Origin of the sequence: Sphingobium cupriresistens, from assembly GCF_004152865.1 — a bacterium.
GTDB lineage: Bacteria > Pseudomonadota > Alphaproteobacteria > Sphingomonadales > Sphingomonadaceae > Sphingobium > Sphingobium cupriresistens.
This window is the reverse complement of the sequence record NZ_SEOO01000003.1, coordinates 169,563-210,067: the sequence shown is the minus strand read 5'-3', so window position 1 is coordinate 210,067 and position 40,505 is coordinate 169,563. Positions and strand designations below refer to the sequence as shown.

44 protein-coding genes (1 of these 44 only partly in view) are annotated in these 40,505 nt (G+C 64.8%); 25 read left to right on the top strand and 19 right to left on the bottom strand.

The window, feature by feature from the left end:
• Positions 1-109: 109 nt before the first annotated feature.
• Together EWH12_RS03535 and EWH12_RS03530 are read right to left on the bottom strand one after the other, a co-directional pair.
• A complete protein-coding gene (locus tag EWH12_RS03535) occupies positions 110-445 on the bottom strand; it encodes a hypothetical protein (protein ID WP_242495939.1) in 336 nt (111 codons plus the stop codon).
• Between the two features lie 20 nt (positions 446-465).
• Positions 466-2,526 carry a TonB-dependent siderophore receptor gene (locus EWH12_RS03530; RefSeq protein ID WP_129925725.1) on the bottom strand — a complete coding sequence of 687 codons (2,061 nt, stop codon included), beginning with the start codon at positions 2,524-2,526 and terminating at the stop codon, positions 466-468.
• 208 nt (positions 2,527-2,734) lie between these two features.
• Between EWH12_RS03530 and EWH12_RS03525 the strand changes: the two genes are divergently transcribed.
• Positions 2,735-3,025, top strand: coding sequence for a hypothetical protein (locus EWH12_RS03525; RefSeq protein ID WP_066599809.1), 291 nt, complete (start codon positions 2,735-2,737; stop codon positions 3,023-3,025).
• Positions 3,026-3,154: 129 nt separating this feature from the next.
• Here the strand turns inward: EWH12_RS03525 and EWH12_RS03520 are convergent, their stop codons facing one another.
• The 4 genes from EWH12_RS03520 to prfB all read right to left on the bottom strand — a co-directional run bounded on the left by EWH12_RS03520 (position 3,155) and on the right by prfB (position 5,690).
• Positions 3,155-3,406 (bottom strand): hypothetical protein, encoded by a 252-nt coding sequence (locus tag EWH12_RS03520; protein WP_066599806.1) that lies wholly within the window; start codon positions 3,404-3,406, stop codon positions 3,155-3,157.
• Positions 3,407-3,433: 27 nt separating this feature from the next.
• On the bottom strand, positions 3,434-3,757 hold the full coding sequence (locus EWH12_RS03515) for a PilZ domain-containing protein (protein ID WP_066604856.1): 324 nt from the start codon (positions 3,755-3,757) through the stop codon (positions 3,434-3,436).
• A gap of 86 nt (positions 3,758-3,843) precedes the next feature.
• The gene (locus tag EWH12_RS03510) at positions 3,844-4,563 is read right to left on the bottom strand and encodes a class I SAM-dependent methyltransferase (RefSeq protein WP_066599802.1); all 720 of its coding nucleotides are present in this window, start codon (positions 4,561-4,563) and stop codon (positions 3,844-3,846) included.
• Positions 4,563-5,690, bottom strand: coding sequence for a peptide chain release factor 2 (gene prfB / locus EWH12_RS03505; RefSeq protein ID WP_129925724.1), 1,128 nt, complete (start codon positions 5,688-5,690; stop codon positions 4,563-4,565). Before prfB ends, EWH12_RS03510 begins: the two co-directional genes overlap by 1 nt.
• Positions 5,691-5,907: 217 nt before the next feature.
• Here prfB and EWH12_RS03500 point away from each other — a divergent pair, with 217 nt between their 5' ends.
• Both EWH12_RS03500 and EWH12_RS03495 read left to right on the top strand, forming a co-directional pair.
• A complete protein-coding gene (locus EWH12_RS03500; protein WP_066599790.1) occupies positions 5,908-6,189 on the top strand; it encodes a BrnT family toxin in 282 nt (93 codons plus the stop codon).
• 10 nt (positions 6,190-6,199) lie between these two features.
• A complete protein-coding gene (locus EWH12_RS03495; RefSeq protein WP_340640830.1) occupies positions 6,200-6,397 on the top strand; it encodes a BrnA antitoxin family protein in 198 nt (65 codons plus the stop codon).
• Positions 6,398-6,399: 2 nt separating this feature from the next.
• Here EWH12_RS03495 and EWH12_RS03490 read toward each other — a convergent pair whose 3' ends face one another.
• Positions 6,400-8,937, bottom strand: coding sequence for a penicillin-binding protein 1A (locus tag EWH12_RS03490; protein ID WP_129925722.1), 2,538 nt, complete (start codon positions 8,935-8,937; stop codon positions 6,400-6,402).
• A 172-nt stretch (positions 8,938-9,109) separates the two neighbouring features.
• Positions 9,110-10,390, bottom strand: a complete 1,281-nt coding sequence (locus EWH12_RS03485) for an N-acetylmuramoyl-L-alanine amidase (protein WP_129925721.1) — start codon at positions 10,388-10,390, stop codon at positions 9,110-9,112.
• Between the two features lie 522 nt (positions 10,391-10,912).
• Here EWH12_RS03485 and EWH12_RS03480 point away from each other — a divergent pair.
• From EWH12_RS03480 to EWH12_RS03440, 9 genes are all read left to right on the top strand, one after another.
• Positions 10,913-13,669, top strand: coding sequence for an Rne/Rng family ribonuclease (locus EWH12_RS03480; protein WP_242495938.1), 2,757 nt, complete (start codon positions 10,913-10,915; stop codon positions 13,667-13,669).
• 163 nt (positions 13,670-13,832) lie between these two features.
• The gene (locus tag EWH12_RS03475; RefSeq protein WP_129925720.1) at positions 13,833-15,179 is read left to right on the top strand and encodes a M48 family metalloprotease; all 1,347 of its coding nucleotides are present in this window, start codon (positions 13,833-13,835) and stop codon (positions 15,177-15,179) included.
• 2 nt (positions 15,180-15,181) lie between these two features.
• Entirely contained in the window at positions 15,182-15,946 is a 765-nt protein-coding gene (locus EWH12_RS03470) for a DsbA family protein (RefSeq protein WP_207212352.1), read from the top strand.
• A gap of 249 nt (positions 15,947-16,195) precedes the next feature.
• Positions 16,196-16,330, top strand: a complete 135-nt coding sequence (rpmH, locus tag EWH12_RS03465) for a 50S ribosomal protein L34 (protein WP_021317369.1) — start codon at positions 16,196-16,198, stop codon at positions 16,328-16,330.
• A gap of 32 nt (positions 16,331-16,362) precedes the next feature.
• On the top strand, positions 16,363-16,776 hold the full coding sequence (rnpA, locus tag EWH12_RS03460; protein ID WP_066604848.1) for a ribonuclease P protein component: 414 nt from the start codon (positions 16,363-16,365) through the stop codon (positions 16,774-16,776).
• The gene (yidD, locus tag EWH12_RS03455; RefSeq protein ID WP_066599775.1) at positions 16,773-16,985 is read left to right on the top strand and encodes a membrane protein insertion efficiency factor YidD; all 213 of its coding nucleotides are present in this window, start codon (positions 16,773-16,775) and stop codon (positions 16,983-16,985) included. The genes rnpA and yidD overlap by 4 nt, the downstream gene beginning before the upstream one ends.
• 30 nt (positions 16,986-17,015) lie before the next feature.
• Positions 17,016-18,719 carry a membrane protein insertase YidC gene (gene yidC / locus EWH12_RS03450; protein WP_066599772.1) on the top strand — a complete coding sequence of 568 codons (1,704 nt, stop codon included), beginning with the start codon at positions 17,016-17,018 and terminating at the stop codon, positions 18,717-18,719.
• Between the two features lie 180 nt (positions 18,720-18,899).
• Positions 18,900-19,547 (top strand): ribosome biogenesis GTP-binding protein YihA/YsxC, encoded by a 648-nt coding sequence (gene yihA / locus EWH12_RS03445; protein ID WP_129925719.1) that lies wholly within the window; start codon positions 18,900-18,902, stop codon positions 19,545-19,547.
• Between the two features lie 6 nt (positions 19,548-19,553).
• On the top strand, positions 19,554-19,853 hold the full coding sequence (locus EWH12_RS03440) for an alkylphosphonate utilization protein (RefSeq protein ID WP_066599770.1): 300 nt from the start codon (positions 19,554-19,556) through the stop codon (positions 19,851-19,853).
• A gap of 60 nt (positions 19,854-19,913) precedes the next feature.
• Here the strand turns inward: EWH12_RS03440 and EWH12_RS03435 are convergent, their stop codons facing one another.
• Positions 19,914-20,465 carry a 2'-5' RNA ligase family protein gene (locus EWH12_RS03435; protein WP_066599767.1) on the bottom strand — a complete coding sequence of 184 codons (552 nt, stop codon included), beginning with the start codon at positions 20,463-20,465 and terminating at the stop codon, positions 19,914-19,916.
• A 128-nt stretch (positions 20,466-20,593) separates the two neighbouring features.
• Between EWH12_RS03435 and EWH12_RS03430 the strand changes: the two genes are divergently transcribed.
• The 4 genes from EWH12_RS03430 (at position 20,594) to EWH12_RS03415 (ending at position 23,736) form a co-directional block, all read left to right on the top strand.
• On the top strand, positions 20,594-21,040 hold the full coding sequence (locus tag EWH12_RS03430; protein WP_066599764.1) for a pyridoxamine 5'-phosphate oxidase family protein: 447 nt from the start codon (positions 20,594-20,596) through the stop codon (positions 21,038-21,040).
• Between the two features lie 5 nt (positions 21,041-21,045).
• Positions 21,046-21,441, top strand: a complete 396-nt coding sequence (locus EWH12_RS03425; protein ID WP_129925718.1) for a DoxX family protein — start codon at positions 21,046-21,048, stop codon at positions 21,439-21,441.
• Positions 21,442-21,505: 64 nt separating this feature from the next.
• Entirely contained in the window at positions 21,506-23,554 is a 2,049-nt protein-coding gene (locus tag EWH12_RS03420; RefSeq protein ID WP_129925717.1) for a carbon starvation CstA family protein, read from the top strand.
• Entirely contained in the window at positions 23,551-23,736 is a 186-nt protein-coding gene (locus tag EWH12_RS03415; RefSeq protein WP_066599759.1) for a YbdD/YjiX family protein, read from the top strand. The genes EWH12_RS03420 and EWH12_RS03415 overlap by 4 nt, the downstream gene beginning before the upstream one ends.
• A gap of 241 nt (positions 23,737-23,977) precedes the next feature.
• Here EWH12_RS03415 and EWH12_RS03410 read toward each other — a convergent pair whose 3' ends face one another.
• Both EWH12_RS03410 and EWH12_RS03405 read right to left on the bottom strand, forming a co-directional pair.
• Positions 23,978-24,895 carry an XdhC family protein gene (locus EWH12_RS03410; protein ID WP_129925716.1) on the bottom strand — a complete coding sequence of 306 codons (918 nt, stop codon included), beginning with the start codon at positions 24,893-24,895 and terminating at the stop codon, positions 23,978-23,980.
• Between the two features lie 119 nt (positions 24,896-25,014).
• Positions 25,015-25,683, bottom strand: coding sequence for a S24 family peptidase (locus tag EWH12_RS03405; protein WP_066599752.1), 669 nt, complete (start codon positions 25,681-25,683; stop codon positions 25,015-25,017).
• 297 nt (positions 25,684-25,980) lie between these two features.
• Between EWH12_RS03405 and EWH12_RS03395 the strand changes: the two genes are divergently transcribed.
• Positions 25,981-26,352: a hypothetical protein gene (locus EWH12_RS03395; RefSeq protein ID WP_129925714.1), complete on the top strand. Its 372-nt coding sequence runs from the start codon at positions 25,981-25,983 to the stop codon at positions 26,350-26,352.
• A gap of 22 nt (positions 26,353-26,374) precedes the next feature.
• Here EWH12_RS03395 and EWH12_RS03390 read toward each other — a convergent pair whose 3' ends face one another.
• Positions 26,375-27,349 (bottom strand): hypothetical protein, encoded by a 975-nt coding sequence (locus tag EWH12_RS03390; RefSeq protein ID WP_129925713.1) that lies wholly within the window; start codon positions 27,347-27,349, stop codon positions 26,375-26,377.
• A 48-nt stretch (positions 27,350-27,397) separates the two neighbouring features.
• The gene (locus EWH12_RS03385) at positions 27,398-28,624 is read right to left on the bottom strand and encodes a TIGR04063 family PEP-CTERM/XrtA system glycosyltransferase (RefSeq protein WP_066599734.1); all 1,227 of its coding nucleotides are present in this window, start codon (positions 28,622-28,624) and stop codon (positions 27,398-27,400) included.
• A 105-nt stretch (positions 28,625-28,729) separates the two neighbouring features.
• On the opposite strand from EWH12_RS03385, the gene EWH12_RS22140 reads away from it, so the two are divergent.
• From EWH12_RS22140 to EWH12_RS03375, 3 genes are read left to right on the top strand one after another with little or no spacing between them, the layout of a single operon-like run.
• Positions 28,730-28,867, top strand: a complete 138-nt coding sequence (locus tag EWH12_RS22140) for a hypothetical protein (RefSeq protein WP_165363561.1) — start codon at positions 28,730-28,732, stop codon at positions 28,865-28,867.
• Positions 28,860-30,224 (top strand): putative O-glycosylation ligase, exosortase A system-associated, encoded by a 1,365-nt coding sequence (locus tag EWH12_RS03380; RefSeq protein WP_066599731.1) that lies wholly within the window; start codon positions 28,860-28,862, stop codon positions 30,222-30,224. Before EWH12_RS22140 ends, EWH12_RS03380 begins: the two co-directional genes overlap by 8 nt.
• Positions 30,221-30,928: a hypothetical protein gene (locus EWH12_RS03375; RefSeq protein WP_129925712.1), complete on the top strand. Its 708-nt coding sequence runs from the start codon at positions 30,221-30,223 to the stop codon at positions 30,926-30,928. The genes EWH12_RS03380 and EWH12_RS03375 overlap by 4 nt, the downstream gene beginning before the upstream one ends.
• On the opposite strand, the gene EWH12_RS03370 is transcribed toward EWH12_RS03375, so the two are convergent.
• The gene (locus tag EWH12_RS03370) at positions 30,888-31,442 is read right to left on the bottom strand and encodes a type 1 glutamine amidotransferase domain-containing protein (RefSeq protein ID WP_129925711.1); all 555 of its coding nucleotides are present in this window, start codon (positions 31,440-31,442) and stop codon (positions 30,888-30,890) included. The two genes, EWH12_RS03375 and EWH12_RS03370, sit on opposite strands and share 41 nt — an antisense overlap.
• Positions 31,443-31,542: 100 nt before the next feature.
• Here EWH12_RS03370 and EWH12_RS03365 point away from each other — a divergent pair, with 100 nt between their 5' ends.
• From EWH12_RS03365 to EWH12_RS03355, 3 genes are all read left to right on the top strand, one after another.
• Entirely contained in the window at positions 31,543-32,550 is a 1,008-nt protein-coding gene (locus tag EWH12_RS03365) for a DNA topoisomerase IB (protein WP_066604843.1), read from the top strand.
• Positions 32,551-32,633: 83 nt separating this feature from the next.
• The gene (locus EWH12_RS03360; RefSeq protein ID WP_129925709.1) at positions 32,634-33,800 is read left to right on the top strand and encodes a mechanosensitive ion channel family protein; all 1,167 of its coding nucleotides are present in this window, start codon (positions 32,634-32,636) and stop codon (positions 33,798-33,800) included.
• 78 nt (positions 33,801-33,878) lie between these two features.
• Positions 33,879-34,286: a hypothetical protein gene (locus tag EWH12_RS03355; RefSeq protein WP_129925708.1), complete on the top strand. Its 408-nt coding sequence runs from the start codon at positions 33,879-33,881 to the stop codon at positions 34,284-34,286.
• On the opposite strand, the gene dgcA is transcribed toward EWH12_RS03355, so the two are convergent.
• Positions 34,280-35,257, bottom strand: coding sequence for an N-acetyl-D-Glu racemase DgcA (gene dgcA / locus EWH12_RS03350; RefSeq protein WP_066604840.1), 978 nt, complete (start codon positions 35,255-35,257; stop codon positions 34,280-34,282). The genes EWH12_RS03355 and dgcA overlap by 7 nt on opposite strands.
• Positions 35,258-35,360: 103 nt before the next feature.
• On the opposite strand from dgcA, the gene EWH12_RS03345 reads away from it, so the two are divergent.
• On the top strand, positions 35,361-36,653 hold the full coding sequence (locus EWH12_RS03345) for a class I SAM-dependent methyltransferase (RefSeq protein ID WP_066599715.1): 1,293 nt from the start codon (positions 35,361-35,363) through the stop codon (positions 36,651-36,653).
• Positions 36,654-36,794: 141 nt separating this feature from the next.
• Positions 36,795-38,582 (top strand): ABC transporter transmembrane domain-containing protein, encoded by a 1,788-nt coding sequence (locus tag EWH12_RS03340; protein WP_129925707.1) that lies wholly within the window; start codon positions 36,795-36,797, stop codon positions 38,580-38,582.
• A gap of 44 nt (positions 38,583-38,626) precedes the next feature.
• Here EWH12_RS03340 and EWH12_RS03335 read toward each other — a convergent pair whose 3' ends face one another.
• The 4 genes from EWH12_RS03335 to EWH12_RS03320 all read right to left on the bottom strand — a co-directional run.
• Positions 38,627-38,956: a PilZ domain-containing protein gene (locus tag EWH12_RS03335; RefSeq protein WP_129925706.1), complete on the bottom strand. Its 330-nt coding sequence runs from the start codon at positions 38,954-38,956 to the stop codon at positions 38,627-38,629.
• Positions 38,957-39,308: 352 nt separating this feature from the next.
• On the bottom strand, positions 39,309-39,731 hold the full coding sequence (locus EWH12_RS03330) for an ExbD/TolR family protein (protein ID WP_066599709.1): 423 nt from the start codon (positions 39,729-39,731) through the stop codon (positions 39,309-39,311).
• A 24-nt stretch (positions 39,732-39,755) separates the two neighbouring features.
• Positions 39,756-40,244: an ExbD/TolR family protein gene (locus EWH12_RS03325; RefSeq protein ID WP_066599702.1), complete on the bottom strand. Its 489-nt coding sequence runs from the start codon at positions 40,242-40,244 to the stop codon at positions 39,756-39,758.
• A 114-nt stretch (positions 40,245-40,358) separates the two neighbouring features.
• Positions 40,359-40,505 carry the 3' end of a MotA/TolQ/ExbB proton channel family protein gene (locus EWH12_RS03320; protein ID WP_201785468.1) on the bottom strand. Its footprint extends 609 nt past the window's final position, so 147 of the gene's 756 nt are visible here — the last part of the coding sequence; the start codon falls outside the window, past its right edge — the gene reads right to left on this strand; the stop codon is at positions 40,359-40,361.

Sequence of the window (40,505 nt, the reverse complement as noted above, 5' to 3'; positions counted from 1 at the left end):
AGCGCATCCTGAGGATCAACGGCCTGAACGCGATCACTGACGACGTGGTGGAAGCTGCACGCAGCACCCTCGTGATCGGTGTCACTTAGCGCTGACAGAACGGTGCCAATCAGCGCTGATATCTACAATAGATCACACCCTCCTTCTTGCCCTCTTCGCCCCAGGGCGCGAACACGCTGTCGTCGATGACGCGCACGTCGCCAGCGGGAGCAGCCACCTCGATATAGCCGGCCTTACGGACTTGCGGCGCGCTCGACGCGGGCACCAGCTTGGGGCTTTTGAGCTTCTCAAACTCTGGATCGCCGCCTTCCGGCAGCACATCGCCGGGTTCGCCCAGATAGATGCGCGCCGGCCCGGCGCCGTCGCGCTCCACCCATATTTCATGCGCCTGCGCCGTGGACGACAGGGCCACCAGCGCCACCAGCGCCATGGACAATCTCTTCATGCTCTCTCTCCTTATGATCGTCAGAAGCGGAAACCGACCGTGCCCATCACATTGCGCGGCGCACCGACGAAGCAGTCGCCACGCGCCAGGCAGGACGCATAATATTCGTTGTTGAGCAGATTGGTCGCGTTCAGCGCGAAGCGCCAGCTATTCCAGTTGATTTCCGCCAGCGCGTCGACCGTGGTGCGGGCCGGGGTGACGATCGACCAGAGCGAACTGGTCGATACGCTCTTGCCGCTATAGACGACGCCCCCGCCCAAGCGCAGTTGGGCTTCGTCCATCAGGCCGAAGGTCTTGGTCGTCCAGAAGGACGCCGTATGGCGCGGCATATAGTCGAGGCTGGTGTTGGTTTCGGACTTGAGCTTGGCATAGCCATAATTGGCCAGCAGTTCGAAATTACCGGGCAATGTGTGGCTGGCTTCGATCTCGAACCCCTTGGTGTCCAGCACGCCCGATTGGGCGGTGCCGCCAGCGGCAAGATAGAGGACCCGGTTGCGTTCCTTGATCTTGAAGACCGTGGCCGTGACCAGCGTGTTGATGTCGGGCTGCCACTTCACGCCCGCCTCATATTGCGTGCCGGTCTGCGGCCGGTAGGGCGCGCCGAACGTGCCATCGCCATTGTCGATGCGCCCCGCGACCGGCAGGAAGCTTTCGGTATAGCTGAAGAAGGGCGAGACGCCTGCGCCGATCTCGCCGATGATGCCGGCGCGGAAAGTGGTCGCATTGTCCTTCTGCCCCGACGAGCCGGTGACGCGGTCGCGGCGCGCGCCCAGCACGACCGAGACGCGGTCGTAGAGGCGGATCTGGTCCTGAACGTAGACGCCAAGCTGCTTCTGCGATTCATAAATATAGGGACCGCTGGGATCATAGGTGAGCAGCGCGTCAGTATCGATGTCGTATAGGTCGATGATCTCGTAACCGCCGGCATAGCGCTTGCCGACCTTGTTCCAGCTATAGTCGATGCCGACCAGCAGCTTGTGCTCGAGAGTGGCGCCGGTGTTGAAATTGAACTGGAAATTGTTGTCGGTCGAGAAGACGTTCATCTTCGCATCGCTGGCATCGGCATAAAGGCCGATGGTGCGCCCATCCGCCTCGAAGGGATTTTGGGGATTGGCGTAGCTGTTGGCATAATGGGTGTTATATTCTAGGTCGCTGTCGATGTAGCGCGCCTTCAGATTGACCTTGATAGCGTCGGAAAAACTGTGGGTGATGGAGCCGCCGCCTTGCAGCGAGCGACCATTATAGCGGTCCCAGCCGGGCTTGCCGACGAACGCATATTGACCCAGCTTGCCTTGCGGATAGGCCGTGTTCGGAAGGAAAGTGCCGACGATCGGCAGGAATTGCGACGTCGATCCCGTATCATCCTCCTGATAGAGGCCTGTCAGGACGATGTCGGTGTCGGGCGTCGGCTGCCAGCGGATCGACGGGGCGAACATCACCCGGTCATCAGGGACATGATCGACATAGGTTTCGGCGTCGCGGGCGCGGCCCACGAACCGCACCGCCAGATTATCGGCCAGCGCGACATTGACGTCGCCCATGATTTCCTTGCGGTCATAGCTGCCGTAAACAAGGTTCAGTTCGCCGCCGGTGCGAAATTCGGGTGTCTTGCTGACGAGGTTGACCAAGCCGCCGATTGACCCCTGACCAAATAGCACGGAAGCCGGGCCGCGCAGGATTTCCACCCGCGAGAAATTATAGGGGTCCGACGTGATGCTGGCATAATAGCTGAAAATGTCGCGCATCCCGTCGCGGAACTGGAGCGCATCCAGGCCGCGCACGTTGAAACCGTCGACGCGGGTGTCGCGGCCATAGGGGTTGGCGAGCACGCCGGCGGCATATTTGACCGTGTCGGAGATGCTGATCGCGCCCTGCGAGAGATATTGCTCGGACGTGATGACCTTGATCGGCTGGGGCAGTTCGACCAGCGCCGTGTCGGTCTTCGACCCGGTGGTGGCGGCGGTGACGATGATGCTGTCCTGATCCGTGTCCGCAATCATGGCGCCATCCGCAGCATAGGCAACCGTATGGCACGAAGCCATGATCGCTGCGCCACCCAATGCGATCCACTTTACCTTCATTTCAACGCCCCTTTTTCGACTCGATAGGGACGCGCCATAAGGATAATGCGACCTATTCGCAATTGCATTACGTGCCATTGCGGAAAAATCGCATTTTTATGTGTCGTTTAGCGCGCCTGCGCGGCCCGACGGTTTTGCGATAAGGCGCAATGAACTCAAAGGTTTGTAGCGCGTTATGGAAGAGCGACGGCGGGGATGGAGGCAGGCCATGACGATTTCTGTGCGATTCCCCGATGGCGGCTGGCGTGAAGTGCCCAGCGAACTACGCCCCATCGATCCCGTAACGACCGGCGCGCAGAGCCGCTTTCGCAACATCCCCATCAACTGCGATCCGCAATGGCGCTATCTGCGCATCGCGTCCGTCTGGCACGCACGGCCCCGCCATGGCAGCCTGGCGATTCTCAACCCTTGCATCGACGACTGGTGGCAGGACATCGCCGCGATGGCGGACATACCCGCCACCGCGGACAAGAAAGCCCAACCGCCCCGCGCCGCATGACGCGCCCGCGCGCGCCTGTGTCAGCGGCAGCGATCAGTGATGGCGCGATCCACCATTATGATCGTAACATATATGATCGTAACATAACGGGCGCGTAAGCGAAAACATCGACCTGCAAGGCAGGCGAGTTCAGCCCCTTTCGGTCAGCTCCATGAAGTTGCGCGCCGCATCCCGGTCCGCCGCATCCTTAAACGCCACGTCCAGGTCGGGCGCATCGCCGAGCAGGAACAACAGCGACCAAAGTGCGAACCGCCGCCCGCGATCCTTCTCCAGCCCCAGATCGACCCGCATCCGCTCGATCCCCGCTTCCACCGCTTCGGGCGGCAGGCTGTCTATCCCGGTTGTCCCGAAATAACGCTGGAGCTGATCGTCGAAATGCATGGCCGCCTGCCTACAGCAGCCTGCCCTTCATGCGCAACCCGCGCCGCCATCATCAAGCATGGCGCGCACCGCGGTCTCGGTCAGCGGCACATCGAATCGCACGCCAAAACGCTTGGCCCGGACCCAGACCACATGCGCCGCAGCCGAAAATTCCTGCAATTCGATGATGACGCTGTCGCCGATCCCTGGCGGTCGTTCGGCGTGCAGCAATGCGCCCGATACCGACAGGTCCAACATATGGGCGCGCAGCGGCACCCCGGCATGGCGCATCGCCAGGGGTTCGAACAGCTTGTGCCGCGCGGCGCCCCGCGGTCGCATCTCCCATGCCGTGAAAGACCCCTGATCGGTCATGCCGCAGCCTCCCTACACGATCTTTACGCCATCGGGCCATGCCGGCATCTCAACAAGAAGCATGAGGCAAAAATTAACCCTGCCGTTCAGCCGTGAAAGGCGCAGGGGACGATGCTGGCCGGGTCGGGCCGCGCGGCGATGCGGCGGAACCGCGCCAGATAGCCACCCGCCGTGGGCTTGGGGATTAGTTGCTCCATGCGGAATCCCATCGCCGCCAGTTCGCAGGCCAGCAGCCGCGGCGGCGCGCCATGCTGGTCGGTCGGCCGGTCGGCATCGACCACGATCAGTTCACCATCCTTTTTCAGCGCTGGGCTGAGATGCCAGAGGAAGGCGTAAGGCTCGGCGATCTCATGATACATATGGACCATCATGATCCGGTCGAAGCTGTTTTCGGGTAGTTTGGGGTCTTCCGGCGCACCCAGCTTCAGGCTGACATTATCCCATTTCTCGCGGGTGATGCGGCGCGACAGCGCCTCAATCACTTCGGGCATGATGTCTTCAGCCAGGACGCGACCCTTGGCCCCTACTCGTCGGGCAAGCCGCACGGTGTAATAGCCCTCGCCCGCGCCGATATCCGCGACGGTCATGCCGGAACGGATACCCGCCCGGTCCATGATATCCTCCGCTTCGTTGACCCGGTCGCGCGCTTCCTCGCTCGACCAGCGGGTCGATACGATCGGGGCCACCGGCCGGTCGGCCTGCGGAAAGGGCGCCGCCGCGGCGGAGCGATGCGAATCCTTGCCGCCGCCAATCTGGTCGCAGGCGGCCAGCAGGACAAATACGCCCGCCATGACCGCCCGGATCATCAGTCCACATCCTCCACATCGACCTTTTCGCCCGTCACCTTTTGGCTGAGGGCGGCGGCCATGAACGGGTCGAGCGCGCCGTCCAGCACATCGTCGGGCGCGGTCGAGGTGACGCCGGTGCGCAGATCCTTCACCAACTGATAGGGCTGGAGCACATAGGAACGGATCTGGTGGCCCCAGCCGATTTCGGTCTTGGCCTGATAGTCGGTGTTCGCCGCTTCCTCGCGCTTGCGCAGTTCCGCTTCGTACAGGCGCGCTTTCAGCATGTTCATCGCGGTGGCGCGGTTCTTGTGCTGCGACCGGTCATTTTGCGACGCCACGATGATGCCCGACGGGACGTGGGTGATGCGGACTGCGGAGTCGGTGGTGTTGACGTGCTGCCCGCCCGCGCCCGATGCGCGATAGGTATCGATCTTCAGGTCGCTTTCCTTGACCTCGATATCGATATTGTCGTCGATCACCGGATAGACCCAGACCGACGAGAAGCTGGTGTGCCGCCGCGCCGCGCTGTCATAGGGGCTGATGCGGACCAGGCGGTGAACGCCGCTTTCGGTCTTGGCATAGCCATAGGCGTTCTCGCCCTTGATCAGGAAGGTGGCCGACTTGATGCCCGCGGTTTCGCCCGCCTGATAATCGACCAGATCGACCTTGTAGCCGCGCCGTTCCGCCCAGCGCCGATACATGCGGGAGAGGATTTCGGCCCAGTCCTGGCTTTCGGTGCCGCCAGCCCCGGCGTGGACTTCCAGATAGGTGTCGCTGGCGTCGGCCTCGCCGGCGAGCAGCGCCTTGATCTTGTCCTCGTCCGCGCGGTCGGCCAGCGCCTTGAGCGACGCGATGGCTTCGGTCACCATCTCCTCGTCGCCTTCGGCCTCGGCCATCTCGATAAGTTCGGCATTGTCGGTCTTGCCGCCTTCGATCGCGCGGGTGGCGCCGATCGCGCTTTCCAACCGGGTGCGCTCACGCATCACCTCCTGCGCCAGCTTCGCATTGTCCCACAGGGTCGGGTCCTCGACGCGCGCATTCAGCTCGTCAAGCCGGCGCAGCGCGCGGTCCCAGTCGAGGAAGCGGCGCAGCAATTCCAGCGCGGCGTCGATACGGTCGATATATTGCTGCGCTTCGGCGCGCATGGGGAGTCTCCAGAAATGTCGTGGCGTCTCAACGCATCAGGCGACTGCCCCTATCCGAGGGCGGGAGATTTGGGAAGGGCGAGGATTTATGTGCTACATTTAATTTGCAACTCACGTTTTGTGTGCTACAAAAAATATGCCGCTTCGTGCGGCCATAGATGGAGGACCGTGATGACCAGCCAACCGGGCGCTTTTGCCCATAAGGAAGCACGCCGCCATGAAGATCGAGTACGACCCGAATAAGCGCCAGCGCACCCTTGAGGAGCGCGGCCTCGATTTTGAATCTATTGCTGAAGTTTTTGACGGTTTTTATCTGGTCCGAATGGACGATCGAAAGGATTATGGCGAGGTTCGCCATATCATGCTGGGTGCGCTGAAAGAGCGCCCTGTCGTCTGTGTCTGGACCCAACGAGATGATGCAGTTCGCGTCATCTCCATGAGGATTGCAGATGATGAAGAACGCGAAATCTACCGGCGCGAGTTGGAGCGATCCGGATGACGCGCCTAAATTGGCGCAAGACTGGGCTAATGGCGCCGACGCCTATCACGGCAAGGCGCTGATACGTCGCGGCCGGCCGACACTGGCGCAGACCAAGCAGCATGTCTCGTTGCGCTTGGACCCGGATGTCATCGAAAGCTTCAAGGCGGATGGCCCTGGTTGGCAGGGGCGGATCAACGAAGCCTTGCGCAAGGCGGCGGGACTCTAACCTCAATAAATCCCGCCCTGCCCTTCCAGAAAGTCGGCGTCGCTGCGCTGGCGGGTACGGCCGGTCACCGTCCTTGCGGCGGCGACCTTGGCCTGTTCCTCCGCTTCCTCCTTGCGGATCGTGCGGCGCGGTTCGGATTCGGGCTTGAACGCTTCCCAGATCACCGCGGCCTTCGGCTCGCTGGTCGGCCAGGCGCCATAGACGCGCTTGCCCGACCGGCGATCGATCGCGACCATGCGCACGCCCGCAGGCGCAACAAATGGTGTCTTGGGCATGGTTTCCAGGATGGGCGCCATCGCCGCCTTCCAGATCGGCGCGGCGATCCTCCCGCCCTGCGCCCAGCCGCCCAGGCTGCGCGGCTGGTCGTAGCCGATATAGACGCCAGCGACGAGATCGGGCGATCCGCCCACGAACCAGACGTTGGTCGGGCCGTTGGTGGTGCCGGTCTTGCCGAACAGAGGGCGCTTGAGGTCCGCCAGCACCGTCGCGGTGCCGCGCTGCACCACGCCTTCGGCGATGTGGACGACCTGATAGGCGGTCATCGGGTTCATGACCTGCTTGCCCTCCATGCCGAAGCGGGGCATCGGCTTGCCGTCCCAATTGGCCATGTTGCACCCGTCGCAGGCGCGCCAGCGCTCCGGCCAGATCACCTTGCCGCGCCGGTCCTGCACATAATCCATCACCTTGGACGGGAATTGCCGCCCTTGGTTGGCGAGCGTGGCATAGGCGTTGACCATCCGTTCCACCGTCGTCTCGCCCGCGCCCAGCGCGAAGGAGAGATAGGGCTGATAATCGCCGATCCCCATATTCTTGATGGTGCGCACGACCCGGTCCATGCCGGTCTGGCTGGCGGCGCGCACGGTCATCAGGTTGCGCGACTGCTCCACGCCCCAGCGCATCGTCTGCGGCCCGGCGCTGCCGCCGGAGAAGTTGCGGAAGCATTTCTGGCCCAGGCCCGCGCCCTGATAAACGCACAAGGGGCCATCGACGATGATCGATGCCGGGGTCATGCCATTGTCGAGCGCGGCGGCATAGACGAACGGCTTGATGGTGGAGCCGGGCTGGCGCATCGCCTGCGTCGCGCGGTTGTAGGAGGACAGGCGCGAATCGAAGCCGCCCTGCATCGCGCGGATGCGGCCCGAATGGACTTCTTCGGCCACCATGCCGCCCGACACTTCGGGAATGGAGCGCAGCGCCCAACTCGCCCCGTTGCGCGCCACGACGATCAGGTCGCCGGGCTTCATCGCGGAAAAGGCCGGCCCGCCGACCTTGCGATAGGGCATTTGCGCCGATCCGGCGGGCAGCGCGCCGGTGCTGCCGTCGGCAAAGCCGATCTGCGCCTCGGACGAGGTCCGGCTGATGACGACGGCGACGCGCCATTGCGCATAATCGACGTCGATATAGCTGGCCGCCAGTTCGCGTTCCCAGCCATTGTCGATATTGATGTGGCCGACCGGACCGGACCAGCCGCGTCCGGCGTCGAAGCGGAGCAGGCCGTTGCGCAGCGCGGTGGCGACGCCGTCCTGCACCACCGGATCATAGGGGCTGCGCACCCACAGGCCGCCGGCATAGACGCTGTTGGGGCCATCATCGGCCTTTTCGCCGAACAGCCCGATCAGGCGACGGCGGACCTCCTCCATATAATAGCCGCCGGCGCGGGCGTCGAAGCTGGAGCCATGGGCTGCGACGGTGCCGAGCGGCTGGGCGATCGCCGCGTCGCGCTGCGCTGCGGTGATCCAGCCATTCTTCTCCATCTCGCCCAGAGACCAGTTGCGCCGGTCGAGCGCACGGGCGTGACCGGTTTCGCTTTCGGGGCGGTAATTGGCCGGCCCCTTGGGCAGGATCGACAGATAGGCCATTTCATGCAGTTGAAGGTCGGCGACATCCTTGTCGAAATAGGCGCGCGCGGCGGCCTGGACGCCATAGGCGTTCCGGCCGAGGAAAATCTGGTTGAGATAGAGTTCGAGGATCTGCTGCTTGCTCAGCACATTTTCCATGCGGTAGGCGAGGATCATCTCCTTCACCTTGCGCGTGGGCGAATATTCGTCACCGATCAGCAGGTTCTTGGCCACCTGCTGGGTGATGGTGGAGCCGCCGCGCGCGCGCTGGCCAGAGCCGAGCTTGCTGGCGTAATCCACGACCGCGCCGGCGAAGCCGGGAATATCGACGCCATGATGTTCGAAGAAGGTCTTGTCCTCCGCCGCCAGATAGGCGCGGATGAGCAGCGGGGGATAATCGCTATATTGCAGTTGGACGCGGCGTTCGCGGGCATAGCTGTGGACCGGCTGGCCATTGATGTCGCGCACGATGGTCGGCAGCGGCGGCTCATATTCCAGCAGCGTCGCCGCGTCAGGCAGGCCGCGCGCGAAAATCAGCCAGAACAAGGCGCAGAACAGCGCGAAGCCGCCCAGCAAAATCGACGCCCACCGCACCCAGCGGCGTTGCCACAAGGGACGCAGACGGCCGAAAAAGCCCCCCGCGTCGCGGCGCAGGCGATAGGCGAAGGACGACGGGGCGGGTTCGGAACGGGCCTCTTCCATAGGGAAGAGGCTCTAGGGTCAAATTATCGCCAAGACCAGTGGGCATGACGCGATCCGCCGCAACTCTTGCCCCCACCCTCCGACATCCGTTCGCCCTGAGCCTGTCGAAGGGCGCGCGCAACGCCCTTCGACAGGCTCAGGGCGAACGGTCTTTGCGCTTTTATGGCTGCGTTCAGCCCCCCGCAGCCCCGTCGCGCATCGCCAGCTTGCGGGCGAAATGCACCTCGATCGCGCGGGCGACGCCGCGGGCGATCTTGCCCTGCCCCTCGCTCGAGGAAAGGAAGGCGCTGTCGTCGGCGTTGCTGATATAGCCGGTTTCGAACAGGATCGACGGCGTGTCCGGGGCCTTGAGCACCATCAGCGAGGCGAAACGGTGATAGGCGCTGCGGAACGGCACATAGGGCGCGGCCTCCCGTTGCAACAGTCGCGCGAAATTGGCCGATATGTTCATCGATTCGCGCTGGGTCAGGTCGATCAGGATGGACGAGACATCTCCCGACTGGCCGCCCAGATTGACGCCGTTGATGATGTCCGCCTTATTCTCTCGCGCCGCCAGCCGCGCCGCTTCACGGTCTGATGCGGTTTCGGACAGGGTGTAGACGGTCGCGCCGTGCGCTTCGGTATTTTCCGCCGCGTCGGCATGGACGGAAATGAACAGGTCCGCCCCCAGCTTGCGGGCGATGCCATAGCGTTCCTGCAACACCAGGAATTTGTCGTCGTCGCGGGTCAGCGCCACGCGCACCCGGCCCGACTTGACCAACTGGTCGCGAATCGCCTGGGCGATGGCCAGCGTAACGTCCTTCTCGCGCTTGCCATTCTCCTTGTTGATCGCGCCGGGATCATGACCGCCATGGCCCGCGTCGATCACCACCAGCGGCCGGGCGCCGTCATGCGCCCCCTCCACCTGCGGCAGCGACACCCCGCGCGCCGCGGCGGGGATCGGCACGGTGATCGAATGGATGCGCTTTTGCGGACGCGCCGCCATGTCGGCAGGGCCGTCAAAGCGCGTGCGCCCCTTGCCCACTTCGGCGCGGAACCGGCTGTCGCTCACGCCCTGCAGCGAGAAGCTGAGCGACTTTCCGTCCTGCGCCAGCCGCGCATTGCCCAGCGTCGCGGGGGTGGAGAGGTCCAGCACCACGCGCGCCGTGTCGCCGCTCAACTGGCCCTGGCGCACCGCGGCGATCGCGCCGTTGCCCGGCGTGAACCGTCCCCTGCCCATTTGCGCGCCGTTGATGTCGAGCGCGATGCGGCGCGGCGAATCCAGCAGAAAGGCCGAAGCCCCGTCCACACGGTCGTCGAAGCGCACGACGACGATATCGTCCTGCACGTCCACGCCGGATATGCCGCCGGCGCTGCCAGGGACCGCCATCAATATCGTGCCTGCCAGGGCAATGCTTTGGAGCATACGTCGCTTGTGCGACGCGCGCCTGTCGGCCGTCCAGCCAAATTTCATTTGGGCTAATCCGTTCAGCGTCCCCACGCTAAATTCCGGATTAAGCATCGCTCCTTGTGGCCCGGTAAAATGAGAGGGTTAACCCGTCCTTCACGATGAATTGGGCATCGACAACCCGACCGGCGGACAAGGCATTATATTTCAGGCGGCCGTTGCCCCGTCGGTATTTGACTGCTACCCATTCATATTCCCGAAAGACTTGCCGATATCATGGCAGCCTTGCGGGGCAATGAGACAGGCACCGGCGGAGGCAGTATTTGCCCCCCGCAGTGTCGCAAACAGGTTGACGCTGCATGAGGCATGATTTCCATTCCACGCTTGCCCCGGTAACGGGCGATGCGGCGTGGATGGTCCGGCCCGGCGATTTGTCCGGCCCTGCCGACGCAGCAGACGCGCATAATTTCCTTCAAACCTGGACGATGCCGACATCCGCGCCCTTAACGGAGCGCGCCCGGCCGTCCCTTCACTATCGCGTGGCGGCGCGGCCCTGTGCCGCAGCCCGTCCACGCCGGAGACATGTAAATGACAATGCGTATGCTGATCGACGCGCGCCACCGGGAAGAAACCCGGGTCGCGGTCGTCAAGGGTAACCGGATCGAGGAATTCGACTTCGAGTCCGCTGAGCACAAGCAGCTCAAGGGCAATATCTATCTGGCCAAGGTCACCCGCGTAGAGCCTTCGCTCCAGGCGGCCTTCGTGGATTATGGCGGCAACCGCCATGGCTTCCTCGCTTTCAGCGAAATCCACCCGGATTATTATCAAATCCCGCGTGAAGACCGCGAGGCATTGCTGCGCGAAGAACGCGCCCATGCCGAGGAAGAAGCCGCGCTGCGCGCCGATTTCGACGATGACGATCATGATCTGGACCACGACTCCATCGCGCCCGAAGGCGGCGTGGAATATGTCGAAGCGAGCCATCATCATGACGATGAAGAGCCGGGCGAAGACGCCGAGCAGACCGAAGGCGAAGGCGCAAACGACGGGACCAACAGCGCGCCGAACGGCCGTCGCGGCGGACGCGGTCGTGGCCGCGGGGGCGACGAAGCCGCCGACGAACTGCGCCGCAAGCGCATGGCCCTGCGCCGCCGGTACAAGATTCAGGACGTCATCAAGCGCCGCCAGGTGCTGCTGGTCCAGGTCGTCAAGGAGGAACGCGGCAACAAGGGCGCCGCGCTGACCACCTATTTGTCGCTCGCCGGCCGCTATTGCGTGCTGATGCCCAACACCAGCCATGGCGGCGGCATTTCGCGCAAGATCAGCAATGCGGCCGACCGCAAGCGGTTGAAGACGATCATCGCCGAAATGGCGCTGCCTTCTTCCATGGGCTGCATCGTGCGCACCGCGGGCCTCCAGCGCACCAAGCCGGAAATCAAGCGCGACTTCGACTATCTCGCCCGCCTGTGGGACGAGATTCGCGAAAAGACGCTGAGCGCCGCCGCGCCCGCGCTGATCCATAATGACAGCGACCTCATCAAGCGGGCGATCCGCGACATCTACAACAAGGATATCGAAGAGGTCATCGTCGAGGGCGAGCATGGCTATCGCGCCGCCAAGGACTTCATGCGCCTGCTGATGCCCAGCCATGTGCGTCGCGTGAAGCAATATGCCGATCCGGTGTCGCTGTTCCAGCGCGCCAGCGTCGAGGAACAGCTGGCGGCGATGTACAACCCCGTCGTCCAGCTCAAGTCCGGCGGCTATCTGGTCATCAACCCGACCGAGGCTCTGGTGTCGATCGACATCAACTCAGGGCGCTCGACCCGCGAACATGGCATAGAACAGACGGCCGTGGCGACCAACCTGGAAGCTGCGCGTGAAATCGCGCGTCAGCTGCGCCTGCGCGACATGGCCGGCCTCGTCGTCATCGACTTTATCGACATGGAGGTGAACTCCAACATCCGTAAGGTCGAGAAGGCGATGAAGGAGGCGCTGAAGGACGATCGCGCCCGCATCCAGGTCGGCCGCATCTCCGGCTTCGGCCTGATGGAAATGAGCCGCCAGCGCCTGCGCACCGGCGTTCTGGAAGCGTCCACCCGCCAGTGCCCGCATTGCGAAGGCACCGGCCTGGTCCGCACCGCATCGTCGGCGGGCCTGGGCGCGCTGCGCATGTTGGAAGAGGAAGCGGCGCGCGGTCGCGGCAACCTCATCACGTTGCGGGCCAGCCAGGAAGCGGCCTTCTATGTCCTCAACAACAAGCGCGCCGAGCTGGACGAGATCGAGCAGCGCTATGGCGTGCGCATCGAAATCCTGCCCGATGGCGAGATCGAAGGCGCGCGCATGTCGGTCGAGGCCAGCGGCCCGCGGCCTGAGCGTGTCGTCAGCTATGCGCCGCTGCCGGAAGAGGACGACGATCTGGACGTCATCGAGGAAGAGGAAGAGGAAGAGGTCGAGGAAGCCGAAGCCGAAACCGAGCAGGAGGACCGCAGCAACCGAGGCGAGCGCGCGGACGAAGATCGCGATGGCGGACGCCGTCGTCGCCGTCGCCGTCGCCGTCGTGGGGGTCAGCGCGAGGAGAATCGTGCCGGTGAAGACGCCAGCGACAATGGCGACGCGGAATCGGAGGATGAAGACGAGGACGTCGTCATCGCCGAAGACGCCAACGACGCACCGGTGGAAGCCGCTGCTGCCGCCGATGACGAAGAGGGTAGCGCACGCCGCCGCGGTCGTCGCGGTCGCCGTGGTGGTCGTCGCCGTCGCGAAGGTGGCGAAGACGCTGCGACGCTCGAAACCGACACAGGCGAATCGGAAGAGTCCGTTGGCGAGGTCGCCGAGCCGGTGGTCGAGGCCCCAGCTACCGAAGCCGTGGTCGAGGAAGCGCCCGCCGAGGACGCGCCCAAGACCCGTCGCCGCCCCCGCGCGCGCAAAGCCAATGCGGATGTTGTTCCGGTAGCCGAAACCGTGGCCGAGCCGGTGGCGGAAGTCGCCGCCGAGGCCGCGCCGGTCGAAGCCGTTGCCGAGGAGGTCCCGGCCAAGCCCAAGCGCACCCGTCGCAAGAAGCCTGTCGCAGCGGAAGCGGATGTCGTTGCCGAGGAAGCCGCCCCTGTCGCCGAGGCGCCCGTTGCCGAGGAGGCGCCGGCCAAGCCCAAGCGTCCGCGCCGCAAGAAGGCCGTCGTCGCCGAAGCGGAGGCTGAAGACGCCGCACCCGCGGTCGAAGCCGCTGCCGAAGCCGCCGCGCCTCAGACGCCAGTCGCCGAAACCGCCGACGCCGGCAATGGCGAGGATGGCGTAGGCGAAGATGGCGAACCGCGCCGTGGCTGGTGGCAGCGCACCTTCGGCCAATAAGGTCGGACTTAGGCTGTTATGAACAAGCGCCGCTGCCCATCCGGTTCCGACCGGTGCGCAGCGGCGCTTTTCGTTGCGCCCCCTGCTTCACGGCAGGTTCAGCCCGGCCTTGGCACGACGCCGCTGTGACCGTCTGCTTCTCCCTGCCAACGGCCCGCTCCTGATGCGGCGGCTTAAATTTTGCGCGCTGGCGATCGCCGCGCTCGCCTGCATGGCGCGCCCGGCCCTCGCCCAGCAGATATTGCGCGATGCCGAAACCGAATCCTTCATGGCCGACATGTCGGGCCAGTTGGTCAAGGCAGCCGGCATGGAGCCGAAAAACGTCCAGGTCATGGTCATCAACGACCCGGAGATCAACGCCTTCGTCGCGGGCGGCCAATATGTCTGGGTCCATAGCGGACTGATCGCCCAGGCCGACAATGTGAACCAGTTGCAGGGCGTGGTCGCGCATGAACTGGGCCATATAGAGGGCGGCCATATCATCCGTTCGGGCGAGGGGATCAAGGAAGCCACCAGCGTCACCCTGCTCAGCCTGGTGCTGGGCGCCGCGGCGATCGCGGCGGGCGGCGCGGAAGCAGGCATGGGCATCATGGGCCTGGGCCAGCAAGCGGCGATGACCAAATTCCTGGCATTCTCCCGTGGGCAGGAAAGCTCGGCGGATTTGGCCGGCGCGCGCTACCTGTCGAAGGCGGGCCTGAGCGGCAAAGGCAGCCTGGAATTTTTCAAGAAGCTGCAGAATCAGGAATATCGGCTCGCCATCCCGCAGGACAATAGTTACGGCCGCACCCACCCTCTGTCAGGCGAACGCATCAATGTGCTGCGCGAAGTCTATAGCGTCGATCCGGCCTGGGAGCGGCCGGTCGACCTGGCGCTCGAACAAAGGTTCGAACGGATCAAGGCCAAGCTGATCGGCTTCGTGTCCGAACCCACCCAGACCTTGCAGAAATATCCCGAAACCGACCAGTCGATGCCGGCCCATTATGCCCGCGCCTATGCCTGGCATAAGAGCGCCTATCCGCAAAAGGCGCTGGCCGAAGCCGACGCCCTGCTCGCCGCCGCGCCGGACGACCCCTATTTCCTGGAACTCAAGGGCCAGATCCTGCTCGAAAGCGGTCGCCCCAAGGACGCGGTGGCGCCGCTGCGCGAAGCGGTGAAGATTACCAACCAGCCGCTTATTTCCGTGCTGCTGTCCCACGCCCTGATCGCGACCGAGGATGAGGCGAATTTCGCCGAGGCCGAACAGGTGCTGCGCCTGGCCGTGCAACGCGATCGGGAAAACCCCTTCGCCTGGTATCAACTGGGCGTCGTCTATGAACGGCGCGGCGACACGCCCCGCGCGGCGCTGGCGACCGCGGAACGCTACGCCATGATGGGCGAACATCCCATGGCGCTGCGCAGCGCCGACGGCGCGATGCAGGGGTTGAAGCCCGGCACGGTTGACTATCTGCGGGCGCAGGATATCGCGATGACATCCCGCGCGGCGATCGAGCAGCAGCGCAAGAAAAGATAGACATGACAGACCAGACCCGGCCCAGCTTTCGCACGACCCTTTCCAACAGGACCATTCAAATGACCCTTGGCGCACTCGCCCTGACCGCCGTTGCCGGCATCGCGCTGGCTGCCCAGGCGCCTGCCAGCGTCAACGCCCAGGATAAGGCGGCGATCGAAAAGATCGTCCATGATTACATCCTGGAGCATCCCGAAATCATCCCGCAGGCGGTGGAGAAGTTGCAGGCCAAGCGCATGTCGGGCATGATCGACGCCAGTCGCAGCACGCTCGAAACCCCCTATGCCGGGGCGTGGGAAGGCGCCACCAACGCCGACGTCACCGTGGTCGAGTTTTTCGACTATGCCTGCGGCTATTGCCGCGCCTCGCTGCCCGACCTGGCCAAGCTGGTCGCCGGCGACGCGAAGGTGAAGGTGGTCTATCGCGAACTGCCCATCCTGTCGGACGAAAGCAGCGCCGCGGCCAAGGTATCGCTGCTGGCGGCCGAACGCGGCCAATATATGCCCTATCACAAGGCGCTTTATGACGCGGGCAAGGTCACGCGCGACACCATCGTCGCGGCGGCGGCGAAAGCGGGCATCACCAAATCCGAAGCCGATTCGGCGATCGCATCGACCAAATATGATGCTGAAATCCAGTCCAACATCGCCCTGGCCCAGAAACTCCAGGCCAGCGGCACCCCGACCTTCGTGATCGGCGGCCAGGTGCTGGGCGGCGCGGTCGGCTATGACGCACTCAAGGCGGCCGTGGCGACGGCGCGGGGGAAGTAAGCGTTCCAAGGACGCCGTTCGCCCTGAGCGAAGTCGAAGGGTTCTGCTGGGAGTGAAGCCACTGCGCTCCGCCCAGCGATGGACTTCGACAGGCTCAGCCCGAACGGACGGGAGGTCCGCCGTGAACCGCTTCCGCCATTGACTTCCCACCCCCTTTTGCCTATCGGACGCCCCCTGACTGGTGGCCGCTGTTTTGGCGGCCCTTTTTTGTCACGCCCGATTCTCTAGTTGTTTTTTGAGGAATGAACGATGAAGCGCACTTTTCAGCCGAGCAATCTGGTTCGGAAGCGCCGTCACGGTTTTCGCGCTCGCATGGCGACCCCCGGCGGCCGCAATGTGATTCGCGCGCGCCGGTCGCGCGGCCGCAAGAGCCTGAGCGCCTGATCGACGCGCCGCCGTCCGCCGCGCCTGCCGTCATGAGCAGGCGTGCGGATTTTCTGGCGGCGAACCGTGGACGCCGCGCGCCCATGCCGGGTTTCGTCCTGCTGGTGCGCGAACGCGGCGATGGCGACCCGGCGATGCGGATCGGCATCACGGTCACGAAAAAGATTGGCGGCGCCGTCATCCGCAACCGGATGAAGCGCCGCTTTCGCGTTCTGGCGCGCGCGTTGCTGCCGGCCCATGGCATTGCCGGCGCGGATCATGTGCTGATCGGCCGCGAAGGCGGGATCGAACGCGATTTTGCGCTGTTGCACGCCGAACTGGGCAAGGCGTTGGGCAAGATCATGACGCGCCCGATCGACCCGCAGCGCGGCCCGCCGCGTCCGCGCAAGGGCAAGACCGCCAGAAAGAGCGACACGCCCGCGGCGCGTTCAAGCGAACAGCCGTGATCGGCCGCCTGCTGATCCTGATCGCGCGCTTCTGGCAACTCGGCCCTTCGCGCGTCCTGCCCCCCACCTGCCGCTACGCCCCCTCCTGTTCGGAATATGCGATTCAGGCGATCCGCAAATATGGCGCGATCAAGGGTAGCTGGCTGGGGTTCAAGCGGCTAATGCGATGCCACCCTTGGGGCGGGTCGGGCTACGACCCGGTCCCCTGACACAGATATAAGACGGCGGAGCCGAACAACGTGGACGACAAGAAGAATATCATTCTGGCGGTGCTGCTGACCGCGGCGATCCTGTTCGGCTGGCCCTATGTCTCGCATTATTTCTTCCCGGCGGCCAATCCGCCCGCGACGAAGATCGAAGGCGGCAAGACCACCCCGGTCGCCGCCCCCGGCACCGACACCGCCGACGGTCCGGCCACGATTCGCGATCGCGCCATCGTGCTGAAGGAAAGCCCGCGCGTGCCGATCCGCACGCCCAAGCTGACCGGATCGATCAACCTGCGCGGCGCGCGCATCGACGATATCGTGCTGCCAACCTATCGCGAGACGATCGACAAGGATTCGCCCGCCGTTCGCCTATATAGCCCCAGCGGCACGCAGGACGCCTATTTCGCCGGCTTCGGCTGGCAGGGCGAAGGATTGAAGACGCCGAACAAGAACACGGTCTGGACCGCTCAAGGCAGCGCGTTGACGCCGACGAGTCCCGTCACGCTGACCTGGAACAACGGTGCGGGCCAGTTGTTCGAAATCCGCCTGAGCGTCGATCAAAATTACATGATTTCCGCCGCGCAGAAGGTGTCGAATAGCGGCGAGGGTGCCGTCGGCGTCAAGCCCTACAGCTATATCAGCCGCACCGGCATCCCCAAGGACCCCGACACCTGGACCATCCATGTCGGCCCCATGGGCGTGTTCAACGGCGCGGCCAATTATGACGTGAATTATAAAAATCTGGACGAGGGTCCATCGACCCAAAGCTTCCAGTCCAAGGGCGGCTGGATCGGCTTTACCGACAAATATTGGCTCTCCGCGCTCGTCCCCGGCGCTGACGCCGATTTCGCGGGCCAGTTCCGTAAGGGCGCAGGCACGCAATATCAGGCCGACGCCGCGCTCGGTTCAACCATGCTCGCGCCCGGCAAGGCCGCAACCCAGACCATTCGCCTCTATGTCGGCGCAAAGGAAGTCAAGACGCTCCAGGCCTATGAGCGCGACGGCGTGAAGCTGTTCGACCGCGCGATCGACTGGGGCTGGTTCTACTGGTTCGAACAGCCGATCTTCGCGCTGCTCCACTGGCTGTTCGAAACGCTCGGCAATTTCGGCGTGGCGATCATCTGCCTGACCTTCGTCGTTCGCGCGATCATGTTTCCGGTCGCCCAGCGCCAGTTCGCCAGCATGGCGGCGATGCGCGCGGTGCAGCCCAAGATGAAGGCGCTGCAGGAGAAATATAAGGACGACAAGCCGCGCCTCCAGCAGGAGATGATGGCGCTGTACAAGACAGAAAAGGTCAACCCGCTCGCCGGCTGCCTGCCCATCTTCATCCAGATCCCGATCTTCTTCGCGCTCTACAAGGTGCTGATGCTGACGATCGAAATGCGCCACCAGCCCTTCGTGCTGTGGATCAAGGACCTGTCCGCGCCCGACCCGCTGCATATCTTCAACCTGTTCGGCCTGCTGCCCTTCACCCCGCCGTCCTTCCTGGCGATCGGCGTGCTGGCGCTGCTGCTGGGCATCAGCATGTATTTCCAGTTCAAGCTGAACCCCGCGCAGATGGACCCGATGCAGCAGCAAATCTTCTCGATCATGCCATGGATGATGATGTTCATCATGGCGCCCTTCGCGGCGGGCCTCCTGGTCTACTGGATCACCAACAACTGCCTGTCGATGGCGCAGCAATGGTGGCTGTATCGCAAGCATCCCGTGCTGAGCACGGCGAGCGCGACGAAGTGAATAACCCTACCAAGTCCCCGTTCGTGCTGAGTAGGGACTGAGCCCTTCGACTGCCCGCTTGCAGCAGGCGCTCAGGATAAACTTCACCGAAGGTGAAGTCGAAGGCCCGTATCGAAGCATCGCGCGCCTTCGGCCCTTCGATACACCGCTTCGACAAGCTCAGGGCGAACGGAGAAGAACGTGACAGAAGAAGAAAATACTGACCTGATCGAGGAAGCGCGCAAGCTGTTCAGCGGCCCGATCGCCTTCCTCAAATCCGCGCCCACGCTGGACTTCCTGCCCGACATGGACGTCAACGAAGTCGCGTTCGCGGGCCGCTCCAATGTCGGCAAATCCTCGCTGCTCAATGCGCTGACCAATCGCAATGGCCTGGCCCGCACATCCAACACGCCGGGCCGCACGCAGGAATTGAACTTCTTTGACGTGGGCGTGCCGCTTCAGTTCCGGCTGGTCGATATGCCGGGCTATGGCTATGCCAAGGCGCCCAAGGATGTTGTGCGCAAATGGAAGTTCCTGGTGAACGACTATCTGCGCGGGCGCGCCTCGCTCAAGCGGGCGCTGGTGCTGATCGACAGCCGCCATGGCGTCAAGGACGTCGATAATGACATGCTCGACATGCTGGATGGCGCGGCGGTCAGCTATCGCATCGTCCTGACCAAGGCCGACAAGATCAAGGCGAGCGAACTGGCGGCGGTGACCCAGGCCACCGCCGACGCGATCCGCAAGCGCCCCGCCGCCCATCCCGACATCATCGTCACGTCGAGCGAGAAAGGCATGGGCATCCCGCAATTGCGCGCCGCCGTGCTGCAAAGCGTGACCCAGGGATAGATCGCCATGGACGACGACGATTATGTCTATGACGAAGCCAGCGGCGAATGGATCAGCGCGGCGAACGCCGTAGCCGCAAATGATGGTGACGCCGTCGAAGTCCGCGATTCGGTCGGCAACCTGCTGGCCGACGGCGATCAGGTTACGCTGATCAAGGATTTGACGGTCAAGGGCGCAGGCCAGACGCTCAAGCGCGGCACGCTCATCAAGTCGATCCGCCTGACCGGCGATGCTCAGGAAATCGACTGCCGCTATGACGGGATCAAGGGCCTGGTGCTGCGCGCGGAATTCGTCCGCAAACGCTGAATATTGTAACCCGTGTTCCCGCGCAGGCGGGAACATGACGCGACCAAGTCAAGCGAGGCTCTAAAACAGCCGATATTGCGCATCGCCCCTGAGCGGCCAACGGCCCATAATCTCATGCCGGGTGCGGCCCACATGGCTGCACACCAAGACCACCTCCTCCACCCGCCATCCGAACCCGTCGATGCGCTGCTGCCTGGGCCGGCCGTCGCGGTAGAACAGGGTTTGGTGCGGGCTGAAGCTCCAGCCTGGACGCGGCGTCGCCCCGGCCCGCGCCATCGCGGCGGCGACCTGCTGCTGCACCGTTTTCAACCCGGCGATGCTGCGCGAAGGCCGCAACGCCGCCGACCGGCCGCCAAAGTTCACACCGTCCATCAGCAGGTCGAACGGCTCCGCCATGATCCCCGCGCCCGCCCGGCGCAGCGCCTTGATCAGTTCATAGGGATAGTCGGGCCAGTCGGTCGTGATGCCCAGCGTGACATGCTGATGTTCGGGCAGGATACGATCCGCCCCCGGCGCCAGCGTCGCGGCGAAATGATCGATCTGCCGCGCGACGACCGGCGGCGGCTTCAGCGCGAAGAAGGGGCGGTAAAGCGGCGTGGTGCGGCTTTCCATGACGGCGACTCCCGAATCATATCTATTATGTTCATGATATGTTCTTATCGATCGAGAGTCGAATCCGATCGATGGAACCCGACTCGGCCCATCCTGCGTTAACAGCGGATCGAGTAGAGGAGACTCCCATGGTGCAGCACACGATGGCCAGCCTGGCCGAAAAGATGCAGCATATCGATTTTGCCATGCTGTCCACCCATACGGAGGATGGCCATATCGGCGCCCGTCCGATGAGCAACAATCAGGATGTGGCCCATGGCGGCGACAGCTATTATTTCACCACCGAAGACACGCTGATGGTCCGGGATATCGAGCGTGACCCGCGCGTCAGCCTGTCCTTCCACGGCAAGAGCGGCCTGTTCGGCCAGCGCCCGCTGTTCATCGCGCTGGAAGGGCGCGCCGACCTGATCCGCGACCGCGCCCAGTTCGACGCGCATTGGAACCCCGATCTGGAACTCTGGTTCGAGGATGGCGCCGACACGCCGGGGCTGGTGATGATAAAGGTCCATGCCGAGCGCGCCCATTATTGGGATGGGCAGGATGAGGGCGAGCTGGAAATCGACGTGATGCATTGACCGCGATGCGCGGCCGGACAATCGGCCGACTGGTTCTGGCCGCCGCCTACGCCTTTGCCGGTATTGCGCATCTGTCGCGGCCGGCCGGTTTTCTGGCGATCACGCCGCATTGGGTGCCCATGCCCGAACTGGTTGTGGCCCTGACCGGCGTGGCCGAACTGGCCGGCGCGATCGGGCTGATGATCCCGCGCCTGCGCCCCGCGGCGGGCATGGGCCTTGCGCTCTACGCTCTGTGCGTCTGGCCGGCCAATATCAACCACGCCATCAACGACATTCCCCTGGGCGGGGTGCATCTGAGCTGGTGGTATCATGGCCCGCGACTGGCGCTACAGCCCGTCATCATCTGGTGGGCGCTCTGGGCCAGCGGCGTCACAGACTGGCCGTTCCGGCAGCGCCGCTAGGCGGTTGTGTTTCGGTTGGGGGGGATTAGGGTGCCGACGTCCCCCCAACCGCTCTGGAGCACATGTGACCCGGCACCTACCCTGGATTTTGACAGCGATCATCGGTGCAATCGCCCTTACCGTCGTCGCGGTGTCGCGTGGCGAAGCGGTCAACGCACTGTGGATCGTGGTCGCGGCGGTTAGCTGCTTCCTGGTCGCCTACCGCTATTACGCCCTCTTCATCGCCCGCCATGTGATGCGGCTGGACCCGGCGCGGCCCACCCCGGCGATCCTCCGCGCCGATGGCCTGGACTATGTCGCGACCGACAAGGCCGTCCTGTTCGGCCATCATTTCGCGGCGATCGCGGGCGCAGGGCCGCTGGTGGGACCAGTTCTGGCGGCGCAGATGGGCTATCTCCCCGGCACGCTATGGATCATCGTCGGCGTCGTACTGGCGGGGGCGGTGCAGGATTTCATGATCCTGTTCATCTCCATGCGGCGCGACGGCAAGTCGCTGGGCGAACTGATCCGCATGGAAATGGGGCAGGTCGCAGGCACCATCGCCCTGTTCGGCGCCTTCATGATCATGGTCATCATCCTGGCCGTGCTGGCGCTGATCGTGGTGAAGGCGCTGGCGGAAAGCCCCTGGGGCATGTTCACCGTCGCCGCCACCGTGCCGCTGGCGATGGCGATGGGCGCCTATACGCGCTGGATCAGGCCCGGCCGCATCGGGGAAGTGTCTCTGCTGGGCCTGATCGGCCTGCTGGCGGCGATCGTCTATGGCCAGGCGGTATCGCTGTCGCCGGTCTGGGGTCCGATCTTCACCTTCACCCCGGTCCAGCTCTGCTGGATATTGATCGGCTACGGCGCAGTCGCCTCCGTCCTGCCGGTCTGGCTGCTGCTCGCGCCGCGCGATTATCTCTCCACCTTCCTCAAGATCGGCGCGATCGCGGCGCTGGCGATCGGCATCGTCATCATGGCCCCGCCGCTCAAGATGCCGGCGCTGACGCAATTCGTCGGCGGCAACGGCCCGGTCTGGTCGGGCGGCCTCTTCCCCTTCCTGTTCATCACCATCGCCTGCGGGGCGGTGTCGGGCTTCCACGCGCTGATCGCCAGCGGCACCACCCCCAAGCTGATCGCCAGCGAAGCCCATGCGCCGATGATCGGCTATGGCGCGATGCTGATGGAGGCGTTCGTGGCGATCATGGCGCTGGTCGGCGCATCGATCCTGGACCCCGGCATCTATTTTACGATGAACAGCCCGGCCGCGCTGATCGGCACGGACGCGGCCAGCGCGTCGGCCGCCGTCACCGCCATGGGCTTCCCGATCTCGCCCGACCTCATCGCCCAGACGGCGAAGGATGTCGGCGAACATAGCGTCATCAGCCGCGCGGGCGGCGCGCCGACGCTGGCGGTGGCGATGGCGGAGATTTTCAGCCATGTCGTAGGCGGCCCGGCGATGAAAGCCTTCTGGTATCATTTCGCGATCCTGTTCGAAGCCTTGTTCATACTGACGGCCGTCGATGCCGGCACCCGCGCCGGGCGCTTCATGTTGCAGGATCTGATCGCGCTGGCCGTGCCCAGTTTCAAGGATACGAAAAGCCATGTCCCCGGCATCGTCGCCACCGCGCTAACGGTCGCGGCCTGGGGCTTTTTCCTCTATCAGGGCGTCACCGATCCGCTCGGCGGCGTGAATACGCTTTGGCCCGTGTTCGGCATTTCCAACCAGATGCTCGCGGCGATCGCACTGATGCTGGGCACCGCCGTCCTGTTCCGCTTGAAGCGCGACCGGTTCGCCTGGGTGACTTTGGTCCCCACCGCCTGGCTGCTGATCTGCACCCTGTCCGCGGGCTGGCTCAAGCTCTTCTCGGCCGACGTCAAGGTCGGCTTCCTCGCTCATGCCGCGAAATTCAGCGCAGCGGCGGATGCGGGCACGGTGCTGGCCCCCGCCAAATCCATGGCGGAGATGCAGCGCATCATCTTCAACGACCGGATCGACGCCGCGCTGGTGGCGCTGTTCCTAGCGGTCGTGCTGGCGCTGCTCTTCTTCACCATTCGCACCTGTGTCGCCGCCCGGCGGACCGCCGCGCCCACGGCGCGCGAAATCCCCTCCCAGTTGGCGCCAGCGGAATGAGCGGGCTGTTCGCCACGCTGCGCCAGACCGCGCGACTCATGGTCGGCCTGCCCGACTATGACGCCTATCTGCGCCACATGGCCGCGCATCATCCCGACCGGCCAGCCATGGACCGTACGCAATTTTTTCGGGACCGGCAGGAAGCGCGCTACGGCGGCAGGAATGGCGGCCGCTGCTGCTGAAAAATATCCTGCCGCAACAAAGTGGATAACGGCTCTCGCTGGAGTCGTTCCCTGCCGAACATGACAGCGCCTGTAATATTACGATTGTATAACGGCACTTGGCGACAAGAAATTTCTCCAATACGTCCATTGGGGTATTGATCCATCCCGTCGCTTTGTTAGGGCGCGCCATCCTTTGTGCCCGACAGCGTGGGGGATGTGTCCCCTGCCCATCTCTTGCGGCAGGGGGCACGCATGACGGTCAACGTCGCGCGTTAAACCCCGCGACCATCCCCGCCGTGATCGACAGCGCGATTTCCGCCGCGCCGATCGCGCCGATATCCAGCCCCGCCGGCCCATCGATACGGGCCAGGTCATCGGCCCCGAAGCCCAGCGCCCCCAGTCGCTCCAGCCGCGCCGCATGGCTCTTGCGCGATCCCAGCGCCGCGACATAACCCGTCGATGCGCGGAGCGCCGCCACCAGCGCAGGGTCGTCGATCTTGATGTCATGGCTCAATGTCACCACCGCGGTCGATTCGCCGGGGAAGCGCGCCGCGATCGCCTCGTCGGGCCAGCGGTCGTCCAGCTCCACGCCGGGGAAACGCTCCGCCGTCAGGAAGCGGCCGCGCGGGTCGATCACCACCGGCGTCACCCCGATCGCCTGCGCCAGCGGCACCACGCTCTGGGCGATCTGCACCGCACCGACGATCAGCAGACGGCGCGGCGGATCGTAGCGATTGAGGAAATCCCCTTCTCCCGCCGCCTCGCGCGTCACGCCGCTGTCCAGGTCGGTCGCCAGCGTCAGCGCCCGGCCGCGCGCGCTGGCGGCGGCGATCCGGTCGAACAATCCGGGCGCGAAGCCGGCCTCGCTCACCGGCTGGACCAGCACCGCGATCTCGCCGCCGCACGGCAGGCCGACTTCCCAGGCATCGCCATCGGCCACGCCATAGCTTTCGACATGGGCGTTGCGCCCGCCGATCACTTCCGCCGCGCGTTGCAACACGTCGCTTTCCACGCAGCCGCCCGAAATACTGCCCTCGAACCGGCCATCGGCATGGACGATCATATGGCTGCCGCGCGGCCGCGGCGCCGATCCCCAGGTCGACACCACCGTCGCCAGCGCCATGGGCGCGCCGCGCCATTCCTGTCCCTTGCGGATCACCGCGCCATTATCGTTCAATCGACACTCCTCTGGCGCAGCCACGCCATCGCCTCAACGGCAGCATAACACCGTGCCGACCCCGCCTATCCCGACCCAGTCGGAAAACATCCACTTGACGGATTGGGAGGCGGACACCGCTAATGCAAGCGCCTGCCGCTCCAGACGACCCGGCCGACAATATCCACCAGCGCCGGATCGATATCCGCCCAGTCGGGATAATGCGGATTATCGCTCACCACGCTGAACCAACCGCGCCGCGGCCCCATGGCGACGCGCTTGACCATCAGCACGCCGTCCAGCCGCAGCACATAGACGCCGTCGCGCAGGCGGCCCGCATCATCGTCATGATCGACCATGATATCGTCGCCGTCGTTCAGCGTCGGCGCCATCGATTCGCCATCGACCCGGATGATCGACACCCGTTGCGGTCGCACGCCCAGATGGCGCAGCCAGCGCGCATCGAACGCCATCACGCCCGCCGCCTGCTCATCCTCGTCCAGCGATCCCAGCCCCGCCGACGCGCCCAGCGCCAGCCGCGGCACCGCGACCACTGCGGGCATCCCGCGCATCCGGGCGGGGGCCGCGACCGGCGCCGTCGCGCCGCCCAGCATCTGTTCGGGCACGCCGAAATAGCGCGCCAGCACGCGCCGATCCTCCTCGTCCAGCTTGCGTGGCGTGCCGCGCTTGATGAACTGCTGAATATAAGCGGGATTGCGGCCGATCAGCCGGGACAGATCGGCATAATTCTCCCCCCGTTCGGCAATCAGCCGATCAAGCGCAATCCGGGTATGTTCCGATTCATCCATATCCAATCCATAATGATAGGAATTTTCCTAGACAAGTAGGAAATTGCGTTAGAGATAGGAATAAACCTATCGACTTGCAGCGGGCGAGTCGTGCTGACTGGGGAGAAAAAGGCCAATGTTGCTGCGCATGATCGAACAATTTCTTCGCGAATTTAAGATGCGGCCAACCGCTTTCGGACGCCGCTGCGCACGCGATCCGCGCCTGGTTTTCGACCTGCGCCTGGGTCGGCAACCCGGCGATCGCATAAGGAGACGAGTAGAACATTTCATGAACACTTATCGCAGGAGCATCAGCCAATGACAAGTCTGGATCATGAGTTCGGCGTGGCCAACCTCATCCGAAATAAAGGAATAGGAAGGAAAAGGGCCAGCCCGCTGCCGCCCTTGCTGGCGCAACTGCTTGCCCGCGCGGGCGAACCCGCCATCGTCGAACGGGCGGTCAGCCGCCCCTCGGCCAGCGCCCTGTTCGAAGGGCAGCGCCATATGGTGCGGCTGCGCCTGAGCGGCGAGGATTTCCCTGAACGCGGCAGCGCCTTCATGGCAGGCCTGACCGATGCCGAATGGGTGCTGCCGGGCCATTTCGTCGCTGACATCAGCGTCGATGATGGCGATGCGGATATGGAGAGCGTCTGGCTGGAACTGTCCGCCCTGACGATCGAAGACTGGTAAGACCTGCGCCGGGCGGCGGCTGTCACCGTCGCCCGGTCATGGAACGCAGCGCGCCCAGCGCGGCGCGCAGCGCTTCGTCGGCATCCTGCTCCACCGTCTTGCGCACCGGCACGGCCGAGGCCACCGGCATGTCGGCGATCATACCGCCACCGGCCCCGGCCGACGACATTTTCCGCGACCTGTGCTTAAGCCCGCGTTCCAATCGCTCGGTCAGTTCGCTGATCGACAGGCCATGGGTGGAGGGCATGGGCAGCGGCGCGGGACGGATTGTTTCGGCGGGCTGGGCGACGCTGGCGGGCATCGCAGGCGCGGTCCATTCGGCCGCGACCGGCGCTGCTTCAAACGTGGCATAATCTTCGTCCGCGCCATCATCGTCGATATCATCTTCGACCAGGGTCGGAACGGCAAAGAGACCGGCCGGCCGCAGGAAGGCGGGTTGCGGCAGCTCTGCGTCCGTCAGCGGCATCGGCGCGCTGGGCATGGGCAGCTTGCCGAGCGGGACGATCGTGTCGCGCTCCGGGTCGCGACGCGCCACCAGCGATCGGCGGCCCGATTCGGCGCGCGGGAAAATGTCGATCCCGTCAAAGTCCCGGCTCGCGAAGATCGGCGGGCGGGACGGCGCATCAGGATGCGCGTCGGCGCGCCGCAGGATCGGCGCGTCCGGTTCGATGCCCGATGCAGCACGGCCCCGCGCCAGCGCGGTCAGCTTGGAGAATGCGAAACCCATTTTACGTGCTCCCTGGACGCGATGGGCGCGTCCTTTCCCATCTTCTTGTTCCGGCGCATCCGCATCGCGGCGCGCCAGGCCGACCAGGCCGATCGCCATGACTCCGGCGAAACCCGCCATCATCAGCCGCGCCTTCCATCCCAACGGCGGCGCCGCGGCCGGCCACGCTTCGCTGAGGCCGCTCGACGCCACGATCATCTCGACCAGGCCGACCGGCATCCACAACACCAGCAATGCAGCCGCCAGACCGGCCAGTGCGGCTATCGCCATGCTCCGCCTGCTGATGACTCCCGCCGCCACCTTATGTTCAACCCTTGCTCATGCGGCCGCGCGCGTCCGTGCGGGACGCGCCAGCAGCCGCTGGTAAACGGGTTCATAACGCACAATGTTTGACGACCAGTTACGCTCGCGCTCGACGAACGCGCGGGCCACGGCCCGGCGTTCATCCCATCCGTCGCGATTGGCGAACAGGTCCGCCAGCGCCGCGGCGATCGCCGCCGGATCGTCGGGCGCGAACAGGGCGCCGGTGACGCCATCCTCGATCAGTTCGCGATGCCCGCCGACGCTCGACGCCGCGACCAGACGCCCTTGCGCCATCGCCTCCAGCGGCTTTAGCGGCGTGACCAGATCGGTCAGCCGCATCGCCTTGCGCGGGTAAGCCAATATATCGACCTGCGCATAATAATGTTCGACCTGGTCGTGCGGCACCCGGCCGACGAATACGATATGGTCGGCGAAGGGCGACGCCATCGCCTGGTCGCGTAGCGCCTGTTCGCGCGGGCCGCCGCCGACCAGCAGCAGCTTCGCCCTGGGCCGGGCGCGCACGAGTCGCGGCATCGCGGCGATCAGGTCGTCCAGCCCCTCATAATCATAGAAGCTGCCGATGAAGCCGACCACGTCGGCCCCCTCCAGGCCCAACTTCGCGGTCAGCGCCGGGTCGCGATCGACCGGCGTGCCGAACTGGTCCATATCGACGCCATTGGGCGACACCACGATCTTGTCCGCATCCACACCGCGCGCGATCAGGTCGCCGCGCAGCCCTTCGCAGATCACCGCCACGGCATCGGCCGCGCGCACCGCATGGGTTTCAAGCTGGCGGGTCAGCCAATAGCGGGGATTGCCCTCGACCCCGGTGCCGTTGCCGACCGCCGCATCTTCCCAGAAGGCGCGGATTTCGTAGATCATCGGCAGGCCGTGGCGCCTGGCCACGCGCTGCGCCGCGATGGCGTTCAACACCGGCGAATGGGCATGGATCACGTCCGGCCGCCAGGCCCGCACCAGCGCGTCGATCGCATCGGCATGGGCCGATATGTCGCGCCATTCGCGAATCAGCGGATTGCCGCTGGCCGGTTCGCCCGGCGTGCGATGGAAGGTCAGGCCGTCGACCATCTCCTGCTCCGGCCCCTGCGCCGCATGGCGATGGCCGGTGATGCCGCGCACCTCCCACCCCTTTGCCATTTGCGCGCGCAGAATCGCGCGGGTGCGAAATGTGTAGCCGCTATGGAGCGGCAGACTGTGGTCCAGGACATGGAGAATACGAGTCATAGCCCGATCTGTTTGCCGGAAAAGGTTTAACGGCCCGTCAACTCTGTCTCGCTAGTGGGGACAAGTGCCGAACGGAATCACTCAGCCCCCTATGATCGACGCGCGATGATCGACGCCCTGTCCCTGCTGATCAGCCATGGCGTGATCCTGCTCGCCGCCTGGCGGCTGTTGCCGCGCGCCGATCTGGATCGCGACCCGCCCGCGCAGCTTCCTTCGGCGCCGGAACCGCATACCGATGCGTGACCTCTTCTTCATCGCCTTTCTCGGCATCTTCGGCCTGATGGGCCTGAAACGGCCGTTCCTGCTGGTCGCGGTCTATGCCTATATCGACATCGTCTCGCCCCAGCGCCTGTCCTATTTCCTGCTCAACACCATCCCCATCTCCGCCATGGCCTTTGCCGCCATGGTCGGGGCCTGGCTGGTCATGGACGACAAGAAGGATTGCCGATTCTCGGTGCGGCAGGGGCTGATGCTCGTGCTGGTGGCCTATTGCGGCTATACCACCATGACCGCCGATTTCCCGGCCGAAGCGCTCACCAAATGGAATTGGGTGTGGAAGGCGATCATCGCGGGCATCTTCCTGCCGCTCGTCCTGCGCACCCGGTTGCGGATCGAGGCGCTGACCCTCTTCATGATTCTTTGCGCCAGCACCATCATCATCAATGGCGGCATGAAGACCGCGCTGTCGGGCGGCGGCTATGGCGTGCTCAACCTGATGGTCGAAAATAACAGCGGCCTCTATGAAGGCAGCATCATCAGTTGCGTCGCTATCTCGCTGATGCCGCTCATCCTCTGGCTGTCCAACCATGGCACCATCTTCCCGCCGGACTGGCGCGTGAAGACCTTCTGCTACGCCCTGTGCCTCGCCTGCATGTTGATGCCGATCGGCACGGAGGCGCGCACGGGCCTCGTCTGCCTCGTCATCCTCTTCGGCATGATGCTGGTGCGGTCGAAGAAGAAGTTCGTCTATGGCCCTCTGCTGGCCGTGGCCGCGCTGGCGTCCATCCCCTTCCTGCCCGCCAGCTTCACCCAGCGGATGGAGACGATCGAGAATCACCAGGGCGACGAAAGCGCCGCCACCCGAGTCGCGGTGTGGATGTGGACGCTCGACTATGTGAAGCAGCATCCAGGCGGCGGCGGCTTCGACAATTATCTCCAGAACAGCTTCACCTATTTCGCCCAGAGCACCGTCGTCGACAGCGGCGGCGCACGGATCGAGCGGCGCATCGTCACCGACAAGGGCCGCGCCTATCACAGCGCCTATTTCGAGATGCTGGGCGAACAGGGCTATTTCGGCTTCTTCATCTGGGCGCTGATCCACGGCATTTGCTTCATCCGCACCGAGATGATCCGCCGCCTGTATCGCAAGAGAGATGGCCCGGACGAGGCCTGGATCTCGCCCTTCGCCTCGGCCCTGCAACAGGGCCATGTCGTCTACATGATCGGATCGCTGTTCGTGGGCATCGCCTATCAACCCTTCATCTTCATGATGCTCGCGCTTCAGATCGGCCTCGACACCTATCTGACGCGGCTGCGCAAGGCGGCGGCGCGCGACGATCTTGCCGCGACGCTCGGTGCGGGACGGAGCGTCCCGGCATGATCGGAGAATTGCGCCTTTTGGGCCTGGCCCACGGCCTGCTGCTCGGCCTGTTGCTCGCCTGTTCATGGCAGGTGCCGGACTTGCTGCCCTGGGGCATCGATGCGCTGCTGCTTGTCGGCGGCTTCCAGCTACGCCTCGCCGATCGTCGCATCATCCCGCGTCCCGGCGCGCGGGAGTGGATCAGCCATATCCGCATGGCCCCGACCCGCCTCATCCGCTGGGGCGCCGCCGCGGTGATCGCCCTGATCGCCGGTCATGCCGACCTGGCTATCGCTATTCTACTCGCCGCGCTGACCTGCGAATTGCTGGCCTATCCGCTGACAACGCGGCTGCTGGGCCGGGTTCCGCTGGCGCCAGCGGCGGCGATCCTCATGCTGCTGGTCGCCGCGCTTGGCCTGCCCGGCCCGGCCACGCTGCATTTCATACTAGGCTTCCTGACAGGCGTCACCGCCGCCATAGTCTGGCTGCGCGGCCCCGATGGGGAGCCGCGCGCCCTGGCGGCCGTGCTGGGCGGCAGCGCCGCCGCTGTCGCCACAGCCGTCATCTTCCCCGGCATCCTGGCTTTCGCCGCGCCGACGCTGACCGTCTGCGCGGCGTGGACGCTGGCCTATCTGTCGCTGCTCCGCCGCCCGGTCACGCCCTGGCGCCTGGGCGCCCCGCCGCTCAGGCTGCGACCGTCTGCGATTCGCCGACCGCTTTCTTGAACGCGGCGACGAACGCGGGGATATCGTCCGGCTTGCGGCTGGTGATGATGTTCCCGTCGATCACGACTGGCTGATCGACCACCTGCGCGCCGGCATTGGCGAGGTCCGTGCGCACCGACGGCCAGGATGTTACGGTCTTGCCGCGCACGACATCGGCCTCCACCAGCAGCCATGGCGCGTGACAGATCGCCGCCAAGGGCTTGCCCGTTTCGGCAAAGGCGCGAATGAGCGCCACCGCTTTCTCGTCCATCCGCAACGTATCGGGATTGGCCACCCCGCCCGGCAGGATCAGGCCGTCATATTCGGCGATCTTCACCGCCTCCAGCATGATATCGGGCGTGATCCTGTCGCCCTTCTCGTCATGCTTCATGCCCTGAATGGGCTTCGTATCGGGCGACGCGAGCACGACCTGCGCCCCCGCGTCGATCAGGGCCTGACGCGGATCGAACAGTTCGGACTGTTCGAAGCCGTCGGTGGCGATGATCAGGATTCGGCTTTCTTCAAGGGCAGGCATGATCGTCTCCTCTATGGCGAAGCAGCCTCAACGGCCATCCGCTGGGGAAGTTGCGGAACGAAGCGACGAACGGCGGGTTTTCGGCCATGAGAAGGATAAGATGGCCAACACCTCCATCGTCCATGCGGACGACTCCATTCCCGGCATTACGCGACGCGCGCTCAAGCACGGATGGGCCTATTATGACGCCCACGGCACGCGCATCGCCGACCGCGACGAAATAGACCGGCTGAACGCGATCGCGCTGCCGCCGGCCTATGTCGACTGCTGGTACTGCCCCTCGCCCTGGGGCCATATCCAGGCGATCGGTTATGATGATCGCGGTCGCAAACAATATCGCTATCACCCCGACTTCCGCGCCGCGCGGGAGGCGCAGAAATATGCCGGCTGCCCCGATTTCGGCCGCGCCCTGCCCAAATTGCGCGAACGGCTGGAGGCCGACCTGTTGCGCCGCGGCCTGCGCAAGGACCGCACGCTGGCCGCCGTGATCCGCCTGCTCGACTTGGCCAAGCTGCGCGTGGGCAACGAACATTATGCCACCACCAACAAGAGTTTCGGCGCCACCACGCTGCGCCGCCGCCATGTCGACCTGTCCGGCAAGTCGTTGACGCTGCGCTACCGCGCCAAGTCGGGCAAGCAACAGCAACTCACCGTCACCGACACTCGCCTGCTGCGCTTCGTGCGGCAGGTGCAGGATCTGCCCGGCCAGCATCTCTTCCAATATCTGGATGAGGATGGCGACGCCCGGCCGATCACCTCGAACGACGTCAACGCCTATATCGCGCAGGCCATGGACGGCCCCTTCACCGCCAAGCATTTCCGCACCTGGGGGGCGTCCACCATCGCGTTCGAAACATTGGCGGCCGGCCATGTCTCGCTTAAGGACCTACTCGAACCGGTGTCGCGGGCGCTGGGCAATACTCCCGCGATCAGCCGCAAATCCTATGTCCACCCTGCTTTGCTGGCTTTGTGCAAGGATGGGCAGGATGCGTGGCGCGAAGGGCTTCGCTTGCCGCGCCGGACGCGCTATCTGTCGCGCGGGGAGCGCGGCCTGATTGCGTTTCTCGACGGGATCGCGGATTGCGAGCCGCTCGCAGCGGCGGCCTGATCCGCCCCTTATGTTTTACGCGATTTGCCAGTCATCAGATGATTCCATCTGATTGGAACTCGCTCTCATTCAGACGGAACAGCATGGCCGACAAAAAAGACCCCGCCCTCCCCGCCATCGACGTGCAGGCCCCCAATCTACGCGAAATGTGGGATTCCACCATCACCTGGTTCCAGGTCCATTATGTCCAGATCCTGATCGCGCTCGGCGCGGCCGTGCTGATCTATCTGGCGCTCACCGCGCTGCGCGAATTTGGCAAGCGCAACCGGGGAACGCGCGGCGATCCGCTGGGCTATGCCAATGTGCTGGGCCGCGCGGCGGCGCGCACCACCCATTATTTCATGGTGCTGGTCGCCGCCCGTCTGGTCGTGGGCTATGCCGACGCGCCGGCTTCGCTGACGAAGACCGTCGCTTTCCTCTTCACCATCGCCACCGTGTTGCAGGTCGCGCTCTGGGCGCGGGAGATCATCCTGGGCCTGATCGAGCGCAAAACGCTGGCGCAGGATGGCGGCGGCGAGACGCTGGCCAACGCCATGGGCCTGATTCGCGTGCTGGTCAGCTTCGCCCTGTTCGCGATCGCCACCATCGTCGTGCTCGACAATCTGGGCGTCAACGTCACGGGGCTGGTCGCGGGTCTGGGCATTGGCGGCATCGCCATAGGCCTGGCCGCGCAGGGCATCTTCTCCGACCTGTTCGCCGCGCTCTCGATCATCTTCGACAAGCCATTCCGCCGGGGCGAGACGATCAACTATGACGCTACGACGGCCACAGTCGAAAAAATCGGGCTGAAATCCACCCGCCTGCGCGCGGTTACCGGCGAAAAGAAGGTCATTTCGAACGCCAATCTGCTGCAAAAGGAAATCACCAGCTATTTCACGCTGGACCATCGACGGATCAAATTCGCCATCGGCGTCATATATCAGACGGCGCCCGACGTCGCCGAACAGATACCCGACATATTGAAGGCGATCATCACCGATCTGGGCGGCAATTTCGTCCGGTCCGGTTTTATTGGATTTGGCGCGTCGAGCCTGGATTTCGAGGTGGAGTTCGACGTCTATCTGCCGGACTGGGACGCGATCTACATCGTGCGGCACAAGGTTGGCCTGGCCATCCTGCGGCAATTCAACGATCGCGGGATCGAATTCGCCTATCCCACGCAAACCACTTTCACATCGGCGCCGGATGGGCGGATGATCATGCCGTATGCCGAGGTGCAGCCGGTCAAGCGGGTCGATCTGGAAGGATGAAGGCGGGCCGACGCGCGGACGAGTCGGTTCGTCCCGCGCCGGCTTGTGGCGGCGCCCCTCCGCGCCTAGCGGGGCGCGATGACGATATCGCGCCTCGCCCTTGCCGCCTCGGCGCTCGCCGCCATCCTGTCCGCCACCATTCCCGCAACGGTCCAGGCCGAAGGGTTGGGCGCGGAAATCAACTATGGCCGCGCCGATGGTCATTGGGGGACGGAAATCGGCGCGGGCTACGCGCTGAATATGGCCGGGTTCAGCCTGACGCCGGGCGCCGGCGTCTACCTACGCGATGGCGACACGAAACTTTATGGCCGGGTCGAGGCCGCCTATACCATCCCGCTGTCCGCCACGATCGGCGCGGGTGCGCGCTTCAGCGGCGATCATATCCGCCCCTATGCGACGCTGGCGATGCCGATCATCCCCAAGCTGCGGGCCAAGGCCAATGTCGGTCCCCGATATTATGCGGTCGGCCTGACGCTCGGCTACTGACCGCCGCCCCACAACATACCCGGCTGCAAAAGCCCCTCACGCAGCGCCCATCCACCGTCCCGGTCCTTCGCCAGCAGCAGCGCGCCGTCCAGGTCGATCCAGTCCGCCCCCTGCGCCACCAGCGCAGCCGGCGCGATGCCCAGCGAGGTGCCGAGCATACAGCCGACCATGATGCGAAAACCACGCGCCCGCGCGTCCTTCGCCAGCGCCAGCGCCTCGGTCAGCCCGCCCGCCTTGTCCAGCTTGATATTGACCGCGTCGAAATCGCCCAGCCGGTCGAGATCGGCGCGCGTATGGCAACTTTCGTCGGCGCACAGCGGCAATGGCGCGCGCACCCCCGCCAACCGCGCTTCCTGCCCATGGATCACCGGCTGTTCGACCATTTCAACCCCCAGCATGGCCAGCGCCGCCGCTTCCGCCGCAATGTCCATGGCGTGCCAGCTTTCATTGGCGTCGACGATCAGCCGGGCGTCCGGCGCGCCTGCGCGCACCGCTGCGATGCGCGCCTGGTCGCCTTCGCCGGTCAGCTTGCATTTCAGCAGCGCAAAGCCCCGCGCCGCCGCCGCCCCGGCATCCGCCTCCATCTTCGCCGGTTCGCCCAGACTGATGGTGAAGGCGCTGGGCAGGGGCGCGGGCGCGTCAAGACTGGCCAGTTGCCACACCGGAACTCCGGCCTGCTTCGCCTCCAGATCCCACAGCGCACAGTCCAGCGCGTTGCGCGCCGCGCCGCGCGGCATATGGGTCAGCAACGCCGTCCGCTCCAGCGGCCCGGCATAGGCCTGAAGCGCCGCGACGCAGCCCTCCGCGCTCTCGCCCTCATAATAGATGGCCGTCCCTTCGCCCCGCCCTTCGTGCACGCCGTCGCTCACGGTGCACACGATGACATCGACATGGGTCTTGGCCCCGCGGCTGATGACGAAGGCGCCCGCCACCGGCCACCGTTCGACTGTCGCGGAAATTATACGGGTCATCGGCCTTCCCTGCGTCATCCATTGACGATCTGTGACGCTGTCATATGCGCGAAACAGGATGAGCGGCATAGTCCGGCGATTCCATAAGGAGCATGTTTTTACAGTGACATCCCGTGACCTCACCGGCCTTCTCCCCCTGACCGAAGCGGGCCATGCCGACAGCGACCTGCCCCGCCGCCTGTCGGACATGGCCTGGCGCATTGGTTTCGGCGCGATCGGCTGGCCCTGGCTGCTCGCCAGCCTGTCGGGTGGTCGCCCGGCGGACAAGCGCGCCCTGCTCGACGAATTGCGCCTGCCGCACGACGCCCTGCCGCATCTGGGCAGTTGGAAGGCCGATGTCGGGTTCCTGCGCCATATCGTGCGTGAAATCGCAAGGACGCGCCCCGCCCATGTGGTGGAACTGGGCGCGGGCGCCTCCTCGCTCATCGCCGCCCGCGCGTTGCAATTGCATGGCGGCGGCCGGCTGCACAGTTTCGACCAGCATGGCGGCTTTGTCGATGCGACCCGGCAATGGCTGGCCGACCATGCGCTCGACGTCGATATCCGCCACGCCCCGCTGACCCATGACAGCGCCGACTGGCCGGGCCGCTGGTATGCGATCGATGCGCTGCCCGACCAGATCGATCTCATCATCATCGACGGGCCGCCCTGGAGCGTCCACCCGCTGGTCCGCGGCGCGGCCGACAGCCTGTTCGCGCGCCTGTCCCCCGACGGCGTGGTCCTGCTGGACGATGCCGCCCGACCCGGCGAACGACTGGTGGCGCGGCGCTGGCGGCAACGCTGGCCGCATATCGATTTCCGCCTGGTCAAGGACGGGACCAAGGGGACGCTGGTCGGCCGCCGCCGCGATACCCGCCTGCCGGTCGCCAATGACAATGACGCCGGCCGCAGCTGGCGCCATGTCGGGCGCGCCGCCGCCATCGCCGCTTTGCTCGCCACCGGCTGGATAGCGCGCGGCGCACTGGGCGAATTTCCGCAGACAGCGCAGGCGAGCAGTTTCCTCGACGAAGCCGCCGCCTCCCGCCGCGCCGGCCTGTTGCGCCAGGCCATGGCCTCCCAAGTCGAAAGCGCGACGTTCGACGCGCGGGAGATCGAACAGTCCACCGGCATCGTGCTGCCCGTTTTGCCCGCAGGCTGGCGCGTGACCGATGTCCAGCTCTTCCCGACCCCCGACAGTCCGGCCATCGCCATGTCGATGCTGACGCCACAGGGCGAGGCGCTCTCCTTCTTCGCCGACCGCGCGGAAACCCCGGCGGAGGGCACGCCGCTGATCGCCCGGCAGCAGGGCGAGGTCGTCGCTTATTGGGAAGCCGGCGCGATGGCCTATGCCCTGACCGGCAAGGCCGACACTCGCCGTGTGCTGCAATTGGCGGGGGAAATGGCGGGCGATAGCTGACAGGCTGTCGAAGCGGGTGGGACGGACTGGCCCCAGGCGACGCATTGCTCCGTGCTCAACGCCGCGATTTTCCGGACCTGAAGCGATTTCGGGGCGGTCGGATATTTCCTATCCCGTGAAATCCCTCTAAGCGCCGCATCCATGGAGGATGCCCTGCAACCCGCCGCCCGCGCCGATGCGCGCCCCGCCCTTGGCAGCCTGTCGATGCTATGGGGTTTCGCCCGTCGCTATCCGGGGCGCATCGCCGGCGCGGTGCTGGCGCTGATCGTGTCGTCGGCCGCAACGCTGGGCATCCCCAGCGGCTTCCGGCTAGTGATCGACAAGGGCTTCATGGGCGGCGGCGACATCAGCCGCTGGTTTGAATATCTGCTGCTGATCGTCATCATCCTGGCGATCGCCAGCGCGCTGCGCTTCTATTTCGTGTCCTGGCTGGGCGAGCGTGTCGTCGCCGACATTCGCAGCGCCACCCAGGCCAATCTGCTGCGCCAGGCGCCACGTTTCTTCGAGGAAAACCGCCCGTCCGAAATCGCGTCCCGCATGACCGCGGACACCGCGATCGTCGAGCAGGTGGTCGGATCGACAGTCTCGGTCGCGCTGCGCAACCTCGTCACCGGGATGGGTGGGCTGATCTACCTCTTCGCGCTCGCGCCCAAGCTCGCGGCGATGCTGCTGCTAGGCATCCCCGTCATCCTGCTCGTGCTGATTGGGCTGGGCCGCCGGGTCCGCGGCCTGTCGCGCGCCAGCCAGGATCGGCTGGCCGACATCGGCAGCGTCACCAGCGAAGTGCTGGGCGCGATGAAGATCGTGCAGGCCTTCGGCCAAGAGGGGCGCGAGGCTGCTCGCTTCGATGCGACCGTGGAAAGCGGCTTCGCCACCGCGCGACGGCGGATCGGCCTGCGCGCGCTCATGACCGCGGTGGTGATCGGGCTCGTCTTTGGATCGATCACCGCCGTCATGTGGCAGGGAGCGCTTGATGTCGCAGCCGGTAAGCTGTCCGGCGGCAGCATCGCCGCTTTCGTCCTGACCGGCGGCCTGGTCGCCGGCGCGTTCGGATCGCTGTCCGAAAGCTGGGGCGACCTGTTGCGTGGCGCGGGCGCGGCCAGTCGCTTGCATGAGTTGATGACGGCCGCGCCGGACATCCTGCCTCCAGCCCACCCGGCCCCGCTGCCCAGCGGTTTGCAGGGCGCGCATCTGCGTTTCGAGGATGTGCATTTCCACTATCCGACGCGCCCCGATCAGGCGGCGCTGCATGGCGTCTCCTTCGCCGTCGCGCCGGGCGAGACGATCGCGGTCGTCGGCCCTTCCGGCGCGGGCAAGTCGACCCTTATCCAACTCGCGCTACGCTTCTACGATCCAGGTTCCGGCGCGATTCGGCTGAACGGCGTCGCCCTGCCTGATGCCGATCCCGCCGCATTGCGCGCCATGATGGCGATCGTGCCGCAAGACAGCGTGATCTTCGCCGCATCGGCCCGCGACAATCTGCGCTACGGCCGCTGGGACGCGACCGACGAGCAAATTTGGGAGGCCGCCCGCGCCGCCAATGCCGAAGCCTTTCTCCGCGCGCTGCCACAGGGGCTGGACAGCCAGATGGGTGAAGGCGGCGCACGCCTGTCGGGCGGCCAGCGCCAGCGCCTGTCGATCGCGCGCGCCCTGCTGCGCGATGCGCCGATCCTGCTGCTGGACGAGGCGACCTCTGCGCTCGACGCCGAATCCGAACGGCTGGTGCAGGATGCGCTCGGTCGGCTGATGCAGGCGCGCACGACCATCGTCATCGCTCATCGACTGGCCACTGTGCGCGCCGCCGATCGCATTCTTGTGATGGATGAGGGCCGCATCGTCGAACAGGGCGATCACGCCGCCTTGGTGGCGCAGGATGGCCTTTACGCCCGCTTGGCGAGTCTCCAGTTCCAGGATGCTCCGACCGTCTGAACCGCCGTCGCTCTAAATGCCCTAGCGATGTCCTGCCCGCCGCGTCAGTAGGAGCCGGCGGCCGCGTTCAAGCGCACGATATGGTCGAGGATCGCGGGGTGAAGCGGCCGTTCGAAGGTGCAGCCCGATTCGGGACCACGAGTCCATAACACGCGGGCGCGCCGCCCCTCGAAACCCGGCAGCATGACCCAGAGGTCTCTACCGACCGTCAGCTTCATGAAGCTCTGCAGACGAAATCCGGTGGTGGATACGTCGGTGATCCGGCTGGTGAACCAGGTTTCACCCGGTCGCCGGACCTTGACCGCGATCTGGACGTGGCGACGCTCCGCCGCACGGTCCTTGCGGTCATATTCTGATTTCCGTTCCGCACTCATGATCGATACCGCGCCACCTCTGACCCACCATCGACGATCGAAGTAAGCAAAAGGTTAAGCCGGCCTGTCGTGACTGCCGCAAAAGTCGCCGGAGCAATTGCATGTCCAGAAGCCACGTCCCGCCATGGGTTTGTGCTTGGCCCTATCACGCCCTTTCCAAGCATGGCGCAGAGCCGCTCGGTCCCTTTTTTTGCCTTCGCTCGCCGGCATTCGCCCGGCATGGACGACACACAAAAAAGGGCCGCCCGAAGGCGACCCTTGAATAGCGGCAATCATCTGATGCCTGGTCCGGCATGGCCGATCCGCAAAAACGGGAAGTCTTGCGCGGATGGCCGTTGCCGGAAGTCAGCGGTCAGAAATTGCCATATTGCTCGTTGCCGACGAAGCCCAGCTTCGTCACGCCGGCGCGCTTGATCTCGGCCAATACTTCATCAACCGTCACATAGCGGGTCTGCGCGTTGGGCTGGAACTGGAGTTCCGGCTCGACGGGCAAACGCAGCGACTGCTGGAGGTACTGACGCAGAGTCAGCAGGTCGATCGGCGATCCATTCCAGGTAATGATCCCGGCGGGGTCGATCGCAACCTTGTTCTTGACCGGGTCGATCACGCTGTCCGTCGGCGGCGCGTTCTGCGGCAGGTCGATCTTCACCGCGTGGGTCTGGATCGGGATGGTGATGATGAACATGATGAGGAGAACGAGCATGACGTCGATCAACGGCGTCGTGTTCATTTCCATCATCGGTTCGCCTTCATCGGAACCCATGCTCATGGCCATAGCGAAATCTCCTTAATCAGCTGGTCAGAGGCGCTGCGTCGTCGAACCGGGTTCCGGCTCGGAGATGAAGCCCACCTTGGGGAAACCAGCGCGCTGCATCGTATAGATGGTTCCGCCGATGCAACGATAGGGGGTATTGATGTCGCCGCGGATGTGCACTTCGGGCAGATCCTCCGGCGTCATATTCTCAACGCCGCCCACCTTCTTGATGTCCGCTTCCAGCTTGGCGACCGCACGATCCAGCAGTTCGCTGGAACTGACAGGCGCCATGCCCCAGAACACCGCGCATTTGCCATCGGAAGCCTGGGTAACGGAAAGCGACACATTTTCCGGCTTCGTCGTGGTCGGCTCGAAAGCCACCTTGGGAAGCTGGAGATCGACCGTCTGGACGACGACCGGGACCGCGATGAGAAAGATGATGAGCAACACCAGCATGACGTCGACGAGCGGCGTCGTGTTGATGTCGGACAAGGGCTTGTCGTCACCGCCGCCGGGGCCAACACTCATTGCCATTGATACTATCCTAACCTTGGTGTCGATGGCGCCCCGTCGAGCGGGGCCCACGTCCGGTGGGAAACCGGGCGGTCGCAGCCGCCACCCGGTCCCCGAACCGGAATATTAAGGCAATCAGGCCTTGGTCGGCGCAACAGCCGGCTTGGCGACCGGAGCAGCCGGGGCCGGACCGACGGTCGGCTTCACGGCGCCGTCCGAAACCAGATAGGCGAGCAGATCGACGGTGAAACCGTTGAGCTGTTCGGCGATCGACTTGTTGCG

Bases quoted from the DNA above. Each gene is read 5' to 3' on its own strand.
- EWH12_RS03430 (WP_066599764.1), top strand. From the start codon at position 20,594: ATGGTGCAGCACACGATGGCCAGCCTGGCCGAAAAGATGCAGCATATC.
- EWH12_RS03515 (WP_066604856.1), bottom strand. From the start codon at position 3,757: ATGACCGATCAGGGGTCTTTCACGGCATGGGAGATGCGACCGCGGGGC.
- EWH12_RS03520 (WP_066599806.1), bottom strand. From the start codon at position 3,406: ATGCATTTCGACGATCAGCTCCAGCGTTATTTCGGGACAACCGGGATA.
- prfB (WP_129925724.1), bottom strand. From the start codon at position 5,690: ATGCGCGCCGAAGCGCAGCAATATATCGACCGTATCGACGCCGCGCTG.
- EWH12_RS03330 (WP_066599709.1), bottom strand. From the start codon at position 39,731: ATGGCCATGAGCATGGGTTCCGATGAAGGCGAACCGATGATGGAAATG.
- EWH12_RS03485 (WP_129925721.1), bottom strand. From the start codon at position 10,390: ATGAAATTTGGCTGGACGGCCGACAGGCGCGCGTCGCACAAGCGACGT.
- EWH12_RS03360 (WP_129925709.1), top strand. From the start codon at position 32,634: ATGGCCGACAAAAAAGACCCCGCCCTCCCCGCCATCGACGTGCAGGCC.
- EWH12_RS03525 (WP_066599809.1), top strand. From the start codon at position 2,735: ATGACGATTTCTGTGCGATTCCCCGATGGCGGCTGGCGTGAAGTGCCC.
- rnpA (WP_066604848.1), top strand. From the start codon at position 16,363: ATGAGCAGGCGTGCGGATTTTCTGGCGGCGAACCGTGGACGCCGCGCG.
- EWH12_RS22140 (WP_165363561.1), top strand. From the start codon at position 28,730: ATGATCGACGCCCTGTCCCTGCTGATCAGCCATGGCGTGATCCTGCTC.
- EWH12_RS03370 (WP_129925711.1), bottom strand. From the start codon at position 31,442: ATGCCTGCCCTTGAAGAAAGCCGAATCCTGATCATCGCCACCGACGGC.
- EWH12_RS03380 (WP_066599731.1), top strand. From the start codon at position 28,860: ATGCGTGACCTCTTCTTCATCGCCTTTCTCGGCATCTTCGGCCTGATG.
- EWH12_RS03510 (WP_066599802.1), bottom strand. From the start codon at position 4,563: ATGATCCGGGCGGTCATGGCGGGCGTATTTGTCCTGCTGGCCGCCTGC.
- EWH12_RS03385 (WP_066599734.1), bottom strand. From the start codon at position 28,624: ATGACTCGTATTCTCCATGTCCTGGACCACAGTCTGCCGCTCCATAGC.
- EWH12_RS03390 (WP_129925713.1), bottom strand. From the start codon at position 27,349: ATGGCGATAGCCGCACTGGCCGGTCTGGCGGCTGCATTGCTGGTGTTG.
- EWH12_RS03490 (WP_129925722.1), bottom strand. From the start codon at position 8,937: ATGGAAGAGGCCCGTTCCGAACCCGCCCCGTCGTCCTTCGCCTATCGC.
- EWH12_RS03365 (WP_066604843.1), top strand. From the start codon at position 31,543: ATGGCCAACACCTCCATCGTCCATGCGGACGACTCCATTCCCGGCATT.
- EWH12_RS03470 (WP_207212352.1), top strand. From the start codon at position 15,182: ATGACAGACCAGACCCGGCCCAGCTTTCGCACGACCCTTTCCAACAGG.
- rpmH (WP_021317369.1), top strand. From the start codon at position 16,196: ATGAAGCGCACTTTTCAGCCGAGCAATCTGGTTCGGAAGCGCCGTCAC.
- EWH12_RS03435 (WP_066599767.1), bottom strand. From the start codon at position 20,465: ATGGAAAGCCGCACCACGCCGCTTTACCGCCCCTTCTTCGCGCTGAAG.
- dgcA (WP_066604840.1), bottom strand. From the start codon at position 35,257: ATGACCCGTATAATTTCCGCGACAGTCGAACGGTGGCCGGTGGCGGGC.
- EWH12_RS03335 (WP_129925706.1), bottom strand. From the start codon at position 38,956: ATGAGTGCGGAACGGAAATCAGAATATGACCGCAAGGACCGTGCGGCG.
- EWH12_RS03375 (WP_129925712.1), top strand. From the start codon at position 30,221: ATGATCGGAGAATTGCGCCTTTTGGGCCTGGCCCACGGCCTGCTGCTC.
- EWH12_RS03440 (WP_066599770.1), top strand. From the start codon at position 19,554: ATGGACGACGACGATTATGTCTATGACGAAGCCAGCGGCGAATGGATC.
- EWH12_RS03535 (WP_242495939.1), bottom strand. From the start codon at position 445: ATGAAGAGATTGTCCATGGCGCTGGTGGCGCTGGTGGCCCTGTCGTCC.
- EWH12_RS03530 (WP_129925725.1), bottom strand. From the start codon at position 2,526: ATGAAGGTAAAGTGGATCGCATTGGGTGGCGCAGCGATCATGGCTTCG.
- EWH12_RS03355 (WP_129925708.1), top strand. From the start codon at position 33,879: ATGACGATATCGCGCCTCGCCCTTGCCGCCTCGGCGCTCGCCGCCATC.
- EWH12_RS03475 (WP_129925720.1), top strand. From the start codon at position 13,833: ATGCGGCGGCTTAAATTTTGCGCGCTGGCGATCGCCGCGCTCGCCTGC.
- EWH12_RS03415 (WP_066599759.1), top strand. From the start codon at position 23,551: ATGAGCGGGCTGTTCGCCACGCTGCGCCAGACCGCGCGACTCATGGTC.
- EWH12_RS03405 (WP_066599752.1), bottom strand. From the start codon at position 25,683: ATGGATGAATCGGAACATACCCGGATTGCGCTTGATCGGCTGATTGCC.
- EWH12_RS03500 (WP_066599790.1), top strand. From the start codon at position 5,908: ATGAAGATCGAGTACGACCCGAATAAGCGCCAGCGCACCCTTGAGGAG.
- EWH12_RS03425 (WP_129925718.1), top strand. From the start codon at position 21,046: ATGCGCGGCCGGACAATCGGCCGACTGGTTCTGGCCGCCGCCTACGCC.
- EWH12_RS03340 (WP_129925707.1), top strand. From the start codon at position 36,795: ATGGAGGATGCCCTGCAACCCGCCGCCCGCGCCGATGCGCGCCCCGCC.
- EWH12_RS03325 (WP_066599702.1), bottom strand. From the start codon at position 40,244: ATGGCAATGAGTGTTGGCCCCGGCGGCGGTGACGACAAGCCCTTGTCC.
- EWH12_RS03395 (WP_129925714.1), top strand. From the start codon at position 25,981: ATGACAAGTCTGGATCATGAGTTCGGCGTGGCCAACCTCATCCGAAAT.
- EWH12_RS03480 (WP_242495938.1), top strand. From the start codon at position 10,913: ATGACAATGCGTATGCTGATCGACGCGCGCCACCGGGAAGAAACCCGG.